The sequence below is a fragment of the Nostoc sp. genome, assembly GCF_036919895.1.
Taxonomy (GTDB): Bacteria; Cyanobacteriota; Cyanobacteriia; order Cyanobacteriales; family Nostocaceae; genus Nostoc.
In genome coordinates, this window is record NZ_JBALBW010000132.1 from 57,672 (window position 1) to 115,342 (window position 57,671).

General features: G+C 40.7%; 48 protein-coding genes and 1 pseudogene (2 of these 49 cut by a window edge). 21 read left to right on the top strand and 28 right to left on the bottom strand.

What is annotated here, in order from left to right:
- Both V7K55_RS25525 and V7K55_RS25530 read right to left on the bottom strand, forming a co-directional pair.
- Positions 1–1,255, bottom strand: the 5' portion of a protein-coding gene (locus V7K55_RS25525; protein ID WP_442949118.1) for an AAA-like domain-containing protein. 131 nt of this gene lie to the left of the window's left edge; only the first 1,255 of its 1,386 coding nucleotides appear in the window; its start codon is at positions 1,253–1,255; its stop codon lies off the left edge, out of view.
- 231 nt (positions 1,256–1,486) lie between these two features.
- A complete protein-coding gene (locus V7K55_RS25530; RefSeq protein ID WP_334835839.1) occupies positions 1,487–2,149 on the bottom strand; it encodes a class I SAM-dependent methyltransferase in 663 nt (220 codons plus the stop codon).
- A 379-nt stretch (positions 2,150–2,528) separates the two neighbouring features.
- Here V7K55_RS25530 and V7K55_RS25535 point away from each other — a divergent pair, with 379 nt between their 5' ends.
- Complete coding sequence (locus V7K55_RS25535) at positions 2,529–3,467, top strand: phosphoribulokinase (RefSeq protein WP_334836039.1); 939 nt, start codon at positions 2,529–2,531, stop codon at positions 3,465–3,467.
- Between the two features lie 737 nt (positions 3,468–4,204).
- Here V7K55_RS25535 and ftsZ read toward each other — a convergent pair.
- The 3 genes from ftsZ to V7K55_RS25550 form a co-directional block, all read right to left on the bottom strand.
- Positions 4,205–5,521 (bottom strand): cell division protein FtsZ, encoded by a 1,317-nt coding sequence (ftsZ, locus tag V7K55_RS25540; protein ID WP_334835841.1) that lies wholly within the window; start codon positions 5,519–5,521, stop codon positions 4,205–4,207.
- 54 nt (positions 5,522–5,575) lie between these two features.
- The gene (locus tag V7K55_RS25545) at positions 5,576–5,866 is read right to left on the bottom strand and encodes a hypothetical protein (RefSeq protein WP_334835844.1); all 291 of its coding nucleotides are present in this window, start codon (positions 5,864–5,866) and stop codon (positions 5,576–5,578) included.
- A 508-nt stretch (positions 5,867–6,374) separates the two neighbouring features.
- A complete protein-coding gene (locus tag V7K55_RS25550) occupies positions 6,375–7,229 on the bottom strand; it encodes a cell division protein FtsQ/DivIB (RefSeq protein ID WP_334835846.1) in 855 nt (284 codons plus the stop codon).
- Between the two features lie 694 nt (positions 7,230–7,923).
- Here V7K55_RS25550 and V7K55_RS25555 point away from each other — a divergent pair.
- Together V7K55_RS25555 and V7K55_RS25560 are read left to right on the top strand one after the other, a co-directional pair.
- Positions 7,924–9,255, top strand: a complete 1,332-nt coding sequence (locus tag V7K55_RS25555) for a P-loop NTPase fold protein (protein WP_094327579.1) — start codon at positions 7,924–7,926, stop codon at positions 9,253–9,255.
- Between the two features lie 95 nt (positions 9,256–9,350).
- Entirely contained in the window at positions 9,351–14,396 is a 5,046-nt protein-coding gene (locus tag V7K55_RS25560; RefSeq protein WP_334835848.1) for an nSTAND1 domain-containing NTPase, read from the top strand.
- Positions 14,397–14,499: 103 nt separating this feature from the next.
- Here the strand turns inward: V7K55_RS25560 and V7K55_RS25565 are convergent, their stop codons facing one another.
- Positions 14,500–14,850, bottom strand: coding sequence for a hypothetical protein (locus tag V7K55_RS25565; protein ID WP_334835851.1), 351 nt, complete (start codon positions 14,848–14,850; stop codon positions 14,500–14,502).
- A gap of 766 nt (positions 14,851–15,616) precedes the next feature.
- Here V7K55_RS25565 and V7K55_RS25570 point away from each other — a divergent pair.
- The 4 genes from V7K55_RS25570 to V7K55_RS25585 all read left to right on the top strand — a co-directional run bounded on the left by V7K55_RS25570 (position 15,617) and on the right by V7K55_RS25585 (position 19,436).
- Positions 15,617–16,447, top strand: a complete 831-nt coding sequence (locus V7K55_RS25570) for a photosystem II manganese-stabilizing polypeptide (RefSeq protein WP_334835854.1) — start codon at positions 15,617–15,619, stop codon at positions 16,445–16,447.
- 920 nt (positions 16,448–17,367) lie between these two features.
- Entirely contained in the window at positions 17,368–18,144 is a 777-nt protein-coding gene (locus tag V7K55_RS25575; RefSeq protein WP_334835856.1) for an RNA polymerase sigma factor SigF, read from the top strand.
- A gap of 165 nt (positions 18,145–18,309) precedes the next feature.
- Positions 18,310–19,182 (top strand): hypothetical protein, encoded by an 873-nt coding sequence (locus tag V7K55_RS25580; protein WP_334835858.1) that lies wholly within the window; start codon positions 18,310–18,312, stop codon positions 19,180–19,182.
- A gap of 2 nt (positions 19,183–19,184) precedes the next feature.
- A complete protein-coding gene (locus tag V7K55_RS25585) occupies positions 19,185–19,436 on the top strand; it encodes a hypothetical protein (RefSeq protein WP_334835860.1) in 252 nt (83 codons plus the stop codon).
- Positions 19,437–19,603: 167 nt separating this feature from the next.
- Here V7K55_RS25585 and acsF read toward each other — a convergent pair whose 3' ends face one another.
- Positions 19,604–20,680 carry a magnesium-protoporphyrin IX monomethyl ester (oxidative) cyclase gene (gene acsF / locus V7K55_RS25590; RefSeq protein WP_334835862.1) on the bottom strand — a complete coding sequence of 359 codons (1,077 nt, stop codon included), beginning with the start codon at positions 20,678–20,680 and terminating at the stop codon, positions 19,604–19,606.
- 422 nt (positions 20,681–21,102) lie between these two features.
- Here acsF and V7K55_RS25595 point away from each other — a divergent pair, with 422 nt between their 5' ends.
- Positions 21,103–21,597: a TM2 domain-containing protein gene (locus V7K55_RS25595; RefSeq protein ID WP_334835864.1), complete on the top strand. Its 495-nt coding sequence runs from the start codon at positions 21,103–21,105 to the stop codon at positions 21,595–21,597.
- A gap of 61 nt (positions 21,598–21,658) precedes the next feature.
- Here the strand turns inward: V7K55_RS25595 and V7K55_RS25600 are convergent, their stop codons facing one another.
- Together V7K55_RS25600 and V7K55_RS25605 are read right to left on the bottom strand one after the other, a co-directional pair.
- On the bottom strand, positions 21,659–22,318 hold the full coding sequence (locus V7K55_RS25600; protein ID WP_334835866.1) for a DUF2996 domain-containing protein: 660 nt from the start codon (positions 22,316–22,318) through the stop codon (positions 21,659–21,661).
- Between the two features lie 220 nt (positions 22,319–22,538).
- Complete coding sequence (locus V7K55_RS25605; protein WP_442949115.1) at positions 22,539–23,642, bottom strand: DMT family transporter; 1,104 nt, start codon at positions 23,640–23,642, stop codon at positions 22,539–22,541.
- Positions 23,643–23,847: 205 nt separating this feature from the next.
- On the opposite strand from V7K55_RS25605, the gene V7K55_RS25610 reads away from it, so the two are divergent.
- Complete coding sequence (locus tag V7K55_RS25610; protein WP_334835870.1) at positions 23,848–24,210, top strand: hypothetical protein; 363 nt, start codon at positions 23,848–23,850, stop codon at positions 24,208–24,210.
- A 250-nt stretch (positions 24,211–24,460) separates the two neighbouring features.
- On the opposite strand, the gene V7K55_RS25615 is transcribed toward V7K55_RS25610, so the two are convergent.
- The 3 genes from V7K55_RS25615 to V7K55_RS25625 all read right to left on the bottom strand — a co-directional run bounded on the left by V7K55_RS25615 (position 24,461) and on the right by V7K55_RS25625 (position 26,171).
- On the bottom strand, positions 24,461–25,036 hold the full coding sequence (locus tag V7K55_RS25615) for a hypothetical protein (RefSeq protein ID WP_334835873.1): 576 nt from the start codon (positions 25,034–25,036) through the stop codon (positions 24,461–24,463).
- Entirely contained in the window at positions 25,017–25,235 is a 219-nt protein-coding gene (locus V7K55_RS25620; RefSeq protein ID WP_334835876.1) for a hypothetical protein, read from the bottom strand. Before V7K55_RS25620 ends, V7K55_RS25615 begins: the two co-directional genes overlap by 20 nt.
- A gap of 63 nt (positions 25,236–25,298) precedes the next feature.
- The gene (locus tag V7K55_RS25625) at positions 25,299–26,171 is read right to left on the bottom strand and encodes a D-alanyl-D-alanine carboxypeptidase family protein (protein ID WP_334835878.1); all 873 of its coding nucleotides are present in this window, start codon (positions 26,169–26,171) and stop codon (positions 25,299–25,301) included.
- A gap of 385 nt (positions 26,172–26,556) precedes the next feature.
- On the opposite strand from V7K55_RS25625, the gene mnmG reads away from it, so the two are divergent.
- From mnmG to V7K55_RS25640, 3 genes are read left to right on the top strand one after another with little or no spacing between them, the layout of a single operon-like run.
- Positions 26,557–28,479: a tRNA uridine-5-carboxymethylaminomethyl(34) synthesis enzyme MnmG gene (mnmG, locus tag V7K55_RS25630; protein WP_334836041.1), complete on the top strand. Its 1,923-nt coding sequence runs from the start codon at positions 26,557–26,559 to the stop codon at positions 28,477–28,479.
- A gap of 47 nt (positions 28,480–28,526) precedes the next feature.
- Positions 28,527–28,649: a hypothetical protein gene (locus V7K55_RS25635; protein ID WP_334714096.1), complete on the top strand. Its 123-nt coding sequence runs from the start codon at positions 28,527–28,529 to the stop codon at positions 28,647–28,649.
- Positions 28,650–28,709: 60 nt separating this feature from the next.
- Positions 28,710–30,053 (top strand): hypothetical protein, encoded by a 1,344-nt coding sequence (locus V7K55_RS25640; protein ID WP_334835880.1) that lies wholly within the window; start codon positions 28,710–28,712, stop codon positions 30,051–30,053.
- Between the two features lie 204 nt (positions 30,054–30,257).
- Here the strand turns inward: V7K55_RS25640 and V7K55_RS25645 are convergent, their stop codons facing one another.
- Positions 30,258–31,019 (bottom strand): N-acetylmuramoyl-L-alanine amidase, encoded by a 762-nt coding sequence (locus tag V7K55_RS25645; protein ID WP_334835883.1) that lies wholly within the window; start codon positions 31,017–31,019, stop codon positions 30,258–30,260.
- Between the two features lie 196 nt (positions 31,020–31,215).
- Here V7K55_RS25645 and V7K55_RS25650 point away from each other — a divergent pair, with 196 nt between their 5' ends.
- Together V7K55_RS25650 and V7K55_RS25655 are read left to right on the top strand one after the other, a co-directional pair.
- Positions 31,216–31,494, top strand: a complete 279-nt coding sequence (locus V7K55_RS25650) for a hypothetical protein (RefSeq protein ID WP_334835885.1) — start codon at positions 31,216–31,218, stop codon at positions 31,492–31,494.
- A 220-nt stretch (positions 31,495–31,714) separates the two neighbouring features.
- The gene (locus tag V7K55_RS25655; RefSeq protein WP_334835887.1) at positions 31,715–32,011 is read left to right on the top strand and encodes a hypothetical protein; all 297 of its coding nucleotides are present in this window, start codon (positions 31,715–31,717) and stop codon (positions 32,009–32,011) included.
- On the opposite strand, the gene V7K55_RS25660 is transcribed toward V7K55_RS25655, so the two are convergent.
- From V7K55_RS25660 to grxC, 3 genes are all read right to left on the bottom strand, one after another.
- Complete coding sequence (locus V7K55_RS25660) at positions 31,998–32,576, bottom strand: TMEM175 family protein (RefSeq protein WP_094327552.1); 579 nt, start codon at positions 32,574–32,576, stop codon at positions 31,998–32,000. The genes V7K55_RS25655 and V7K55_RS25660 overlap by 14 nt on opposite strands.
- A gap of 226 nt (positions 32,577–32,802) precedes the next feature.
- Positions 32,803–33,783 (bottom strand): glutathione synthase, encoded by a 981-nt coding sequence (gshB, locus tag V7K55_RS25665; RefSeq protein ID WP_334835891.1) that lies wholly within the window; start codon positions 33,781–33,783, stop codon positions 32,803–32,805.
- 213 nt (positions 33,784–33,996) lie between these two features.
- Positions 33,997–34,269, bottom strand: a complete 273-nt coding sequence (gene grxC / locus V7K55_RS25670; RefSeq protein ID WP_334835893.1) for a glutaredoxin 3 — start codon at positions 34,267–34,269, stop codon at positions 33,997–33,999.
- Between the two features lie 53 nt (positions 34,270–34,322).
- On the opposite strand from grxC, the gene V7K55_RS25675 reads away from it, so the two are divergent.
- Positions 34,323–34,589: an IS66 family transposase gene (locus tag V7K55_RS25675; protein ID WP_334836043.1), complete on the top strand. Its 267-nt coding sequence runs from the start codon at positions 34,323–34,325 to the stop codon at positions 34,587–34,589.
- Positions 34,590–34,752: 163 nt separating this feature from the next.
- Here the strand turns inward: V7K55_RS25675 and hflX are convergent, their stop codons facing one another.
- The 11 genes and pseudogenes from hflX to V7K55_RS25730 all read right to left on the bottom strand — a co-directional run bounded on the left by hflX (position 34,753) and on the right by V7K55_RS25730 (position 47,726).
- Positions 34,753–36,498 (bottom strand): GTPase HflX, encoded by a 1,746-nt coding sequence (gene hflX, locus V7K55_RS25680; protein WP_334836045.1) that lies wholly within the window; start codon positions 36,496–36,498, stop codon positions 34,753–34,755.
- A 240-nt stretch (positions 36,499–36,738) separates the two neighbouring features.
- Positions 36,739–38,985: pseudogene (locus V7K55_RS25685) on the bottom strand (Z1 domain-containing protein).
- Positions 38,954–39,415 (bottom strand): hypothetical protein, encoded by a 462-nt coding sequence (locus V7K55_RS25690; RefSeq protein ID WP_334835895.1) that lies wholly within the window; start codon positions 39,413–39,415, stop codon positions 38,954–38,956. Before V7K55_RS25690 ends, V7K55_RS25685 begins: the two are co-directional and overlap by 32 nt.
- Positions 39,416–39,507: 92 nt before the next feature.
- Positions 39,508–40,479 carry a 7,8-didemethyl-8-hydroxy-5-deazariboflavin synthase subunit CofG gene (cofG, locus tag V7K55_RS25695; protein WP_334835898.1) on the bottom strand — a complete coding sequence of 324 codons (972 nt, stop codon included), beginning with the start codon at positions 40,477–40,479 and terminating at the stop codon, positions 39,508–39,510.
- Between the two features lie 170 nt (positions 40,480–40,649).
- Entirely contained in the window at positions 40,650–41,411 is a 762-nt protein-coding gene (crtW, locus tag V7K55_RS25700; protein WP_334835900.1) for a beta-carotene ketolase CrtW, read from the bottom strand.
- Positions 41,412–41,896: 485 nt separating this feature from the next.
- Positions 41,897–42,346, bottom strand: a complete 450-nt coding sequence (locus V7K55_RS25705; RefSeq protein WP_334835902.1) for an SRPBCC family protein — start codon at positions 42,344–42,346, stop codon at positions 41,897–41,899.
- Between the two features lie 19 nt (positions 42,347–42,365).
- The gene (locus tag V7K55_RS25710) at positions 42,366–42,554 is read right to left on the bottom strand and encodes a CPXCG motif-containing cysteine-rich protein (RefSeq protein ID WP_094330630.1); all 189 of its coding nucleotides are present in this window, start codon (positions 42,552–42,554) and stop codon (positions 42,366–42,368) included.
- 76 nt (positions 42,555–42,630) lie between these two features.
- Positions 42,631–44,286, bottom strand: coding sequence for a B12-binding domain-containing radical SAM protein (locus V7K55_RS25715; RefSeq protein ID WP_334835904.1), 1,656 nt, complete (start codon positions 44,284–44,286; stop codon positions 42,631–42,633).
- A 134-nt stretch (positions 44,287–44,420) separates the two neighbouring features.
- Positions 44,421–44,618: a SemiSWEET transporter gene (locus tag V7K55_RS25720; protein WP_334714136.1), complete on the bottom strand. Its 198-nt coding sequence runs from the start codon at positions 44,616–44,618 to the stop codon at positions 44,421–44,423.
- Positions 44,619–44,997: 379 nt separating this feature from the next.
- The gene (locus V7K55_RS25725; RefSeq protein WP_334835907.1) at positions 44,998–45,903 is read right to left on the bottom strand and encodes a hypothetical protein; all 906 of its coding nucleotides are present in this window, start codon (positions 45,901–45,903) and stop codon (positions 44,998–45,000) included.
- A 29-nt stretch (positions 45,904–45,932) separates the two neighbouring features.
- Entirely contained in the window at positions 45,933–47,726 is a 1,794-nt protein-coding gene (locus V7K55_RS25730) for a hypothetical protein (RefSeq protein ID WP_334835909.1), read from the bottom strand.
- Between the two features lie 376 nt (positions 47,727–48,102).
- Here V7K55_RS25730 and V7K55_RS25735 point away from each other — a divergent pair, with 376 nt between their 5' ends.
- The gene (locus V7K55_RS25735) at positions 48,103–49,818 is read left to right on the top strand and encodes a tetratricopeptide repeat protein (RefSeq protein ID WP_334835911.1); all 1,716 of its coding nucleotides are present in this window, start codon (positions 48,103–48,105) and stop codon (positions 49,816–49,818) included.
- Between the two features lie 59 nt (positions 49,819–49,877).
- Here V7K55_RS25735 and V7K55_RS25740 read toward each other — a convergent pair whose 3' ends face one another.
- Entirely contained in the window at positions 49,878–51,068 is a 1,191-nt protein-coding gene (locus tag V7K55_RS25740) for an FAD-dependent oxidoreductase (protein WP_334835914.1), read from the bottom strand.
- Between V7K55_RS25740 and V7K55_RS25745 the strand changes: the two genes are divergently transcribed.
- From V7K55_RS25745 to V7K55_RS25765, 5 genes are all read left to right on the top strand, one after another.
- A complete protein-coding gene (locus V7K55_RS25745) occupies positions 51,039–51,782 on the top strand; it encodes a pentapeptide repeat-containing protein (protein WP_334835916.1) in 744 nt (247 codons plus the stop codon). The two genes, V7K55_RS25740 and V7K55_RS25745, sit on opposite strands and share 30 nt — an antisense overlap.
- 216 nt (positions 51,783–51,998) lie before the next feature.
- A complete protein-coding gene (locus tag V7K55_RS25750; RefSeq protein WP_334835918.1) occupies positions 51,999–53,474 on the top strand; it encodes a pentapeptide repeat-containing protein in 1,476 nt (491 codons plus the stop codon).
- Positions 53,475–53,586: 112 nt separating this feature from the next.
- Complete coding sequence (locus tag V7K55_RS25755) at positions 53,587–54,573, top strand: pentapeptide repeat-containing protein (protein WP_334835920.1); 987 nt, start codon at positions 53,587–53,589, stop codon at positions 54,571–54,573.
- A gap of 310 nt (positions 54,574–54,883) precedes the next feature.
- Positions 54,884–56,125, top strand: coding sequence for a pentapeptide repeat-containing protein (locus V7K55_RS25760; RefSeq protein WP_334835922.1), 1,242 nt, complete (start codon positions 54,884–54,886; stop codon positions 56,123–56,125).
- 574 nt (positions 56,126–56,699) lie between these two features.
- A protein-coding gene (locus V7K55_RS25765) for an ABC exporter membrane fusion protein (protein ID WP_334835924.1) crosses the window boundary here: on the top strand, positions 56,700–57,671 show its 5' portion. 228 nt of this gene lie beyond the right edge of the window; only the first 972 of its 1,200 coding nucleotides appear in the window; the start codon lies at positions 56,700–56,702; its stop codon lies beyond the right edge, outside the window.

The window sequence follows — 57,671 nt, forward strand, 5'->3', positions numbered from 1 at the left end:
CTACTTTTTCATCTGTTGCAATTACCTGTTGCATAGCTGACATTAATTCCGGTTCTATTTGCAGTAAGCTCAATATTTCTCGTAAATGCTGACTGTAAATTCCCACTGGTGTAGATGCGGTTTCTAATAATACCTCTAATGTCATTTCCTTCTGACATAGATGATAAAGCGCCAGGCTAACTAAATAGGGATGTCCTCCTACCATTGCTTGTAGAGGTGCAAGGCGTTTTGCCCCTTCAGGGTCTGCTGCCCAATGTAGTCTGTAACACAATGCTAAATTCTGTACCTGATTGAGAGTTAACGGTGGCAACGTAATTGTTATCCCGACATTAAAAGGCGATTGGTTAAGCTTGAGTGGAATATAAATTTCTGTGGTGTGAACTACCACCATCCGTAGTTTTTGCCAGATTTGTTCCTGCTTTGCTTGTTCGTGCCAAAATCGCAACATTGGCAGAAAGTCTTGGGCAATATTGGGATGCTCAAAAACTCGATGGACTTCATTTAAAGCCAAAACTACAGGACTATTATCAATGTATTGCAGCAGATATGCTTCAAAATAGATTTTGCAGCTTACCTTGCTGCCCATTTCTGTATCCCAAAAATCATCTAGACAGGGAAGCAGATTTAACTGTCTGCTGACATTGACACAAAACCAACGCAGAAATTTATCAAGAGAAGCAAAAACGTCTTCATCTGCTTCTTGAAAGTCTAAATAAACAATTTGATAACCTTGCTCTTTAGCATAAGCAATCATCCGATTGAGCAGGGAACTTTTTCCGGTTTTTCTAGGTGCTTTGATTCGGATTAAGCAACCCGGATATAAAATCTCGTTACAAACAAGTTCTTCTAGGGGAGGGCGATTGATGTAAAGAGGAGAACCCAATGGTAGAGGGCCGCTAGGAAATTCCATCTTGCTTGCTGAAAGAAAGTCTGAAGAAACTATTTCTAAGCTAGATTCTTCGTCCAAATCTTGTTGGCTCTGATTTTCCCCATCGTCTATTTTGTCTTCCAGGTATTTATTCAACGCTAAATGCAGATTTTTTTTTGTTACTCTTTTTCCAAGTGCTATCGAAAGGTCTTGCCACAATTCAGAGCCAACTTCCTTGATGTAATTGTTGCGGTAGCCTGATTCCTGTGCCATTTCACCGTAAGTTTTGCCCAACCATGATTGATAAAGCACAAACCATTGGATGGAAGCAAGAGGCTTGTCTTGCAGAATTCTTTCTACTGCTTGCAGAATATCTTCCACGGATATCAAAGGTTAAACAGTTAGTAGATGGATTTATCTACTTTGGTCTATTAATAATATACAACTGAATAAATACTTAAAAAAGAAAAATAAATCTCTACGGATATACTTTTTACATCGTAATTCAATACGGCTCCTCTTAAAAAGGCTTGCTCTAATCCCCGCCTTTTTCAGGAAGGTTAGGGAGAATCAAGCTAAAACCCAAGTGCATTGGGTTTTAGAAAAGTTAGAAAGACATCACTTTTTCAGTGCTAGAGTTAAGCCATCTGCGATCGCTACTAAACTAAGACTAACTCGCTGGTCTTGATGGAGCTTTTGATTAAAGGCCCGAATCCTTTTAGTTCTATTATCTTGCACTTGAGGATCGGCAACCTTGCCTGACCAAAGGACATTATCGATCGCAATCAGTCCCCCCGGACGCACTAGTTGCAGCGATCGCTCATAATAAGCATCATAGTTGCTTTTGTCTGCATCGATGAAAGCAAAATCAAAGGTTTCCGCCTCTCCTGTTGCCAGTAACTGCTCCAAAGTCTCCAAAGCTGGGGCAATGTGCAGTTGAATTTTATCCGCCACTCCAGCTTGCTGCCAATAACGTCGAGCGATCGCTGTAAATTCTTCACTCACATCACAGGCTACCACCTTCCCATCATTCGGTAACGCCAATGCCACCACCAGGGAACTATAACCTGTAAATACCCCAACTTCCAGAGTTTTTTTCGCTCCAAGCAACTGCACCAGTAACGCCAGAAACTGCCCTTGTTCAGGAGCTATCTGCATTCTCCCTACTGGATGCTGGGCTGTTTCTTGCCTCAGTTGGGTTAAAATTTCCGGTTCTCGGAGAGAGACTGATAGTAAATAATTATACAGATTTTCTTCGAGTCCTAATGTTTGAGTTGTCATAAATTTAGGGCATTGGGAATTGGGCATTGGAGACGAGTCTTTGATGCCCGCCAACGATTTTTTAGATTATGCCAAATCTCAGAAATGTAGTGGCAATTCATGAATTGCCCCTACGCATCCTACTGGATAATTTATTTTTTGTAAGTCTCTTAGACTCAGAGTTTATTCTGATGCAGGCTAGGTGAGAATGAAATAGCTCTGATTTTAACAGCTATATAAATTGCAATTATTATGCAATAAACCAGCACGGAGACATTCTATATGTAGAGATATTGCATACCAAGCCTTTCTTTGAGTTACTGGACTAAACCCTTCTAGAATAAAGATTATTGTAGGGAAATTGTATTAATAAACATTACTTTTATTCTGGGAGGTTATGATGAGCCGTCCAATAATTCTTGGTATTGTCGGCGACAGCGCTGCTGGGAAAACAACACTAACGCGGGGAATTGCTCAGGCACTCGGCCCAGAAAATGTCACAATCATCTGTACAGATGATTATCACCGTTACGATCGCCAACAACGTGCAGAAATTGGCATCACCGCCCTCCATCCCGACTGCAACTACTTAGATATTATGCAGCAGCACCTGTCGCTACTACGCACAGGACAGCCAATTCTTAAGCCAGTTTATAGCCATAAAACAGGGACATTCGAGCCACCGCAGTATATCAAACCCAGTAAATTTGTGATTATTGAGGGATTACTGGGTTATTCTACTCGTGCTGCCCGTGACTCTTACGATGTTAAAGTCTATCTTGCGCCTCCCGAACAAGTCCGCGCCAAGTGGAAAGTCAAGCGAGATACGCAAAAGCGTGGCTACACTGCTGAACAAGTGCTAGCGGAACTAGAAAAGCGCGAACCAGACTCAGCCCAGTTTATCCGTCCGCAACGGCAATGGTCTGATATAGTCATTAGTTTCTATCCACCCACCGAAGAAGATGATGAAACCAATGGACACCTGAATGTCAGACTGTTACTGCGTCCGACAATTCCCCATCCAGATTTCACCGTAATTACCAATTCTAGCTATGGTAATTCTGACTCAGCCATCCGTCTGGGACTAGACAGAGATATGAGTAAGCCGGTAGATGTCTTAGAAGTTGATGGTCATGCCACCTTAGAACAGGTGAATAAGCTAGAGCATATTATTTGTTCTGATATGCCCCATCTCCGAAATCTTTGCGATCGCGAAAGTAATCCAGAACTGGGTAAAATTGCTGGTACAACTGGGGAGACATTGCAAAGTTACCCTCTTGCTCTCACCCAGCTAATTATTACCTATCACATGCTCAAAGCAACGCAAATTTATCAGTAGGGGCACAGCAATGTTCATACGTGTCAACTTAGAGGATGTTTGAAAAGTCCTCTCGTTGGTAGCAAGGAATTTCAGATCCCCCTAAATCCCCCTTAAAAAGGGGGACTTTGATTCCGGTTCCCCCCTTTTTAAGGGGGACTAGGAGGGATATCTAAGTGCCTAAAATCACAGCCAAATACTTTTCAAACAACCTCTTAGAGCCAAGACAAATATAATTCGCAGCTATACAAGCGAAGTCAGCCTACGCGGACTAAGCGAAAATTAAGTGTTTAGAAACCCACTAACCTACTAAAGTGGGTAAATCCTCCTGTAGAGGAGGTTTCTAACCGCCCTTTTAACTACTTAAATTTTTAGGTTCTTGCGTTACTTTTCTATTGAATATTAAGTTTAATGGGTTGCGGTGGTAGATGTAACTATGTCTACGACGGGCTACGCTTAAGCATTCCTCGTCGGGCAGGTCTTCTGATTTATTTATTCCCAAAGCACAGCTAGACATGGAAGCCAGCAAACTCCTGCCACAGTTAATTCTATAAGTAGCTTTAACAAATTTCTTTACCAATGAGCAAAATTAGGGATGGCAACAGATTGCTTATCCCTGCTTTTGGTAAAACCCTGAAACTAACAGATTTTATACAGCACTCAGCCTAACCTGAGACTGCTAATTTAATCTAAAATCTCAAATCGTTCGACTGAGCGTAGCTGTTCGCGCAGCGTTCCGCAGGAAAGTCCAAAATCTTTTAATTCCGTGGTGTTCGTCGGTTTCTCAAGAAGTCAGGTATATCCAATCCAGGTTTTTCTTTTGGTTCTGGAATTGGAGTTGGAGTTGCAGTTGGAGTTACAGTTGGAGTTGGGGGATTAACTACGGGTTGTTGTGTCGTTGGTCGCTTCGAGGTATTAGGTGCTACTCGAACGTTAGCTACACTTTGTTGTACGGCAGCTTGCACTTCACCTGTAAATCCGGTGGCAATTACAGTAATTCTTACCTCTCCTTGGAGTCTGTCATCAATTACAGCCCCAAAAATAATATTGGCGTTGGGATCAACTACTTCATAGATTGCTTCTGCGGCTGCATTCACTTCATGCAAAGTGAGGTCAGTACCACCAGTAATATTAAATACAACTCCTCTAGCGCCTTCAATAGAAGACTCTAGTAACGGCGAAGAAATAGCTGCGATCGCAGCTTCTCTGGCTCTAGATTTCCCAGAACTCACACCAATTCCCATCAATGCCGATCCCGCATCTGCCATAATAGCTCGGACATCAGCAAAGTCAACGTTTACCAAACCAGGGATCGTGATGATATCAGAAATACCTTGCACCCCTTGACGCAGCACATCATCTGCATAGCGAAAAGCTTCTTGCACAGGCGTTTGTTCGGGGATCACTTCCAGCAATTTGTTGTTGGGGATAATAATCAGTGTATCTACCCTACTTTTTAGTCCTTCAATCCCTTGTTCTGCTTGGCTGGTGCGGCGGCGACCCTCAAAAACGAATGGACGTGTGACTACCCCAACAGTCAGAGCGCCCATTTCTTTTGCTACTTCTGCCACGATTGGGGCTGCACCAGTTCCAGTACCACCACCCATACCTGCGGTGATAAATACTAGGTCAGCACCCTCTAAAGCCGTAGCAATTTCGTCTCGTGATTCCTCAGCTGCCTTTTGACCAATGGCAGGATTACCACCTGCTCCTAAACCCCGTGTTAGTTTTTGGCCAATTTGTAATCTACTGGGAGCGCCTGCCAAAGTTAAAGCTTGGGCATCAGTATTAATTGACCAAAATTCTACACCAGAGACATCAGATTCGATCATGCGGTTAACGGCATTGCCACCGCCGCCACCGACACCAATCACTTTGATGTTGGCAACCCGACCAGGAACAATCTCGCCAATTCGGCTATTTTCCGCAGAAATCTTCTTATTATCGTGATTTTGTCCGAAGTTCAGCCCAGAGTTATTAAACGGATTGGTCGAGTTAACTGCTAGAGAGAACCCAGGCTGTCCCGGAGATTGGGAATTTTTATAGGTAAGTCCTTGGTTATTATCAAGTGTCATTGGATTTGTGAAAGGGTAGATAAACGACTTTTTCAGGTGCTATTCACCTAAGAGTCAACTATAGTTTGACACTGCCACAATACTATGGCACTGTTTTTTATTGTTTTCACTACTGCCAAGCCTAACAGAATTGGCAGTGCGAAAATTTGCTATGGGATAAGCTTTTAACGCAGCCGATCGCACAGCCAATTCTAGAGAAGTATACCTATATTTATCTAAAAATGACCTGTATAACTTCAACCAGACATTAATCTCTTGGTTCTTTTCAGCAGAGGGCATAACTTGTAAAGACACACTATAGCGCCTCTTCTCTCCTTCAATAATATTGTTAATAAGTTTCACCATTGGGGATGATTGCAACTTTAGACACAGAGTTTACCTTATACTTACTTATCCTTAAGGTTGAAGTAAAGTAAGAATTTACTTGTCAGACTATACCTGATTAATTTGTTCTTTGGGAGGTCTTAATGGACACTTTGTTTGAGCGATAGTCTATCTTACGAGAACCCTCACTAGTATGGTCAAAAAATCAAGATTTTCCTAGAGGTTTTGTAACCCAATAGGAATTTCTTTTTTCCGCACTGGCTTTAGTCAGATAATCTATGGGCAGAAGGCATTTTACACGCCATAGACCATGATTAGATTGTCCGACATCTTGCACCCTAATATTTAGATGTTAGGGTAACAATTGAGATTCTTTTACCCGCAACAGAGACTTTATGATTGATCTTCTCATTTTCATTAGAAGTTAATGCCGATTTTCGTGTGGTTTGCTGGAAAACTGAAAAGAATAAATACATTTATCAGCAGAAAGCTTCTTAATTTACCAGGAGCTATCAATACATTAAATATGCTAGATGTTTTTAGGGGTTTTGGGAGTTATTTTTTGGTCTTTTTGGTTCATCTGTACTAAGGGAAATTCGGGATTTTTCAGATCAATATACTCTATTTGAGCGGAATTGAGTTTTGTTGATAAATGGCGCATTTGGGCGAGTACCTTAATTTGTTCGGGCAACTGGGGGCCTGGAACGCCAAGATGTACATTTCCTAGTTCTGTTTTCAAAATTAAATTCGCTGGATTTTGGCAATCAATTTCCATAATTTTTACGGAACTTTGGCTGACAGCTTGATGAATTTGAGTCCAGTAGAGACAGTATTGTTTTGGCGACCCAATTACTCTGAGATTGGGTAGTTTCCTAGTGGGATTCAGTGATGTGTATTTTTCTAAAGGCATCCAGGCCCCACTGGCATCTAGTAAGCCGATTGTGATTTTTTTGTTGCCAGTGCCTTGATTTTGTCCACTTGGTGTTTGAGTTACCGCGACAGGGACTCTTTCTTGGATTTCGATGTTTAATCCAGGGGGAAAGAGGCGACGTCTGACGATCGCTTGGGCAATAGTTGGTTGTTTTTTCAAAGAGTTAGCGATCGCTACTGGTTCAATCCGCCACAAAGATTGGGGATAAGATAGCACCAACAGGGATTTAGTTGTCTCATCCGACAGTAATTGATTGCCTGATTTCATCACTACTTGTTTGGGAGTTTTTAACACCCACATCGGTTGGATTGCCACCCACAGCAATCCACCCGCCAAACCAGTAATGGCAAAAGTTCGCCAAACAGCTTGAATAATTTTCATCTGCCGCCGCCGCCGTAATTTCTGACGACGCTGGGCTAGATCCGTGCGGGAAACTGATAATATGCCAGCCATTTAAACCCCTTTCTGGTTCAATCCAAATTCCTTGACGCGTTTGCTTGTATCATTATTAATCTCAGTAAACACTGTCGGCATCTATTAGCCACTCTCCTCAAGACTTTTTTATTTTTAGTAACACTTTACAGTAAGTACACAACCAACCTGGCGCTAGTCATACCTCCTATTAAAGTTTCCGGTGTCCATTAATAACTCACTGTTGTCTTTTTGACAAGGGATCGTCAAATATTTTTTATTTAAAGATTACAAAATATTAATTTAAATATTTCTGATTTTGTTTTCTTGACAAATAGAATGTGAAATGATAACTAAGTATTCCTGAATCTCTGTATAAATTGCTATAATTCATACCAGTCCTACCTCATCAGCCCAACAAACTGGGAATCATCCAATGTGGTAGCTTTTTTTACTGATTGACTCAGCCAGAAAGGTTTGTGCCAGGTCAAATAAAAGCTACTGCATTGGCAAAACCTCAAGAGCAGGTGTAAAAAGGACAGATATGCTTAAGGTTATTAGGGTCAATTAAATCTCTACCGCACTACTGACAGTGATTCTGTAATAAATACTGTCTTTTGCAAGATACTACCAACTTGCGAATTAATCGTGTGCCTACATTCAGGCTAGAGATTGTTTGTATAAAAAATACGAATAGAACTGCATCTCCATACATCTACATACGCCTCTACATAATATGAAAACGACATTAAATTTGTCACGTTTTTACAAAGCATGTAATCCAAGTTACACGCTTAATATAAGTAACGTGCTAGATCGCCAGTATTACATAGATTTTGCTGATGTCCGTGGTTGCAAGATTGTTGAAGAATTGCAACGGACTATAGTTAGGATTTCTCCTGATGAGCCAACTTGCCAGTTATTTACAGGTCATATTGGCTGCGGTAAGTCAACAGAATTGCAGCGCCTAAAGACAGAACTAGAATTGGCGGGATTTCATGTAGTTTATTTTGAGTCCAGTCAAGACTTAGATATGGCCGATATAGATATCAGCGATATTTTGCTGAGTGTAGCCCGTCAAGTCAGTGCCAGTTTAGAAGGCATTAACATCAAACTCAAAGGTGGTTACTTTACCAATTTGTTCAAAGAAGTAGGCGATTTTTTGCAAAGCCCCATAGAGCTTTCTGGGCAAGCAGAGTTGTCTTTGGGTATTGCCAAAATTACTGCCAAAACTAAAGATAGCACCCAGGTGCGGAATCAGCTTAGGCAATATTTAGAGCCACGTACCAATAGTATTTTGCAAGCAATTAACGAAGAAATTTTAGACAAGGCTGTTGAACAGCTAAAGCTGCGGGGTCAAAAAGGACTGGTAGTGATTGTAGATAATTTGGATCGAGTGGATATGCGTCCCTTAGCATCAGGGCGATCGCAACCAGAATATCTCTTCATCGACCGGGGCGAACAGTTACGCCGACTTAAATGCCACCTAGTATACACCATTCCCCTGACCTTAATTTTCTCCAATGAGTACGAGACACTAAAAAATCGTCTGGGGGGAGGGATTGCACCAAAAGTACTACCGATGGTATTAGTGCGGCAAAGAGATGGTAATGACTACGAACCAGGGATGTCACTAGTACGCCAGTTAGTTCTAGCAAGAGCTTTTCCAGAAGTTCCTTTGAATGGAAGGCTTTCATTAATTACAGAATTATTCGATTGCTCCCAAACTTTGGATCGTCTCTGTCGCGTTAGCGGTGGTCACATTCGCAACTTATTGGGTTTACTTTATAGCTGTCTGCAACGGCAAGATCCACCTTTTTCTAGGGACTGCTTAGAAGCCGTGATTAAAGACTACCGCGACGATCTGCTATTAGCTATTGATGAATCCCAGTGGGAATTATTGTTTGAAGTAGTGCAGCAGCAGAGAGTTAAAGGTGAGTCTGACTACCAGAGTTTACTACGAAGCATGTATCTGTTTGAATATCGCGATCCTCTAGGGCGCTGGTTTGGCATCAGTCCAGCCCTTGCAGAAACAGAAAAAGTTTTAGCTTGGCAACAAAACAAGTAACAGTTCTGAGTAAGTTAATTGTCATTTATCATTAGTCCTTGGTCGTTTGCCATTGGACTAATGCCTCATGTCCTATGCCCAATGCCTAATAATCAATGACTAATGACAAGCCGCTACGCATCTACACCAAAGAAAATCAGCATACTTTGCAAAGACTGATTAGAGCGATCGCCCTTTCCGAAGGTCAATTTGCCCTGATTTTAGTTCGGTGTAACTATGGGCAATTACGCGAGCAAATGTTAGAAAATATTCGCTCCATCACCAAAGATATCAATATTAGAGAAATCGTTCTCAATCCATCAACTACTTCTTTACACAACACAATAGTCTCAGAACTATCTTTAGATAACCCTGCTGTCGTCACAGACTCTTTACCAGCATCTGTTATGGTTTTTGGTCTTGAGTCAGCGATCGACCTAGAAAACTTACTTACAGGCATTAACCAAGCGCGAGATATCTATGCTGCGACTTTTCCATTTTCAGTGGTGTTGTGGCTACAAGATGAAGTGGCATCATTGTTGTCCAGATTAGCACCTGATTTTAAAAGTTGGGCTGCAACCACAATTAAATTTGAAATGGCAAAAGCAGATTTAATTGCTTTGATCCATCAAGAAGCAGAATCTTTGTTTACCAAAGTTTTAGAAGCAGGTGCTGAAACATTTTTATCTAATGCCTCCCTAGATTTAGATCCTAAGTCACAACATCGCCACGAAATAGAATCAGCCCGTAATGATTTGCTGCGCCTATATGGTGTTCAATTAACACCAGGATTAGAAGCTAGTTTAGAATTTGTGTTAGGGCGAGATAAATACGCCAACGATCAAATTAATGGTGCTTTAGCCAATTATCAAAGAAGCCTAGCGTTATGGCAGCAGGAAACGAAGAGAGTAGCTGACTGGGAGAGTAATTCTTCTTTCTCCCTTTCATGTCCTCACCCTACCTCTCCCTCGTCTTTACTCAAGCAAGCAATAGTGCTATTCCACCTGGGGCTGTGTTATCACCGCATGGCAGACTTACACCACAATAGTAATAGTAGGTATTGCGAACATGCTCTCTTGTGGTTTAAACAATGCCTGGAGGTATTGGAGGGTGTAGAAAGAGAAGACTTAGTTGCTAAATTTATTTTGCCTACTTGTGAAATGCTGCAACGTCTGCAAGCTTGGGATGACTTAAAAAAATTAGCTCAAAAGTCATTACATCTACATAAAACCTATGGAACTCCTGCACAAATTGCTCAAAATTATGGTTTTTTGGCAAATGTGGCAGCTTCTGAGTCGAATTGGATACTAGCTCATGAATTAGCGAATACAGCACTTTCTATCTCCGAAGAAGCAACAGAAATTCCTCTACGAGATGCTTTGCGAACACGACGACAAGAAAGTTGGTATCTGCTCTTGGTTGCACGTACACAGCGACATCTAGGTGAATCAGAAGAAGCGATCGATAACCTGGAATGGGCAAGGGTAGTTTGTGAGCTACAACATCAGCCATCACTTTATTTAGAGATTTTAGAGGAACTGCGATCGCTTTACTTTTTTGAACGTCATAACTATACAGAAGCCTTTAAGCTCAAGCAAGAAAAAATTCAAATAGAGCATCAGTATGGCTTTCGTGCCTTCATTGGAGCAAGTCAATTACAGCCGCAACGTTCTAAAATTAACCCAGCATTAGAATCTCAAAAAATACCGTTTATTCCTGAAGGAGTTGCCCAAGAAATATCAGCTTCTGGACGACAGCAAGATGTAAATCGGTTGATTGAAAGAATTAGTCGTACTGACTATAAACTGACGGTAATTTATGGGCCATCAGGCGTAGGCAAAAGTTCAATTCTTAAAGCTGGTTTAGTCCCAGCGCTGATCGGAAAAGTTATCGGTGAACGCATTCCTATAGCTATTGTTTTGTCTGTTTATACTGATTGGCTCACAGTCTTAATCAGCAGTCTCAACCAAGTACTAGCATCCACAGGAATATCGGTTAATCCTGACTCTACACCCACTATACTGCTAGAAAAAATTCGGTTAGCAGTCGAGCGAAATTATACAATAATTCTGATATTAGATCAGTTTGAAGAATTTTTCTTTATTAGTAATCCTCCCACACAAAGAATAGAATTTTATCAATTCTTTAGTGAATGCTTAAATATTTCTTATGTCAAAATTATTCTTTCATTAAGAGAAGACTATTTACATCATTTGTTAGAATTTGAACGGTTAAGCCAAAAAAATAGTATTGGACTATATGATTTAGGTATAATTAATAAAAATATTCTCGATAAAGACATTCGTTACTATCTAGGGAAATTCTCTAGTCAGGATGCTAAAGCCATAATTCACAGTCTTACTAAACGTTCACATTATGAACTAAGCGAGGAATTAATTAACCGATTAGTCCAGGATTTGACAGGAGAACTAGATGAAGTACATCCAATTGAATTACAAATAGTTGGCGCTCAATTACAAATAGAAAATATTACCACTCTTGGACAATACAAACTCTGTGGTGGCTCGGCAAAATTAATTGAACGCTGGCTTGGGGAAGTGATCAAAGATTGCGGTCAAGAGAATGAAGAGTTAAGTTGGAAATTATTATTTGAGTTAACTGATGAAAAGGGCACGCGACCGTTAAAAACTAAAGCTGATTTAGCGGCTGCATTAGTTAATAACCACGATCTAGATACAATATCAAGCTTTGACACAGTTGGAGAACTGATTTTAGAAATATTGGTGGGTTCAGGTTTGGTATTGCGAGTCAGAGAAGAATTAAGCGATCGCTACCAGCTAGTTCACGATTATTTAGTTGAACCCATTCGCCAAAAAAACAACTATGGTATGCTTGCCGAATTTGAAAAAATCAAACTCGAAAAAACTAGAGCGGAAGTAGCCCAACAACTTAGTCAAAAGCAACTCAATTTGGTGTTGCAACGCCGACTGCGAGAAGCACGGATTGTCGGCGCAATCCTAGCAATCATGGGGGGAACAATAGCAGCATTATGGTGGCAAGCCGACTTGCAAAAAACAGCAGCAATTCGCCAAACTCTCCGAGCGGAACGCAGTGAAACCAACTTGAGAATTAGTGGAATTACTGCTGCTAGCGAAGCTCTATTTGCGTCTAATAAAGAGTTTGATGCTTTATTAGAAAGTTTGCGGGCTTGGAGAGGACTTAAACAGGCAGATGGAGTACAACCAGATACCCGAATGCGGGTGGTGACAGCCCTGCAACAGGCAGTTTATGGGGTAACAGAAGTTAACCGCTTGGAAGGGCACACCGATATTGTCTGGGGAGTAAATTTCAGTCCAGATGGTCAAACCCTAGCATCAGGTAGCCGAGATCGGACGGTGAAAATTTGGCATCCTGATGGTACTTTACTCCAAACCCTCAAAGGTCACACTGATGCTGTTACTTGTGTAAGTTTCAGCCCAGATGGTCAAACCCTAGCCTCCGCCAGCCTCGACAAAACAGTGCAAATCTGGCACAAAAACCCGGTTACAGGTAAATTTGACCCTAAGCCATATAAAACCCTGAAAGGACATAAAGATTGGGTTTATAGCGTTAATTTCAGTCCTGATGGTGAGTTGTTAGCTACTGGCAGTAAGGATACAACCGTAAAACTCTGGCGTAAAGATGGTAGCTTGGTAAAAATACTGAGAGGACATCAAGGGTGGGTTAACTGGGTAAACTTCAGTCCCGATGGTCAATTCATCGCCTCGGCTAGCGACGATAAGACAGTGAAAATCTGGCGACGCGATGGTAGCCTGGTTACAACTTTGCAGGGACATCAGCAGGGTGTGATTGTAGCTATTTTCAGCCCTGATGGGAAATTTTTAGCATCAGCAGGTCGAGATAAGATAGTGAAACTTTGGCAGAGGGAGAGCAACGGCACTAAAGACGGTTTTGATTTTCGTCCTTACAAAACTTTACGGCACCATAGCAGCACAGTGTGGAGTTTAAGCTTTAGTTCCGATAGTAAAAAGTTAGCTTCCGCAGGCGAAGACAATACCATAAACCTCTGGAGTATCACTGGAACTTTACTCAAAACCTTCAAAGGACACAGCGATGCTGTTGTTAGCATCGCTTTCAGTCCAGATAATAAATTGCTGGCTTCAGGAAGTTTCGACAAAAGCGTGAAACTATGGAGTTTAAATGCCCCAACACCGTCTATTCTTCAAGGACATCAGGATCGAGTTTTGAGCGTTGCTTGGAATCCCAACGGTCAGATGCTAGCTTCTGGTAGTAGCGATCGCACCGTAAAGCTCTGGAAACGATACACCAATAATAACGAGGTGAAAACCCGACTTTACAAAACTTTAGTAGGACACAAAAATAAAGTTCCTAGTGTCAGTTTTGACCCCAAAGGTGAAATGTTGGCTTCAGGAAGTTATGACAAAACCGTGAAACTTTGGCGGCTTGACGGTACTTTAATCAAGACTCTCCACGGACATAGCGATAGTGTGATGAGCGTGAATTTCAGCCCCGATGGTCAGTTTTTGGCATCAGCTAGCAAAGATAAAACGGTGAAACTGTGGAACCGTCAAGGCAAGTTACTCAAAACCTTAGTCGGGCATCAGGGTTGGGTAAATAGCGTAAATTTCAGCCCTGACGGTCAGATTTTAGCCTCCGCTAGTGATGACCAAACGGTGAAACTGTGGAACCGTGAAGGTAAGTTGCTGAAAACTTTTTCGCCCCATGACAGTTGGGTTTTAGGTGTCAGCTTTAGTCCCACTGATGAGTTACTGGCTTCTGCCAGTTGGGATAACACCGTAAAACTGTGGCGACGAGATGGTACCTTGTTGAAAACCTTGTTAAAGGGGTATAGCGATAGCGTTAATGCTGTCACTTTCAGTCCCAATGGTGAATTGCTTGCTGCCGCCAGTTGGGACAGTACGGTGAAACTCTGGAGTCATAAAGGCAAATTAATTAAAAGTCTTAATGGGCATCATGCTGCGGTGTTAAGTGTAAGTTTTAGCCCAGATGGTCAAACATTAGCATCAGCTAGTGATGACAACACAATAATTTTGTGGAATTTAAATCTTGACGATCTGCTTGTTCGTGGTTGCGACTGGGTAGGTGATTACCTCAAGCACAACCGTAATCTTGAAAAGCGCGATCGCCTTCTTTGTAATGGCATAACCCACAAACCCTAAGCAGAGGTGGGAAATTATTATTGACTAATGACTCTTAAAGCCTCAATGAGCAACCGCTCTTGGTTTAGCGGTTGATGAGGCGATCCGAGTTGTTAATTTCGAGCTAATCAGCAAAGGAGCGATCGCTTTCCAAAACTTCACGGCTATTTTCTTGGGGAGCCTCTTGTGGCAAATTCGCTAAAAAGGCTTGTAGCCTCATGCGCTCAATATAAGGCCAACCTCCCTCAGACTCAATATCTTTCAGCAGTGAGTAAAGTTGCCGACGGTTAACAGGTAAACTCTCTTGAAAAACCCCATCCCGGATCTCTCGATGTAACTGTTCTAGTTGCCGCAGCAAGGCCAAAAGAGCTACAGTATCGCCTTCACAATCCCGAACTGCATCATCCACTACAGTTACGAGCGTTTGCAGTTTACAGGACAACTCCCCTGATTCCAGATTTTTGCGATCGTTCATCCCAGCCTTTCCGTATAAATGAGGTCAACTCAAATTTACCGGAGATTTTTAATTTTCCCTAGTTCCTCTTGACTCACTGCGTCCCCCATCCCTTCACTTACCTAAGTAAGGGTTGAATATAACTAGATTTGTATCTTTATTAAAAGCAATTGCGATCGCTCCTAAAAGAGCGTAGTAACCTTTAGCATAGCCTCCACAGCAGCTAGATGCGATCGAGACGAGATTTTCTTTGATTTTGAGTACTTTGATTTTGAGTTAAAAAAAATCGTATGATCTGGCTAATTTCCCCATCAAACAATGGGCTGTATGTAGTAGCGTCACATACATGATACAAAAAGACTTGGGCGAAGCTGCTTTTGCAATTGGCAAAAGTAAAGTGCGAAGCAGACAACTCTCTTCGTACTCTTTGAGGCAAGCACTTATGCCGCTCTGTGTGGCGCTTACTCATCCACACGCCCAAATCTAACAAATGCTACCAACAGTAAAACTGCTGGTTTTTTGCTTCCCTAGTAACACACATCCAACATGGATGCAGTGTGTTACTCAGTCTGGGGTTTACATCCCAAGCTCAAGAGAACGACACGTTTAACTACGTTTAGCAGAGAAAAGTTTGAGTGACGACTTCCAACCTATACGCCCGGACACTTGTTTAAACTCTGGCAATCAGAGCAATGCAGTATCCGATCGAGGATGGCTTCTCGTCAGAGATCAAAGCTTCGATGCAGTTTTACAACTTAGATATTAATTTTTGAGATTGAGGTTGACCATGAGGTATCGCGCTTTAATTGTTGCATTCTTGGCTTTGTGCCTGGGACTAATCACAGCTTGTAGTGATGCTCCTGCTACTAGTAGTAGAGATGTACTCACTTACGATCAAATTCGTGGCACTGGCTTGGCGAACAAATGCCCCCAACTAGCAGAAACAAGCCGTGGCTCCATTCCCATCGATTCTAGCCAGTCTTATGCCATCAAAGAACTTTGCTTAGAACCAACTAGCTTCTTCATCAAAGAAGAACCTGCTAATAAACGCCAAGAAGCAGAATTTGTTGCTGGCAAATTGTTGACCAGATACACTTCCACCATTGACCAGGTGCAAGGTAATCTAAAAATCAACTCAGATAATAGCTTGACTTTCACGGAAACTGATGGTCTTGATTTCCAAGCCATCACCGTACAACTTCCTGGTGGTGAGCGAGTACCTTTCCTCTTCACCATCAAAAACTTGGTTGCTCAAACCCAACCCAGTTTGAGCAGTATTAACACCTCCACGGACTTTGAAGGCACTTTCAAAGTTCCTTCCTATCGTGGTGCTGCCTTCTTAGATCCCAAAGGTCGTGGTGTGGTCAGTGGTTACGATAATGCTGTGGCTCTCCCCGCTACGGATAATGAAGAACTTACCCGCACTAACGTTAAGCGTGCTGAAAATCTTAACGGCAAGATTTCTCTGCAAATCGCTAAAGTAGATAGCTCTAGTGGTGAAATTGCTGGTACTTTTGAGAGCGAACAGCCATCTGATACAGATTTAGGTGCTGGCGAACCTAAAGAAGTCAAAATTCGCGGTCTATTTTTTGGACGGGTTGAACCGAGTCGTGGCTAAATTCTCTGGACTTAGATAACTGACCTGGCATTCAGAACTACAATTCTGTCAGCATCAGGTTTCATCACAAAAGTTAACTTCTTTGCCCCCATTTTCAGGGCTGTTTCATTCCTATAAAAGCCTTACAGAGACGAAAGAGACAAGAGAAAAATTCCTTCTTCCCTTGTCCCTAGTTTTTCAAGAGGCTTTGAAAGAATGAAACAGCCCTGCCTTTTTTTAGGGAGTAGGGGGAATAAGAAAAATATAATCTGAATAAATTGGATAGTTTATTTTCTGGAAGTCCCTAATATAGTTTAGTTAAGCATTTCTTCCTTCTCTGCAAAATGCTGCGCGTTTGCATAGAGTCTCGTAGAGATGGCATTACCTTCGGCAAACCTATCTGCATCTACGTTAAAAAAAATTTCCTTTGACCATTGATTGAACCGTATTGCGCCCAGTACAAAAAAGGCTATCTCACTATTTTATTTATTGGCTTGCGTAAATATACATACTTTTACTAGATATTATTAGTAATTTTTAATTGTTGGATAAATCTTGTTTGAATGGACACGTAATTTTACTGTAAATCAAACTTTTACCTATCCCAAAACAATCCGACTACTGTTGTTTTGTTTATAAAAATTAGCTTCACCATTAATTAATTAAAGTTAAGTAAAATCCCGGTTTTATATTTAGTGATTAATTTTATATTTTATTCCTATGTAGTTTGAAAAACAGCTACAGATAATCCCCAAGATAAATAACAAACTAAATACCAATTTCGCTCATTTAAACTTTGCTCGATTGTCAAGCAACTCTATGGAATTTTTTTAGAAAAACGTTCTTGTTGTCTAGAGAATTTGCTATACAAATACAGCGCGATCGCAGTTAAGTTTAAAAGTGAGTAATTGATTGTTAATTTACTCAATAAATACGGTGCTATGCCTACCACAGTCACCAATGAACTAAAACATGAAATTTGGCAGTTGTTGCGAGAATATCAGCAATCTCGGTCAGAAAATGTTCGCAATCAACTGGTAAAACTAAATTTTGGACTTGTGAGAAAAGAAGCTCACTACTGGACAAATCAATGTCATGAAACCTACGATGATTTGATCCAGGTTGGATGTTTGGGCTTAATCAGAGCGATTGAAAAATTTGAACTTTCCAAGGGACATGCCTTTAGTTCCTACGCTCTTCCCTATATTCGGGGTGAAATTCAACACTATCTCCGAGATAAAGGTGTTACCGTGCGAATTCCTCGGAAGTGGTTAGCATTGCAACAGCAAGCAATAGGAGTGTCACGCTCTTGGCGTGAAAAGCATAATCGCCAACCAACAGACACCGAATTAGCAACAGCACTAGAAATTTCCCCAAACGAATGGCAAGAAATTAAGTTAGCGTGGATAAATCGCTCTCCCTTGAGCCTTGATGTACCAATCCAAGATGGAGAAGAAGGCTCTACTTGTTTGGGAGAATTAGTTCCAGATCCTCACTATCGCAGCTTTCAATTGGCACAAGAAGATCAACTTCGCTTGCAACAAGCATTAGTTCAGCTTGAAGAACGTACCCGCGATGTGTTGGAATGTGTGTTTTTACAAGATTTGACACAAAAACAAGTTGCAGAACATCTAGGAATCAGTGTCGTCACAGTTTCCCGTAGAGTCAAGAAAGGTCTGGATTTGATGAAACAGCTTATGGGTGTAGCAGACGATTAACTGCAAAAAAACTGAATCCGCAGTTATGCTGGGCTGCTAGTGCCAAAAATAACCCTTGAATTGTAAAAAATTAGGTTATAAAGGGAACATACTTTGCCTTTGATACAAATTTCAGGCATGTTGATTTCCATTTTTAAATTTTCCAATGGCTTTTGAGAACAGCTCATGGGCAGAAATTCAAAAATTACAATTGCAGCTATTTTAACCTTAGCGATCGCTGGATGTGCTTCTGAAGATACACCACAAGCCATCAATCCCGCGCCGATTCCCAAAATAGCAGCAAAGTCGCCACCTGTGGCTCAATCCTTTAAGAATCCAGTGATCCCTGCCAAACAGGTTTCACAAGTTACCCCCGGATCTGTTAGCTTGATTCAATCTACTAATGCTACAGAGCGGGCACCGTTAATTCTGGTATCAAAAGAGCGGACTGATCCGTTTGCACAAGTTTTCGGACAGATGGTTACTAGAGTGTCTACAACACCTGGAAGACCTGTTCCCGTGTTGCCTAAGCTACCGACTGCATCGATACCAGTACGAAAACTTCCAACACGCAGCGTAGCTTTAAATCAGAATCAGAAAAATCAGAATCAGAAGAAAAATAACATTGCTTCTGTACCAAAAAAAGTCAATCCTACTTTGACTTCAGTTTTACCTAAAGTTTTGCCTCAAGTTGTCTCCAACCCCACTTTAGTATCTGTACTGCCACCACCGGCACAACCTGAGTTAGCAAGGGCAGTTATTGTGAGTGGTGTAGTTCTAATTAGTAAGGAACCGCAGGCGATTATCAAAGTACCGGATGAGCCAACGAGTCGCTATGTGCAGGCGGGACAGCGATTGGCCAACGGCGTACTTATTAAACGGATTGAAATGAATGGAGGCTCTAATCCGATTGTAATTTTTGAACAATTTGGTATAGAAGTTGCCAAAATGGTAGGGGAAGGGGCTGTCAACTCAACGCCATCAGCTACATCTGCTAATGGTAATCCTGTTTCAGCGACAATACCCTCCTCAAATCCTTTTAATGTTGGAGCTTCATAAAGATGGAGACTAAGGAAAAAATTGAATTTGCTGGTTTGCCTTTAGCTGTCTATAGAGAGCTAGCAGCTCATTTGTGTCAAGTCGAAGGGGTAGAAGTGGATTTAATCCCCCAATCATCCCAACAGTTTGATTACAATCAAAGTCAAATTGGTGGCTTGTCTATTTCGTGGACAGCAAACTCTGGTTCAGAAAGTAGGCAACAAGTTAACCAAATTTTGGCTTACTATCAGAATCGCTATATGAATCCTATTTGATTTGTAAAAATTGAAGCCTCAGATTCCTGATTTCTTTGAGAAGTCGGGAATTTTGTTGTTCATGAATGATTAAGTAGAGGTATAGTGTCAGGCATTGACTGTTACAAGAAAAAAAAGTGGTTCTGCAATTAACAGAACCACTAAAGCTTTCGCAAACCTGTTATAAATTAACGAACTGCCCCTTGAGCAGAAACAGTATCAATCGGTTTCATCAGGTACAGCCGTAATAACTGCCAACCATTGGAGATGTAAAGTGGCAGTTTCTGGAAGAATTGCAGGAATTTAGGAATGTTAGAATTAGCGATCGCACCCAGCTTTTCATTATTGCTGATACAAGTATCCAAGCGCTGATAAAATTCTGGATTCTCTACATCCAGCATTAGAGGGAACACCCGACCCGCGTTTTCGTTAGTCTTCTGAATTACGTGGATGTCGTATTCTCGTGCATCCAATCCCAAGGTGGCGTAAAAGTCCTTGCGTTGGATGTCATTAAGATACATTGTCGCAAACACCGACAACAGGAAGAACCGACTCCATAGCCGTGCTTTCCAATCATTCAACATTTGCGGCTGAGATTTCATGACCGCATCAAAGAAATCACTGTGACGGTTTTCATCCTGACACCAGTTCTCAAAGAACCGGAAGATTGGATAAACCCGGTCTTCGGGATGTGTTTCTAAATGGCGATAAATAGTGATGTAGCGCCAATAACCAATCTTCTCAGAAATATAGGTGGCGTAGAAGATGAATTTCGGTTTAAAGAAGGTATAACTGCGACTCTTAGTCAAAAACCCTAAATCTAGGGAGAGATTAAAGTCCGACAAAGCTTTATTCAAAAAGCCAGCGTGACGTGCTTCATCTCGTGACATCAGGTTAAAGCACTCTGCCAATACGGGGCTTTTCCCTTTCAAGCGACGGCCGAGTTCTTTATATAGCAAAAAGCCAGAAAACTCTGCCGTACAGGAACGTTCTAGAAACTCAACGAATAACTTGCGAGTTTCCCCATCAATATGATCCCAGGATTGGTCAAACTCCGCATCCCGAACAAAGTGATGGCGATTGTAGTCAGTGCGGAACTCTTCGAGAATGGCTTGTAACTCGTCTTCATTGACGGAAATATCCATCCGCGCCATTTCATCAAAATCGGTAGTATAAAACCGAGGTGTTAACAGGGTTTCTTTTGCCGGGACTTTAATCCCTGGCCGGATTTCTTCAAAGCCTGGTTTTTTGAGGGAATCTACCATGTCTTGATTGCTCTTTCGTCTTTATTATCTTAAGTAGACCCTTTGGCTTGGTGCAGTTTTCATGGGGGAAGACCCCAAGATAGGACTGCCTCACCAGAAAGCCAAGGGTAATGTTCTGTTAAAGCCTAACAGCCCACAATAATCCAATTGTATAAAGTTCAGTCTACCAAGGTGCGGGTGAGAAATTTGTAAGCAAAAGATTAAGAGTTGCAACAATCATTCAATATTTACGGAACCAATAATCGCAGATTAGTAGTCAAATAAACGTAGTTCAGCGATTAGCACTGTTTCGATCGAGTGGAGTAGCACGCACATTTTGTATTTCAAAAGCACTTTTATCTCAGTATTTTTCTGTAGTTGCTACTACAACATGGACAACCCATCTTAGACAACAAGAGCAAATCCAAAAGGTTGAAAACAAGATGAATCCTGAAAACAATCAGCATAAAGACCGACTTCTTGTCTCTTATATTTTGTGTGCAGTTGGATTTTTCGGATTAGGAGGACTGCACCGCTTATACAATGGCAAGATAGGCACGGGTTTGCTGTGGCTGTGTACTTTTGGTTTGTTCTATATAGGACAGACCGTGGATTTGCTTCTCATCCCTGGCATAGTTGACGAATACGAACACAACCTAAGATTAAAAGCGGGTGTATCTCCCTTCGGTGTGCCGTTGAACCAAGCAGTGGTTGCCTCTCAAGTCCACCGCCCAACAGGCAACCAACTAATGATTAAATTGATTGAAGCGGCGGAAAGCAAGGGTGGTATTTTAACCGTCACTCAAGGCGTGAAGTTCACGGGATCTAGCTTTGCTGAAGTAGAAGCTACTCTCAATGAGATGTACAAATCAGGTTATGTAAAAATAGATAACGACCCCAACACTGGAGCCGTTACCTACCATTTTCACGAACTTTAAATTTTCATTTGTCATTTGTCCTTTGTCAAAAAACCAATGACCAATGACCAATGACCAATGACTAATTTATACCTAGCCACTTTTGACCGTCCAAGCGCTGAACTAAGCCAAATACCAACAAATCGAGCGTAATTTTGCGCTCATCGATTAAGAATGACTCAAGAGTGCTAGGTTTTTTGCCTTCATTACAGGAAAATCCCTTTTTGCCTTGAATATCTTCTTCGGGGAAATACAGGTTAAACTGACGCAAACCTTTTTCTTTCCAAGTGCCAATAATTTGCCAGCATTCTTCAGCAGATTCAAAGCCAGTAATTGGCAATTTCTGCTTGGCAAAAGACACCTGTAAATCTTGCACACCTTGTTGAGCGATCGCTTTTTGTAAAGCTGGCAAGTAGTCTTGCTCAATAAACTCTACAAATGGCTTATCTTCAACAGATGGGGCTTTTTCCTTTTTGGCAGCTTTAGCTGCGGCGGGTTTTTCTTCTGTTGCGGCTGGTGCTGGTTTTTCTCCTACTGCGGCTTTGGCTGCGGGTTTTTCTCGCTTGGGGGGTGTCGCGCTTGGTTTAGCAGCGTTTGAATCTGGCGCGTTGGCAGTCGGGAGGTCTGTGGCTTCGGGTGAATCTGTACTAGGAGCGTTTTCTTTAGCCACACTGGGAGCTTGCTTGTCAACAGTGCTGGGAGCTACTTCTCCCGCTTGATTTTGATTGGTTTGGTCTGCCATTGCTCAGGTCAATCCTTTAATCTAGCTTTGGGAGCGATCGCTCACCTTGATATATCTGGTATTTTTATTTTGACATACTAGTGCAGCAGGGCAATAATAACTGTACAGTTCAAAATAACGCAAAGGCTTAGGGCATAAGCTTTCTTTGCTTCTGTCCCCTATGCCTTCAATTTTAGATTTTAGATTATTCAACCCAAAACCCAAAATTCTTCCGCCTGATTCAAATTCCCTTGAATCCCATATCAGCTTCTACCTGTTGCTGTGCCGCAGTAGAATTTACCTTGCCAGACGCAATGCTAGAAGTCTTACGCCAAATTCCAAACTGGCTCAAAAATATGCCTACTAAAATCACGCTACCGCCAATATATTGAGGTAAGGTAGGGGCTTCACCCAAAATAAAATAGGCTGCTATGATGCCTACAATTGGGCCAAATGAGCCAATTAATGAAGCCGTAGATATAGTACAAGTTTTCAAGCCTTTAATCAAAAAAGACTGGCCTACCACCACAATCAACCCACCATATAAAAACATCCATTGCCATAAGAATGGTGAGAGGGCATTAGCGAAATGATCGCTGCCATAGAGGACTAAAGCAATGAAGAAAAAGATTATGGTTCCTAGTGCAGTCCGAAAAATGCTATAGATTCCCAAAGGAATTTGCGAAAGGTATTTCTTACCAATAATGGTAGAAGCGGTTCCAGCTATAGACGCTACTGCTGCTAAAATTTCCCCTATGCCTAAACTAAAACCTCCCATATTCATCATTGTATCTGTTGGAGGCTGAAGGATGATAGTTAGGATAACACCAACAAACGCTGCGATCGCTCCGATAAATTCCCAAATATTTACCCGTTCTCTCAATAACCAGACTGATAAAGCCAGAGTTAGCGGCGGTTCCAAGCGTCCCACCAAGATGATATTGTTCACCCCTGTGACTGAAAGTGCCTGGAAAATTAAGCCAGGAGCCAACGCTCCCGATAAAATAGCTACTGCTGTTAGACTGACCCAATCTTTCCTTGAGAGTTGCTTCAAAGTAGCTTTGTTCCACTGTCGCCCATAGATGAGGATCAGAAGTATCAAGGCGCAAAGGTTTCCCACAAATAAAACATTACACAAAGAAATCGGATTGCGTTCGCCGATAAAATGTTCAGCACCAATTTCTGTTAGCTTCCGGGTAACTGCGCCAGATGCGGCAAAAATTAGCATTGCCAGCCAGAGATATGTTTGTCCTGAAACTCTATGAACTAGGTGATGTCGTCTTTTGGGTCTAGTCACAATAACACCACTGCAATAAAAGCATTGCTCATTATAAATTGCCGCCATTCTTAACTGAATGAGGTTTTGTTGAGAAAATACTTAAATTATGCTGTGATTTTGAGTTCGCATCATTGCCTGAGAAAGTGCTGAGAATCAACTAAGTTTTCTCAAAGGATAAATTCATGAAAATAGTGCTTTAGTTTCAATAAGTTCTCACTCTCACCTGAGATGCTTGGGATGTTCAGGATAAAACAAAAAAGAGGAGTCACAAATGAAACTCGCACCCTTACTTACAACTTTTGCTTTGGTTGGTTTTTTTACAGTTTGGGACGCACCACTAAAAGCGATCAATCCGTCATTAGTACAGGCATCAGCAGCCGAAGAAATGTCTGTAGCCCAAAAACTAGATTTGCTGACTAAAAGTAAGGGTCAGATTGGTAGTGGCGATCAACTTCGTCGTTTCTTTTTTGGTGACTTGGAGCCAATCGGTATCCAGATAGGTGGTGCAGGTCATGTAGTTAACCTTTATAACAAAGCCAATGATGTCACATTCGCTTACTGTTCTCATTATGATGTGATTGTAGCGATTAAGAAAGGTAAGGTGACTAAGTTTGAACCCAGTGAAGTGAAGTAATACTAAATCCACTTTTCAATTAATATTTTGCTAAAACCAGAGAAGCAAAACTACATGCGGTAGGGGCAATTCATGAATTGCCCCTACCTGAAAATTAGTGTTTTTGCTATTGTTGCGTAATTTCTGACATTTAGGTTGCGATGTTTAATAACAAGCTGCTCTGCATCTACGACCTAAAATTCTTGAACAAGGGGCTTAAGCTCCTTGTCTCAACAAGCTTGATTTGATAAAGTTTCATAAATAATTGGTATTAAGATTTGCCAGATGCTACAATCTCTTTGAAGTTATTCCTAGAGTCAGTTAGACATTTCACGATTTTATTTGATGAGCCATTAGAGCCTATCGTTAACATTTCTCTTAAAAATAATTTATTGTTCTTAATCGATAGATAAATATCTGTTTTTTCAATAACTTTATTCAAGAAGATTGTCAATTTTTCACCGTGCTGTTCTCTTTTTTGGTCAAAGTCTGGAATTTTGTCTCTTAATACCTTGTGAATTTGAGATATAGGAATACCAACTTGCTTAAGCTGATTTAATTGCTCAATATTTTGCTTTAATCCCTGCAAAACTTTCTTAGTTTCTACGAAAATATCATCATTTAATGAACTCTGGTTCTTTACTTCGTTAATTGGAATATCCTCTATTTTTGCTTGGGGAGCAGGTATAGGTATAAAGCGATGTCTACGACGAGCTTCGCTTACGCAAACAGACTTAAGAACCCGATTAATTTGTCCTTCGTAAGCACATCCAATTACAGTTTTTCCATATTCATGGAGCTTTTTAGCTAAAGCGGCAAATGCACCATCACCTGATATAATTGACAATAACTCCAACTATATTACTAGCATTGGCAGATTCTTTAGCAAAGCGATCGCTTACCCATTTTCGCAACATTAAAGCTAAATTATCATTGAGTTTGCTTAAGTTATGTTGCAGAATTGGATATACTTCCTGATTTTGATAAGTTGCTCTTAATAAATCAATTAGGAAGTTTTGCTCCTGGTTAGCAGCTTCGTTTGCCATAGCTAAATCCCTGACAATACATCTTTTAGATTAGTATTCCCAAATTTTCATTTCATCTAACAATTAAAGTGGTGTAATCCAATAAATAATTCCCCGGATAACTTGTTTATTAAAACCAAACAGAGGTAAATTATCTTCAGCTAAACCCACATAAGTCCAATGGGGAACATCATTTTCTACAGTTTGAAACCAACCATTTTGATTCAGAGCTTTTCTTTGTTCTTTACTATCTACACGTAAATCAATTGCTAAACCCCAGAGATGTTGTGAAGTTCCTGGAGGTGCAACTAAACCGAGAATTTTTGTTTCTTTACCCTGTTGAACTTTTGCTAAAGTTTGATTATTAGCATATTTCTGCCAAAATCTTAAATTTGTGTTAAAAGTGCGAGTACAATCACCAGAACCATAACCAGATTTTAGCGGTATATGTTGTTTAACTCGCGCTTTATTTAGAGCGTCAGCCGCCGATTTTTGTAAATAACAATCATTAGTGCTATCAACGCGACCCATTGTTAAAGTAGATTGAAACTCTTGGGTTTCCTGTTCATTAATAAGGATGTTTTTCGGCGGTAGTTTAATTTCAACATCTTGATTGACAAAAACTGCACCATAAGTTCGTAGCAAAGTATATTCATAAGTACCAGGCTGGGGAATTGTGGTTAACTTCTGGCTAACCGCAGATAAAAAACGCTGTTTTCCATTTAATTCTGGGTTGGGAATAAATGGTTTTGATGTTGTTTGTTTAGAGGTATCTATGCAAGGTGATGAACCAGTTGTCGAGCATACATTTAATGGTTGAGCAGTTCTAGCAAATTGGTGGTGGGTAATCTCATTACTAGCTACTAAGACAAAAATCATCCCGATAACTATACCGATGAAACTTGCCTTTCTAAAAAATCTAGTAATACTTTTTTGTTTTCTGATGGTGAGCTTCATTTTTAAATAGTTGTTTAGCTTATTCAAGGATTCAAGTTAATAGAATTATTGAAAACTCTGTTATTGATGAGTTGAAGTCATAAATATTTTATTGTTACTGAACTCTAGTCTTATCCAAATTGTCCAAAATCTTTAATACATACCAGTCAGAGACTAGATTGGATTAATAACTAACCACGTGAACAATAGCTGCGATAAATAACCCGGAATGTTGTCACAAATATTAAAAAATACAATATTTTTTGTTTAAGACTCAATTTAAAAAGTAAAAGATTTTAATTGAGTACTAGTAAATTTGATAACTTTTTTATTAGAAAGTTACATCCATGAAACCACTGGAACAGTTAAAATTGAAAAGAACTCTAAGCTTGCCGATCCTGTAAGTATGACCATGCACAATTCCGTTGAATTCCAAGACGCTTTTGATGTCATAGTCGTCGGTGCAGGTCACTCCGGTTGCGAAGCGGCTCTGGCCTCTGCACGCCTCGGTTGTCGTACCCTGTTATTGACGCTCAACTTGGATAGAATCGCTTGGCAACCCTGTAATCCAGCAGTGGGTGGCCCGGCCAAATCTCAGTTGACTCATGAGGTAGACGCACTCGGCGGGGAAATTGGTAAAGTAGCAGACCGTACCTACTTGCAAAAACGTATCCTCAACTCTTCACGAGGGCCTGCTGTTTGGGCATTACGCGCCCAGACGGACAAGCGCGAATATGCAGCAGTGATGAAGAATATTGTCGATAATCAAGAAAACTTGACAATCCGCGAAAGTATGGTGACAGATTTGGTGCTAGGTGCTAATGATGAAGTCATCGGCGTTGAAACTTATTTTGGTGTAGGGTTCCAATGTAAAGCAGTCATCTTGACAACTGGCACTTTCTTAGGGGGCAAAATTTGGGTTGGCAACAAATCAATGCCAGCCGGACGCGCTGGAGAATTTGCAGCTGAGGGATTGACACAAACCCTAAATCGCCTGGGATTTGAAACCGGAAGACTCAAAACTGGAACCCCAGCCCGGGTAGACAAGCGATCGGCAGATTATAGTAAAATGCTAATCCAGCCAGGGGATGAAGATGTTCGCTGGTTTAGTTTTGATCCAGATGCGTGGGTAGAACGGGAACAGATGCCTTGTTATATCACCCGCACCACCGCCGAAACCCATCGCCTAATTCAAGAGAATTTACACCTTTCGCCAGTTTATGGCGGTTGGGTGGAAGCCAAAGGGCCGCGTTATTGTCCCAGTATTGAAGATAAGATTGTGCGCTTTGCCGATAAGGAAAGCCATCAAATTTTTGTTGAGCCAGAAGGACGGGATATACCCGAACTTTATATCCAAGGTTTTTCCACAGGGTTGCCAGAAAATTTGCAGTTGCTGATGTTGCGGACTCTCCCCGGTTTGGAAAAATGTGTGATGCTGCGTCCAGCCTATGCCGTGGAATATGACTATTTACCTGCTACTCAGTGTTACCCCACACTGATGACCAAGAAGGTTGCCGGACTGTTTTGTGCTGGGCAGGTTAACGGTACTACAGGTTATGAGGAAGCGGCAGCCCAAGGGCTTGTGGCAGGAATTAATGCGGCTCGATTTGTTCGTTCTCAAGAAATGATTGTGTTTGCCCGCGAGCAAAGTTACATTGGAACGCTAGTTGATGACCTGTGTACAAAAGATTTACGCGAACCTTACCGAATGCTCACCAGTAGGTCAGAGTACCGCTTATTATTGCGTTCTGACAATGCCGACCAACGTTTGACACCCTTGGGACGAGAAATTGGTTTAATTGACGATCGCAGATGGGATCTATTTACCCAAAAACAAACGAATATTACCACAGAAAAGCAAAGATTGCAAACTACACGAGTTAAAGAACATGATGAAATAGGAATAGCGATCGCATCTAATACCCAACAAGCAATCAAAGGTTCAATTACCCTCAATGACTTACTGCGCCGTCCGGGATTCCATTACGTTGACCTCGACAGGTTTGGACTGGGAAACCCCAACCTCAACCGCGCCGAGAAAGAAGGTGCAGAAATTGACATTAAGTATTCTGGCTATCTCGCTAGGCAACAAAATCAAATTGACCAAATTGCCCGCCAAGCGCACCGCCAGTTACCTGCGGATTTGGACTATACAACAATTGATACTCTTTCCAAAGAGGCACGGGAAAAGCTAACTCACGTAAAACCACTCACTCTTGGTCAAGCTGCACGTATAGGTGGTGTAAACCCAGCCGATGTTAACGCTTTATTATTATATTTAGAATTACGTAGAAGCAAGAGCCAGCAAGAGTTTCCAGCGTTAGCTTAATACAAACTTGATAAAGACTGAGTATAGTAGTAGGGAGGGAGATTGGTATGATAGATGACATAAATATTAGTACTGCTATCATCAACAATCCCCAGATTCAAGTTCATTTTAATACCAGCGCTCAACCAACTCGTCTCAATAAGACGGCGGATTGGATATTTCATCTGTAATCCTAATTACCAGGCAGTAGGCGCGGCGTTTCCTCGTCCTAGCAATAACCCAGAAAGTCTATGTTACAAGAAGCCAACACCCGTCTCATAGTACCGGAACCATCAGAAGACTTAATCGCCAACGAGCCTTGGTCGATAGAAAACTATGCTGATGGCCTAATGGATGAACTCTTTGCCGATATCGACTACATTCTGGATGTTAGTGATAATCTGCCTTCGCAAACCGTTAGGCACGCTAGACAGAACAAATCGAGTCAGTCTTTTGGTGGGGTTTCCTCCCAAGCTCAACGCCAGTCACCTTCAGAATATGTGCCTCTGCAAACAGTTACAATCCCGCAGATTATCTTACCAAACGGACAGTCAGTTGTTCAAGATAATCACAAGCACTTGAGTACCGTTGTCTTTGATAACGGCACCATTAAAGCAGTTAGTAGAAAGCGTCAGAAAAGTAGTCGGACTTTGGGCAAACTGCTGATTATAGGAACAACTTTAGGAGTGGCGATCGCTAGTATTATCTATCTGGTGCAGTCTGGAGTTGTATATCTTTTAAATACCAACTTAACTCAGCAAGCTCTTCTAGCGCCGCAATCGCAGTCACAGTTGCCAACAAAAGTAGAAATTGAGGCAGATTTGGTTGACTATATGCTAGGAGCACTGGCAGTTATAGACAAGCAAGAAGTAAAAAGCAATCAAAAATCTCGCACGGGATTTACCAGTCGGATAAATACTAATCAAATAGCCTTTGGTAACGGGCAAACAACTGGTAATTTACCACCACTTCCGCTTCTAGCTAACAATACACCACCAGCCCCTAACCGTTCTGGCAGCGTTGTTGAGCGGATCTACGTTCCCGTTTATCAAGCGCCGTCGCCAATGCGCTACGCCCTACCGGCGATTCCTGGAACTCCTACACTCATCCCAAAAGTTGCCAGCGCATTCCAGGGATCTCAACCTAATGTTGTGAAAAGTGCCCTGAATACAGTGCGGCAAGCTGCCAAGCCTGTAACCGTAAGTATGTTGGCTGCGGCTGTGCAAGCAGAACTTAAACCTGTCGCTGGACGAACTGCACCTATTACCGTGCGGCAAACACCCAAACCTCTGCCTGCATTACCAGTGGTTCCATTACGTGCAGCACTCGCGCCAGAGTCAGAACCAACTATTACCCAGGAACAAGTATATCCGGCAACTGCGATCGCAGTTGCTCCGAGTAATACCTTAGAAGGATTGCTAGAGTTAGGTAACAAATCTGCCGCTTTGTTTAAAATTGACGGCGTGACTCGCCGCATAAATATGGGTGAAAGCATTGGTTCAAGCGGTTGGACACTCGTAGAGGTTAGTAATGGCGAAGCAGTCATCCGCCGTAACGGTGAAGTGCGATCGATTTACGCAGGGCAGAAATTGTGAAATCCAATAGATCGAACTCACCAATAATTTTTGCACTTTCAATACCAGCTTGTAGAAATATTGTTGCTAAATCTTTATGAAAATAATTGTTTACTAAATCATTTAGTAATGATGTCTTTCTACTATTAAAAACTATTTACATAACCCCGGCTTCCTACATAAGTCGGGGTTATAGATGTTAAGGAATGATTGAAATAGAGTGAGTTAATCTTTTTCTATAACTTTGGCATGTCCAGCAAAAACAAAATGCTCGTTTCTGTTTCCTTGACTTTTATCAGGCCACTTAACCCAATAATGATTTTCTTCAAAACGGACATCTAAAATTCGGTAATCTCCTGGTTCAATATCAAAGATAGAATCTTTTGCTAAGTCTAATGCCTGTTCTGTAGAAGGCTTCAAAAAGGTTTTAGTTGTAATTTCCAAAACATATTTTTTATCAATTTTAGGTTCAATTTTATTAGGCTTACCTATTAATCCATCTTTAATTGCTTCCGCCATTTTTTCAACGTCGAATAGATCCATATCTACTTTGGCATCACAAAAGCAGCACTCAATCAAAATAGCTGGCATTTGTGTATTCTTTAAAACAAAGAAACCTGTATCTTTCACTCCTCTATTATAAAAACCAAGCTGAACAATCTCTTTGAGAACTGATTCAGCAATACCTTGTGATACATTACTAATGGCGTAAACTTCTGTGCCATGAGCTTTAGCGTTAAATTTATTAAAGTGAATCGCAACATAGACATTAACGTTATTGGCATTAGCCTTATTAGTTCGTTGTCTCAGAGAATCAGTTACACCACTAGCGCTTGTGGGAGTGCAATCGATAGCGATATGATTTGCTTCTCGGAGTTTTTGTATCAATCGTGTACCAACTGCTTTAGTTAAAACATCTTCTTGTTTGATGCCTGTTGCCCCTGTATCTGGAGGGCAATTGTGTCCCATATCAATACCAAATTTCATAGAGTTGATCTCCTTCTTATAATTTGAGAGATAAGCATAATTTAATTACACTGGATTAATTATTAATCCAAATGCGATCGCTCTGTCGGTGAGAAAAGGTGAGTTGTTCCTGTAAAAAAATGTAACAGGCAACATAAAAATATCATTGAAAACAGAAATGTCATAAGTTCAACCTATAAATAAAGCAGGCTAACCCATGACACCACAAGAGGCGCTGAATCTAGTCGATACTCTTTTAGGCTCTACCTTTGGGCAAAGACTTAATGACGTTCAATCTGTAGTTTTGCTGGAAAGTTGGTTGGGACGCACCTATGCGGAAATTGCGGTGCAGATAAGTTATGAACACGACTATATCAAACAAGTGGGTTCCCAGTTGTGGCGATCGCTTTCTCAGGTAATTGGTGAAGAGGTTTGTAAAAAAAATATCCAATCTGTTTTGCGTCGCTACCAGCAGTCTCAAAGTGGTAATAATTAAAAAGCGGTGGCAGTTGGGCGTTTCAGACTAATATTCTCAGAAACGCCAGCGATCGCCATCATACCTACTTTATCTGGTAATTCGATATCGTTATCATGAGTTTGATGAATCTCGGATCTTAATTTCTACATCTCCTATCATCGATTCTGCTTCTGCAAAAGCTTTTGTGAGTATGTGGGAATAAAATCATGGATTCCCAAGATTAAAAAAAGCAGGACGAATGCGGTCTTTTTCTTTTCCACAGTTAGGGCAAAGTCCATTGAACAATGGGTTTGTCAAACTGCCTGTAATTGGTGCAGTTAAAGTTCGCCAATCACGGAGCATCCCTGACGGTGGAATAATCAAACAAGCTCGTGTGGTCAAAAGGATTTCTGGGTGGTATGTGATGTTAACTGTGCAATGGGATGTATCTATTCCAGAGACAGTCCCGCACGGTGAAGCAGTCGGAATAGATGTAGGACTAACAAGTTTCATTGCGACTTCTAACGGTCTGTCTAAGAAATCTAAAATTCGCTGAGAGTCTTCTCTATGCGACGGTCAGGGATAAGCCAGATAATCGCGACTAAAACGTACAATGCACAGGCAAACCATGAGTTGACAAAGGCAAGTGGAATAGCTACAGCATAAAACACCACCGATACTTTTCCTTTGAAGTCTTCACCGACTGCGATCGCTAATGTCGAATCCTTACCGTGGTAAGAAATCAGGGCGCGGGTAAGAATGTAGTATGCGATCGCAGCCAACATCAAGACCGTACCATAAAGGGCAACTGGCATAGCAGCAAAGTGATTCTCGCCCATCCAGCCAGTGACGAAGGGAATTAACGACAACCAAAACAGCAAATGCAGATTCGCCCAAAGGATACGCCCATTAACCTGTCTGACTGCTTGTAGTAAGTGATGGTGATTATTCCAGTAGATGCCGATATAAATAAAACTCAGCACATAACTCAGAAATACCGGGATTAACGGACGCAGCGCGGCTAAATCGAACCCATGCGGCACTTTGATTTCTAGCACCATAATAGTAATGATGATGGCAATCACCCCATCACTGAATGCTTCTAACCTTCCTTTGCCCATATACGCATTCCTTTTCAGGGTAATCGAAACTTTGAGAGATTCAAAAACCCTTCATACAAATGAAGGGTTTATCACGTCACTCTACGAGAGTTATTTTACACAATTCCTGAAGTTAATTAAAAGACTTGGATATGGCTTTCGTAACTTTAGCAATTTTCGACTTCATAGTTTATTAAACTGGCACTTTAGTATTAATTCTCCATAAAAGTAACGCAAGAACCAATAATTACACTGATTTTTTGTTTTTTAGTGACTGTTCAATCCATTGAATAACCTGATGACCAAGGTGAGTACCATCTAGGCGATCGATTTCACGAATTCCCGTAGGACTAGTGACGTTAACTTCAGTTAAGTAGCCACCAATAACATCAATCCCCACAAAAATTAAACCGTCTTGGCTTAAGCGTTCGGCTACTTGGGTACAAATTTCATTTTCTCTTGGGGTAATTTCGGTTTGAGCGACTGTACCACCAGTTGCCATATTATTGCGAAAATCAGTTCCACTAGAGAGACGATTGAGCGCACCAATCGGTTCGCCATTGAGCAGGATAATTCGTTTATCTCCTGCTTTTGCCTCTGCTAGATAGGTTTGTACCATTACAGGGACTCTACCTTGGAGGGTACTGAGTTCGACAATAGAGTTAAAATTGCGATCGCTTGATTGCAAAAATAAAATTCCTTCTCCAGCTTTGTTTCCCAGTGGTTTGAGAACTGCTGCCCCCTTTGCTTTGACAAATTCTCGGATAAACTCTTTATCAGCACTGACAATCGTTTCTGGAATCGCCTTGGTAAACTGGAGGGCATACATTTTTTCATTTGCCCCTCGGATGCCGCTAGGACTGTTAATTAGCAGGGTCTTATTTTGGTCAATGTAATCCAGAATGTAGGTGGCATATAGGTAGGAATCATTGACAGGTGGATCTGTCCGCATAAATACGGCATCCATTGTCTCTAAAGAAGTTAAGGAGGAATCGCTCAACTTATACCAAGGATTCGCCGCTACCCAGCGTCCCTCGACTAACTGCACTGGTACAAGTTCGACTCGCTGTAGGACAGCCCAAGCTTTGCCCTCCACTACACTCAGCAGATTTGCTTGAGTTATCCAAACTTCGTGTCCCAGAATTTGCGCTGCTTCGATCAAGGCAATGCTGGTATCATGACACGGGTCAAGCAAATGGATCGGATCAATGATAAAAGCCAGTTTCACCCTTTATACCTCAATCACCAAGAAATTAAATGGTTATTCAATTATTATCTCTTGATGGTCTTACTAATTGACGTACATCTGTACTGCTGAGGAAAAACTGGAGGGTAAAGTCTTGTGGACAAACACTTTTGCGAGAAAAAAGTTCCTAAATAGAGTTTTAGCGACTGCCGCGTAATTTGTCGCGGCTTGTCGCTAGTTCAATATCTTCTAAATTTACACGCTATTGCTAGAAGTTAGTAGCTCATCCAGCTTGCCTCGATCGTCTAAAGCGTGGATGTCATCACAACCACCGATATGGTCATCGTTAATGAAAATTTGCGGTAAAGAGCGCCGTCCATCTGCTCTTTGAGCCATTTTATTTCTGGCTGACTCATCTCCGTCAATGCTGTATTCTGTAAATTCAACACCCTTACTCTTCAGCAAACTTTTGGCACGGATACAAAACGGGCAAGTCCTCCAGGTATAAATTTCTACTTTGGCTGCCATAATGTCCTCAACTTGATTTAATACTTCTTAATTTTAGAACGTTGCCATTGGCTGTGGCTGGTTTATCCATTCATAACCTTTTAGCCGATTGGGATGCAGTGATTGCGTGTTTTTATCATCCGCAATTACCGCCGACTAATAATGAGGCAGAACGGGCTTTACCACATGCTGTCATTGCCCGACGTATTAGCTGGACTCGCACTAATGAAGGCAGTTTAGCTTATTGCTCTATTTTAAGTGTTGTTGAAACTTGTCGTCTAAGAAAAGTTGACCCTTGGAGTGATGTTGCTCAAGTTCTTACTCAAGCCGTCGAGGTATAAAACATCCTCCTATTCCTGTTGCTTCTTAATCCCTTTTTCCTGGGGGAGAGTGAAAAACTACTCCAATAAAGCTTCAGTAAAGTAGAAATATCTGTTATTTTCAATAAAAAACGCCGCAGCTAATATAACTACGGCATTTTAAACTAAAAATTACTTTCGATCTTTACCGAGAGTCAACGGCATATTCAATCAGTTGAGCAAGGCGATGGCGTAGGGTTTCTAATCCCAAGCGCTGACTTGCAGAAATAAATACCGCTAGAGGAAACTCTTCTCTAGCTAAAGCTAGTGTTTCACTATTAGCTTGATCGATCTTGTTAAAAATCACTAGCGCCGGGCCAGGAGTTATTGGCATTTGCGCCAAAATTTCTCTGACTGAGCGAATATGACGCAACCAAGCTGGGTGAGACAAATCTACCAAATGTAGTAGGGCATCAGCTTCTGTGACTTCCTCTAAGGTGGCGCGAAAGGCATCCATTAATGATGCAGGTAGTTCGTGTATGAAACCTACCGTATCTGTAATCAGAATTTCCTGATGTTCATTTGTTTCGCCATAAGGAATCACCAGGCGGCGCGTAGTAGGATCGAGAGTGGCAAATAGTTGGTCGGCTGTATAAACTTCTGCATTAGTGAGAGCATTTAACAGAGTAGATTTACCAGCATTGGTATATCCAACCAAAGCCACTGAGGGAATTTCTCGATGTTGCCTTCGTTGCCTTAACCGCGAACGATGGGCCTGTAACTGGGTTACTTCTTTTTGCAGTCGGGAAATGCGCTGCCCAATCGCACGGCGTTCAGTTTCTAGTTTTGTTTCACCAGGGCCACGAGTCCCTATACCACCACCCAATCGGGACATGGTGCGCCCTCTACCAGCTAGTCGTGGTTGCATGTATTCTAGCTGTGCTAGTTCTACTTGCAATTTACCAGCACGAGATTGAGCGCGTTGAGCAAAGATATCCAAAATTACTTCGGTGCGGTCAACTACCCGGATACCAATTTGCACTTCTAAGTTGCGGACTTGGGAGGGTGAGAGGTCGCGGTCGAAGACAACGAGATTGACTCCTAGTGTTTGGGCAGTTAGGGCAATTTCTTGGACTTTACCTTCGCCAACTACGGTTTGGGGATGAACGCGCGATCGCTTTTGTTGGATTGTCTGTAATACGTCTCCCCCAGCAGTATCAACTAAACGTGCCAATTCTACTAGGGTATCTTGGAATTGTAGGGGAGTTATCTCACTGGTCATAAGCCCCACAATTAGCACGCGATCGTGGTCAGCATCTACTTCTTGGGCGATAAATTCGCGCTGGAATTCCGCTTCCAGATTTTCTACCAAATCTACTAAATCCTGCTCTGCCAAATCATCCAAATCCATAGGTGGTGATATATTCCAACTTGGGGTTTGAATTTGGCTTTCCCCTACCTTGAAAGCAGCAGGACTAGTAATCAGGGTGCGAGACTCTTGGGGTATGAGATGAGCTAGATAAGCTTCTTTGACATATCCAGTTGCACCGCCTCCCCGCCGTGTAAATCCTGTTCCGGTAATATTTAGAACAACTAGGGCATCTAAACGTTGCAACGCCATAGCCGTGAGTGCCGCTTCATTTGGCGGTTCTGGCTTGAGATGGGTGGCAATACAACGAATACCACTGAGTCGCTCTGCACCGTAACGGGGCAATTCCATCGGTGGTATTTGGGTTTGACGTGGTGTGCCTACCCCGACGCGAATAACTTGTCCGCGACGGTTGATGTAGGCGCACACAGGCTGATTGACTTCTGTGCTAATTGCTGCCAGACGCTGGGAAAACTCAGGCGTGGTGATGCGATCGCCTGGTATACGCTGGTGATACAGCTTCTGTAGTTGTTTCAGCTGGCTGGACTTTAAACCTTGGAGATTTCCGTAGATAGTTTCTATAGGCGTTTATGACCAGTAAATGGCCCCCCAAATCCTTCTTATGTCTATTTTACAACAGGGTTTAGGCTGCTATCTATTATCTTCTGAGGGATGCATTGGGAATTTGTCACCCATAGTCTTGATTTGAACCTATTTTGGTGGTGTCGGCTTAAGTTGCTATATTACGAGTGAGATTATGAAAGCGATCGCTTATGAGAAAATTATGTTAATTGTGCGATCGCTATATCACGCGCTTATTTTTTAATCTTGCAAATCTATATCATCTTCTGATTCTTCAGCAGCCTCTGAGTAGTTGAACATGAAGACAAATTTGTTTTTAGGTAAAATCAGCGTTGGAAGATAAAGCGGTTGATTATCCCAATCTTTTGTACTTTCACCTTTTTCATACATGAGCAAGAGAGTAGGAACATTTGGGTATTCAGTTTTACGTTTATTCAGCACCCTAGTATTGATAAAACCAAAGCCTCCCCATCCAGACGGATCTTGTCGTCTCAATTCTAGTCCCTTACTCGTTTGTCCTCGAACAACATTGAGCCGTCCCTTTGAGATATCTTGTGTCTTCATTTGAACAAGCAAGTCTTTAACTCTGTCATCTTGCCAAGGATATCCTGGCCAATAGTGGCTTCTTATACAAGAAAGAATTTCGATGAGAAAGTCAATTTCTACTTCGTGATACTCGCCTTTCTCACCTATACTCTCGTAACTAGCTAGTAATTTATCTAACTCTTCTACATCTTTTCTAATTTCCGAGGCTTTCCACAAGGGAGCGCGAGGAAAAATATGTGAGCCTGGTATAAAAGCATTAATTGCTGCTAGATTCAAGACATTAGAACGAGTTGCTTTAAGTGTGGGGCCTACCCAAACTGGCGTAAGCTGAATATTATTAGGATCGTCTCCAATCGCCTGACGCATTCCCTCGTCAGCTTCATGAATTGCTCGGAAATCTTCTAAAATATGCTGAGGCAAAAAAAGGCGAGTCACATCAAGTAATTCTTGACGATAACCAAACATTCATGCGTGCTGATGAACTGTATCCATCGTCTTTTGCTTGGCATCACGAAGGTAGTAAGTTACCATTAATCCGTCAATAGTTACACCACGTCCAAGTCTATTACCCCCTACAAGAATATTCATTCCTGGACTATACTTTAGTTCTTTATCTGGGTTGTTAGCATTAATAACTTTTGGTCTGACACTTTGTAACTCAGGTTTTAATTCTTCAAGAAGTTGATTAAAAGATGGTAAATTTAGTGCAGTTTTACTCAATTCTTTATAAGCTTCATTAAGATACTTTAGTGCCTCTTTTTGTTTCGTGACTGAGGATTCTCCACAAATAGCCTGATCAATATCTAAAACAAAGGAACTGATAATTTCTTCTAAATTTTTGTGATTGTCTTTTTTGTAACATATATGAGCTAAAAAAGAATATTTAGCATCTTCACTCCCTGATTGCATCTTGTAAATCGACCCAAGGAAGAAGCAGCACAGAGCCAGTTTAAGACCACTAGGAATATCCCAGTTATTGCTAGGGTTTTCTCCTTCCTGTTTTTTTAAGCGATCTAATTCTTCGGCTTGAACTGTGCAGGAATATAGACTCTTTTCTTCAAAAAATAAGTCACCTCCCATATAACTATTACCTGGCTGAGGGAGAGCAGCACAGAAAACTGGTTTGCAGGGATGCTCAAGATTTTGCAGCAGAAGGCTTTGAGGAGTTGCAGTAATTTGTATATATATATGATTAGCTACCTCTTTCCGAATATCACCAATTTTGACAAAAATTGAGCTATCTGGAACTGTAGCTTTACCTTTCTTACTCTGTTTTGCTTCGTTTGTATTCAAACTAGCATTATCAGCTTCATCATCAAATATTAGAGTGGGTACACTACTAGCTTTAGCAAACTTGAGAACCTGAAGAAGGTTATCTAAGTGGCGCACATTTTTTGTAGATACTAGAACAATTCCTCTTTTTTTGATATAGGGAAGCAATTTGCTTTCAGCAAAGTCTTTTGGTCGATCATTTCTCCATTCTTCCCAATTAAAAACAACAGGCCCACCTTTGAGTTGATTGACAAAACGATCGGCAGTTTGTTTACCTAGCCATGTATTATCAGAAGTCAAGACAATGAAACAACGAAAATGGTTAGCCTGAGCAAGTGCCAGTGTAGCAATGGTAGTATTGGTTTTACCACTTTGGACTTTGCCATAAATTAATCCGGTAGTACCATTAGCTATTTTTCCCTTATGAGGCTGACTAACAATACCTGTACCTGTAGCACCAACATCACCAGAGCCAAAAGTTGTGGAGTAGAAATGAACACAATTCTGAACTACCTCAACAGCAGTTTGTTTTAATTGCTCTGCTGCTTTATCCCCAATTTTGCTTTTAACTTTGTCAATAACCTTATTAATACAATATCCATCCGTTGCAATATCTATCTTACTCATTGGTGTTGCCCTAGTTGGAAAAAAGTACACGAGGCCAGTCATTTTGAGGTACTGTCTGATCCAGATGCTGCTTACCTGGGCCACTCACATGATAACTACCATGTGTTTTTCGAGACACAGATATATGTTGACCAGCAATGCCAACATCTTTGTCCAATATACTCCAAAGCCTTTGCTGAGAGATGCAACAGATACCGTCTTTATGACAGATTAATGCCAAAAATACTGAAATGGCGTGGTATTTACTATGCAGAGTATCTAAGGCTAATTCCTCTTGACTACTGAAGGTAAAAGACCATGAAGATTTGGGTTTTTTAGAAACCTTAAAAAGAATAGCCGATTTACTGTTCTCTGTTTCAACTAGATAAATGGATGAATGTATCGAAGATGCGTGAGTTATTGTAAGACGCTCTCCACGATCAATTAGCCGCAAAAATGCAGCACCATGAAGGAATTCCTGATCGTTGATCATTGTCAAATCTGGGCAAAGTCAAGGGATATGTATATGTTCTGGTTAATTAGTACTAAGGTAATCCCTCTTGGTTAGCGATCGCACTAAATCTGTTAAACCAATAACATAGCATTCCGCGATCGCTTCACTGCTATTTGTAATTCTTCCGACAACCAGCTATCAAATTGTGGATAAACTGGCGATCGCGCCACTAATTCCCACCCAGCAGGCTGTAAAATATTTCTCAATGCCTGTTGCTGAATATGGGGATAATCAGGATTCACTTCATCTTTTGGCCCAATTCCACCCAAATCTCGCGCACCAGCTTCAATACAAGCGAGTAACCAGCAGTCATCCTTAACTAAATTCGGCGGAATTTGAATAGTAATATCTGGCGGTAAAATCTCACGGGCTTTAGCAATTACTTCTGGTAATTGATGAGGATTAAAAGGAGGTGCATCAAAGGTTTGCTGATTTCCTGGACTATGAGGTTGTAGGATTACTTCTTGAATGTGATGGTAACGTTGGTGCAAGTCGGATATAGCTTCTAAAGTTTCCCAGTAATCATCCTGGGTTTCTCCAATTCCCAACAGTAACCCAGTCGTAAAGGGAATCTTTAACTCTCCCGCCCATTGTAATTGTTCTAAACGAACTTCTGGTAATTTACTCGGTGCGTGACGATGTACACTATTTAACAATGTTGGCGTTAACTGTTCCAACATCAGCCCCATCGAAACATTTACACCCTTAAGCTTTTGCATTTCATCAAAGCTCAATGGCCCCACATTAGTGTGTGGTAAAAATCCCATTGAAAGCGCTAATTTGCACAAATCATAAATTCGCCCAAACCACGCTTCACGCCTTGGCGAATTGGGATGAACTTCACCACTGAGGATAAGGATTTCACATACTTTTTCGCTTGGAAGGGATTTTAAAATACTTCCTGCATCTGAAAGACTCATCCAGGGACTTTTACCAGGTTCACTACGAAAGTTGCAGTAACTACACCGATTAAAGCATTCGTAAGTGGGAACAATTGTATAAGCAGGGCTATAGGTGACAAAACGAGAATTATTAATTGGCATAAGCAGGATAATCTCAAACAATGCCTTGCCTAAACTATATATAGCAATTCTATGTGATTTGTGAGAATTACTTTGTTAATGAACCACGGAGGCACAGAGAAGCCAGTGCGCCCTTGTGGTTCCCCGACTTGTAGCAACTGGCGCGACACAGAGAGAAGAATAAATAATAACTATTTGCTTTTATAAATTTCTGGTAACTGCCACCAAGGAATATGGGGATATTCGTGATGTTCCTCATGGTAGCCAAAATGATAGCAAGTGATAAATGACCACCAAATTGGACGGTTAATCGTTTGGGAACGATGAGGCTGAATATAACCTCCTATGGGTTCACTATGGGGGAGAAAAGTCCCAAAATAAAATAATTGGAATGAACTTAAAAGCGAGGGGATTACCCAAAAATACGTTAAATTAGCAGTTGGTATATGGAATACGTGATTATTAAAGTGATAGATAATAGTCAAGGCAATGATTTGTCCCCAACTCCAGTAACCCTTCATAAAATGAAAATACCACGCGAAGAAATTTTTGTATTTCCCATTATGAAAATCTGGGTCTATTTGGCTTGCTGGATTGTGGTGGTGTATCCAATGTTTTTTTAATAATTTTTTGTATGGTAAAAGACCATAAAAAGATAAGGTTAATGTCCCAATCAAATGATTAATCTTGGTGTTTTGGGGAAACACTACCCCATGCATAGCATCATGAGATGTAATAAATAATCCTGTATATAAAAATGTTTGCCAAAGGATGCTAGGCAATAACATCCAAAATGTTAACTTGGAGATGTCAAGGGAGAATAATAAACTCAGGCTAATAACCCATGCAGTAACAATGATAATGGCAATGAACAGTGCCTTAAACTGAGGCTTATTTTTCCCTACGGTGGTCAGTTTTGTTTGATGATTGGGTGGTTGTTCTAATTGAATCACGCTTTTACTCCGCCTAGTATTCAGGTGAAAATTCCTAAAATTATAGTCACGACAAAAGCACTAACCACCATCCAGAAAACTCTATTCGTGGTCAGTGTTTTAGATTGGACAGTGCCAATACTCTAATAATATGTACAAACGTAAAGATACTTTAACTATTATTACACATACAACCGCTATACCCAAACTGTTTTCGGTTGAAAGGCAAAAAGTATAAATAACAACGCCAATAATTTTAGCGCTTACAGAAAATAGTGTTTCTATAGGACTAGTATTTGATTTTTGAAATCTTACGTAGGGTGCGTTAGCATAGCGTAACGCACCCTACAAATACTTATATTTTTTCAAAAATCAAATATGATTCTTATATTTGGTAATTTCTAAATAGATGAAGCCTTAAAAATAAATAGACGTTTATATAAACGTCTAGGGCTTTTTTCTTGTTTTGGGAATTTTGAGATAACTTTATTGTTCAGCACATTTTGCTATCGTGACTCACATTCTCGTTTAGTCACATAATGGCGATAGCGAAACATTGCTTCTAATTGCGCTTGCACTAACCAACCACTGACAAATTCAACTGTTCCTCCACCAGGCATAGAGAAGGAAATAGCATCAGTCAGCCTAGTTTTGCCAGCTTCCGATTCAAATTCATGTCGATGTACCCAAGACTCAAAAGGGCCAGATATCTGTTCGTCGGTAAACAGGCGATATTTGTCGCATTGAGTATGACGCGCTAACCAAGTTAATGGTAGTGGGCCGAGAAAGAGGCGAAATTCTGTAATAGCACCCACGTTCAGCCCCCCTTCACGACGAACCACTTGGACTGGCTGCCAAGGTGGATTCAGCATTTGCAAAATATCTGGCCTTTCATGAAATTTCCAAACTACTTCTGGTGAGGCATTAATTACTGAAGAATGTTTAAAGTGCAGCATGGAAAGAAAAACCTAAAATTCAACTTTCGGATTCTGTATCAATCTCGATATCTAGGGTATCTTCATTAACCCGCACATACAAAATATTTGGGTTACAGCAAACTTGGCAATCTTCTACATAAGATTGCTGTCCTCCAGCACTCAAATCAATAAAAGTTAAGTTCGGTTCGCCGCAATAGGCGCAGTAATACTCAGCTGTGTTTTGCATCAAGTTTTCGGGATTGGGCATTGGGAATTGGGAATTGGAAATTGGGAATTGGATATTAATTTTTAATTCCTAGTCCCTAGTCCCTAGCCCCCAGTAACGGCTGTAGTTCTTTTGGAGATGGGTCGATATAACTCTTAGCATCAGCCAAATGCTTTAGTAGTGTAGACTGTGGCAGAGGCCCTTGCAAGTGGCTCCAGGGTAATATTTGCTCTGTAGACCATTCGGCGTGGACATAAAAATCTAAATCGGGGATTTGTCCTTTGAGTTGTTTGAAAGCACGTTTGTAGCTACCCAAGGAATCGCCAAAGTCACGAGTTAGTTGAAGAAGTTGGGAGAGTCTGCGATCGCCTCTCGACAACAAAGCTTGTATAATCGACCAATTATAGCTTTCTGGGCGAAACTCTATCCCCTGCGGTTTTAGCTGTTTTTGCAAAAACTGTAACCGCTTTTCTGCTTGACGATTTACCCCAAACCATTGAAATGGTGTGTGTGCTTTGGGTACGAATGTGCTGCATCCAAATGTTAAGCGTAATCCTGGTGCAGCTTTTTTGATATTACGCATCATCGCCACGGTTTGCTCTAAATCCTCTGCTTCTTCACCGGGAATTCCTGCCATTCCGTAGAGTTTCAAGCTTTTTAAGCCCCCAGTTTTGGCATTTATCGCTGCTTGGATAATTTCGTCGTTATGCAGCTTTTTGTTGACGATTTGCCGGATTTTCTCAGAACCACTCTCTACTGCAATGGTAAGCGATCGCGTGTCTCGTTTTGTCAAAGTTTCTGCTAACTGGACTGTTACGGTATTTGTTCGCACTGAGGCAATACTGAGACGGACATTATCGTACTTTGGCTGACTAATATAATCTAGCAAATCTTCAAACTCTGGATGCTGAGTTACAGAAGCCCCTAATAATCCTAGCCGATTTGTGACTTCTAAACCTTTTGCGATCGCTGGAATTAAAGAATCTTCCAGACTGGCTGTTCTAAAAGGCAGTGTGAGATAACTCGCCAAACAAAAGCGGCACATTTCTGGACAACTTCTCACCACTTCCACCATGTAAATATTTTCCCAAGCGGCTTTTTCGGTGACTACAGTCGAAGCCGATAGGGTATTTCCCCGATAAGTCTGCTTTTGCACCACTGCGGGAATTTCTGGAGAAATTGGTTTAATAGATTTTACTGCACCATCTTTTGTGTGATATTCGACTTCATACAAACTAGGAATATAAATTCCTGGGACTTGTGCAAGTCTTTTTAGTTGAGTTTGTCTTGAAGCATTTCTGACTTCTTTGTATGCTTCAATGAAATTTCCTAGTAAGTTTTCGCCATCCCCCAGTAAAATTACATCAAAAAAATCTGCAAAAGGTTCGGGGTTAGCTGTGAGAACGGGGCCACCACCAAAAATTATTGGATGAGAATCATCACGAGAAGTTGCTTGAATGGGAATTTCTAAAGATTCCAGTAAATTTAAAATATTCACATAATCCAGTTCCCAGGAAATTGAAAATCCCACAATTTCCGGTGTTCTGGGGAGTTGTTCGTGAGTATCTGTAAACAGGCGACTTACCTGTACATCATCACGCATTGCCAAAGTTGCCCAAACTACCTGATAGCCAAGGCTAGTAATACCTACGCTATATTCATTGGGAAAGGCGAAGATTATGGGGATAGCGTTAGTGTCTGGGGTGGTGGGGGTGAACAGGAGGCGTTCAGATTCAAATACAGATGAAGTCATGATAATTCGTAATTCGTAATTCGTAATTAATACAGTTACACAAAGGCTATATACAGGCAGGATACAATTGGTTTTCCTGTTATTCACAGAATATACCCTTTTGATCGGGTCAGAGGTTTTAGTTATAAATAGGGTTATCTATATTTAATTTTAAGCCATAGAATTATCAAGTTAAAAAACAATGTCACGCTATTAGCAAGAATAATTGGTAAGGCTTGTAGATAAATTCCGTAGATTAACCATAAAAAAACACCAATTATGAATGTAATCAGTGTAACTGAAGAAACATCTTTTGCTGATTTTGTTTGCCATGTTTTAAACATCTGTGGCAAAAAAGAAATTGTGGTTATTGTGGCAGCCGCTAATCCTAGAATTGTCAGAAAATCCATTTATGTAAACCTATAAGATGAAGTTTATATTGGTTAAATTTTTTAGATACTCATTCATTTTAATTAAAACTTATGCAAACAATAATCACAACAATGATTTTCAGTTAGGGGCAATCCTCTGTAGGAAGCCGCTTTTCGTCTACAGGAATTGTCCCTAATGATGTAGTTTTGCGTCAGTATAATTCATAATACTGGATTAATGTCTTTGGTTTTACATTGTAACGTGACGTAGAAAGTGGAAAAAAGAAAAAGGGAAAAGATTTTAAATTTTTCCCTTTTTCTTTAAGCCTTAGCCTAATGATGAAAAAATATATGATTGACGTTAGTGAAATCGATTAATTAATTCTTCACGGGATAACTGCAATAGTAAAGGCGTAAACTCTTCTGGTGGTAACTTCAATAAAGGTTCAATAATTTCTTGAAGTTCATTATCTATTTCACCAAAACGAAATTTGAGCAAGTTTTCCACCACTAAGCGTTCTCCCTGCTGAATTCCTGTTTCAAGTCCTCGTTGTTCACCTTCTTGCATCGCCTGTTCTCGGTCTTGTTGGTAAAGTGGTGCTAATCGCATAAGTAATTCCCTATCTTCCTCGTCTTGATTTTGAGTGACTTGTAAGTTTTGCTGCAAGTTGTAGAGCAATTCTAACGCTGCTTTTCGGAAAGGATTATCAGGAGTCAGTGCTTCTAGTTCGTCAATTGCTTGCTTTTGAACGTTCCCCCTACCGATGATTCTCAACCATAAGGTTTCTGATATGGAAGGCAACTGATGAATTGCTACTATTGCGGTGCGTAAATATTCTGGCATAAAGTGTATCTCAGGCAAGTAGCCTTCTTTTGGTTTAGCACCAAATCCTGATAAGAGTTGCGCTGATGCTGTCGGGGTAAGAATCCATAATTTTGGTAAATCAGATTCTACAATGCGTGTTTTATTTCGATTGGCTTGTCGCTGGAAATCGCCACGTACCTCTAATAATTTTAAGAGACAATCACAAATTTCCGTAGCTGACGCTGCGTTACGAAAGGGTTCAAATAGAGAAGGCGTAGTGACAAGTTGACCTAATAATCCGAGGGTTTCTGGTATGTTACTTGGTTGTGGTTTGGGGATAAAATAAACGTCAATTTGTCTAACTTCTCCTGCAACTCGTCTAGCTGCTTGGACTTCGCCGTAAGGAGTGAGTAATTGTTCGAGATAGTCTTTGGCGAATTGGTCGTGAATAAATCTGGTCATCTGTTGATAGTTTGGCAATGCAAACCAGTTTACTTACTATTATCTGACGATTTTTTGAGATAAGACTTAGCCCAAGCATAGCGTACTGCATCTTTCTTTAACAAATAATCTGCTGCCTCATGTCGTTTCTTCTCATCTTTTGTACTCCTGACTACTCGTTTTATCTCATCATCTATATCTTCAGGTTTAGCACCGCGTTGAATTGCTTGTTTATACCAATAATCTCCTTTTAGATAGTCGCCTTTGTCATAACATATAGCACCCATTAAGGTATAAGGTTGATGACTAGCAGAGTGATATTCCATAGCTTTTTTCGCACAATTCTCTGCATCAGCTAAGTTACCTATATCTCTGAATGCTGCACCTCTAGTAACTGAAATTGCTGACTTTAGCTTGCTTTCTCTAATTTGGTTTAAGTCTAAGTTAGTAAGTTTTAATGCCTGTTCAGGTTCATCTGCTTTGCGCCAATAACTACTAGCGGTGGGAATATCCCATTTATTTCCAGTGCGGTGAAATTCCTGCTCATAAAACTCTGCTTCTAGCCTGTAATACGCAAGAGCAATTTTCCCGCCAGGAGATAATAGTTCCTCTTCCATAAGCTGCAAAACCAACTTAGGATCTAGCCGTTCTTTTTTCTCTAATTTGACCATGATGGCGTAAAATGGCTCTAGCACAAGTGAAAGATATATCAATCCATATTTTCTCTTCAAGATAGTGAAGTGCTTTTGTTGAGCTAAAATAATGATATCTTCACGTCTATTATTTTTCAGCCAGTCAATTTCTGATTCATTAAGTAGTTCTCCTGAATCTATCTTATATTTTAGGGTAGAGGCGTATTTTTCATTTGCAATTTCTATAATCTCAGTCAGCTTGCGTTTTTTGAGGAAGTTAATATCCTGTTCACCTAATTGATTGGATGAATCAAGTCTTTTGAGAACTTTATACAGGTGACTCTTAGGCGATGAATCCTCATAATGAGTTATTTTATACTTGTATCTCAAGGCAGCAAATTCTCGTGTTTGTTCCAACTCTTGGGCAATAGCAATTGTTTCGCTAAGTCCTTGCTGTTCCAGCCAATTAATTTCTGACTCACTCAAATTATTTTTAGCATCAATGTTTTGCAGTATTGAATATAGTGGACTGGATAATGATAAATCTGAATATTTGATCGCTTGGTATTCATCTTTTAACTCAGCAAATTTAGCTTCTTTTGCTGACTCCTGTTGCTTACAAATTTCTGCTGTTTCCAAAAGTTGGTTATTGAGCAGCCAATTATATTCAGAATTACTTAACCTTTCTGTAACCTCTAATTTTTTCAGTATTTGATAGAGTTGACTATCAGGATATGAGTCTTGATATTGAGTAGCTTTATACTTAGATTTAAGTTGAGTAAATCGGTTTACCTCTTGAGCAATTCTATTCGTATCATATAACCCGTTTGTTCTCAAGTATTTCACTTCTGAATCAGTGAGTAACTTTCCTGACTCAAGTTTCAAAAGTATGAAATATAGATGACTAGATTGCCACGAAACGTTATGATTTGTAGCTTTGTACTTAGACTTTAATTTTGAGAATTCAAATTCTAGATTTCCGAATTCTTGTACTTTATGTTGCTGCTCTTGCTTGATAGCTTTTAAAGTCTCTTTAAGCTCAGACTCTCCCAACCAATTAGATTCTAAATCACTAAGTTCAATTTCTAAGTCAACTTTTCGCAGTATGAGATATAAAAGACTAGCGGGTGATGAATCTTGATGTTGAGTTGCTTGGTATTTGGACTTTAAAGCAGCAAAGTGTTTTAAGCGATTTTGAGACTCTTTATCCATGTTGATAGTAGATGAGATCGCACTTAATAGATGTGTTATCCGCTACTATAGCAATCTCAGTAAAAAACGGCGAGTCATACACCCACTGTTGTTATTTGCGGTGCTTGCTGCTGTTTAAGTCGCCTGAAAATCGTCGCACTGATATAATTTCACAGAAAATCAGGAATTAAAATCTTAGCAGGAGGCACAATAAGCTGAAATGATTATCAAAACATACAGCACTTCCTGCTGCTATGAGGTACAGATACTTGGGATGTTATTAGCATATAGAAATGGTAATTCGATCGATTAGTGTACCTCATAACTTCGGGAAGTGCTGTATCGTTAAGAATCCGTTGCCTTTAAGCTAGGGAATGTCGAAATCCAGGAAAATTACATGAATGCTGAAGAATTATTAAACCAAGGATTAAACCACAGTTTACAAGGGGATTATCAAAAAGCGATCGCTACTTTCAACCACGCTATAGAAATCAACCCCAATTTTGCCACAGCATACTCTCAGCGAGGTAATGCTCGTTACTTTTTAGCCGATTATCAAGGAGCGATCGCAGATCATAATCAAGCATTAGAAATCGATCCTAATCTCGCCCAATCTTACCACAGTCGGGGTAATGCTTACTTTGCCTTAGAAAAATACGACAAAGCGATCGCTGATTATATCCAAACTATAGAAAATAGTACCCAGTTAGCTGATAATATCAATATTGATATTGCCAATGCTTATCATAATCGAGGTGTGGCTTGTTTTGAAAGCGGCGATCGTCAAGGAGCAATCGCAGATTTTCAACAAGCTTTACAGTGGCATCCAAATTTTGCCGCAGCATACAGCAATCGGGGTAACATTCACCATGTCTTAGGAAATTTTCACGAAGCGATCGCAGATCATGACCGAGCATTACAATTAGATCCTAAGTTGGCAGAGGCTTATCATAATCGAGGTAATGCCCACTACTCTTTAGCAGATTATCAAAGTGCGATCGCAGATTACAACCGCGCTTTAGAAATTAATCCCAGGTTTGCCGGAGCATATTACAATCGGGGTTTAGTTTTTGCTCATCTGAAAGAATATCACCGAGCAATTGAGGATTTTAACCAAGCGCTAAAGTTCAACCCTGATGATGTACAAGCTTATTGTGAGCGGGGTCTTGTCCGTAGTACCCTTGAAGATTATAAGGGTGCGATCGCAGATTATGACCGAGCCTTACAAGAAAATCCGACTCTAGCTTTAGTATACGGCTTTCGGGCTAATGCTCTGCGACGGCTGGGAGATTATCAAAGTGCAATTGAAGATAGCAATCGCTTATTACAACTCAATCCTAGTTTAGCTGAAGGATATTGCGATCGCGCGGCGGCTCGTCGTTCTTTAGGAGATCATAAAGGAGCAATTAAAGATTACGATCGGGCATTACAGATTAATGATAACTTAGCCGCAGCTTATTATGGTCGGGGAATTGCCCGTGAAGCTCTGCAAGATTTACAGGGTTCAATTGACGATAACACCCAAGCAATAGAGTTGGTTCCTGAGTTTTCCCAAGCGTATTGTAATAGAGGCAATGCTCGTCGTCTTTTGGGGGATGAGCAAGGAGCGATCGCAGATTATAATCAAGCATTGGAAATTAATCCTGATTTAATTGAAGCATATTACAACCGAGGTTCAACCCATTATGCTTTAGAAGCTTATGAAAGTGCGATCGCAGATTACACCCAAGCTTTACAAATAAATCCCCAATCTGCTGCATTTTACAGCGATCGCGCCAATGCTTGCTATGCCCTAGAAGATTATCAAGGGGCAATAGAAGATTATAGTCGAGCGATCGCGATCGACTCTAGTTTTGCTGAAGACTGGTACAATAGGGGTCGTAGCCGTTCTCTATTGAGAGATTTACAGGGAGCGCTTACAGACTTAAATCAAGCTTTACAGCTTCAGCCTCATTGGGCTTCAGCTTACATCCTACGAGCAGATGTTTACCAAAATCTAGGTGATTCTCAAAGAGCAATTGCGGATTTCCAGAAATCCGCAGACTTGTATTATCAAGAGGGAAATGTTCAGTATTATCAACAAATTATTGAGCTTATTGAACAGATTCGATAAATTGGGAATTGGGAATTGGGGAAAAAATTCTCCTAACTCCTAACTCCCTATTCCCTTATTTATTCAAAATTAAAACGTTTCATGAAGCGGCGGTCAATACAATCTTTGTAATACCATAAGAGTTTGTGAGGTGGTAAAGTGAATATGCCTTTTGTTGCGATCGCTCGTTTGTCTCCTGTACCAATTAAACTTAAATATTGCTTTTGTGGCTTATAAGGTTTGAGCGACTTACCTAATAAAATTCGCTGCAAATTCTCAAATAAAGGTTTACCTTGTCTAACTGCAAATACCCCAGCTTTCGGACGCGGATGATTTACCATTGTAGCAATGTCACCAGATGCAAATACTTGCGGGTGTGTTTGAGATTGCAATGTGTCTTCTACCAGAATAAAACCTTGTTCATCAGTTCCTAATCCCGCAATTTTTAACCATTCGGGTGCTGAAGCTTGTGTCACCCAAAAAATTTTATTACACTCTACTGTCAACCCAGATTCGCACTTAATCTCAAATATTTCTTGAGTTTGCTTGTGGTTTATAGGTGCGATATTACAAACACTTTCTCCAAGATGTAGCTCAATACCTCGCTGGGTGAGAATTTGCTGGATTTGATGCCGTACTGATTGATGATAATTAGGCATCAGTTCCATCTGACGATGAAATAAATGCATTTCCAGATTGGGAAGTGGTTGTTGAATCTGATGTAAATGAGATTGCATCGCCAACGCCAATTCTACACCGCCAGCACCTCCACCTGCGATCGCAATTCTAATCAGTTCTTGAGGATTTTTACTTACAGCTGCAATTAGTTCATCCCAATGTTCCAATAGCTGCGATACTGGTTTAGCTGCGATCGCATATTCTGCTGCACCTGATACAGACACTCTCGCCGGAGTGCTGCCAATATCAATAGACAGCACATCAAAATCTACCACCAGTCCGTTAGCACAGAGAACTTTGTTGTTTTCCAAGTCTAGAGCAACTACTCTGTCAATATACAAATTTGCTTGAGCAAAGTTTGCTAAGGGTCGCAAATCAATATGACATTCATCATGGGTGTAAAATCCAGCAATGTATCCTGGTAACATTCCAGAGTAGGCTGTCTTTTTATTTGCACTAATCAACGTCAAACGCACTCCGGGTAACGGCTTTATTCCAAACATTTTCAGGGCAATTGCATGGCTGTGTCCGCCACCAATTAGCACTAAGTCTTTAACCATCGTATGTTGACAGTCATCATTAATTATTTTCATGCTGTAAAAAATATTTCATCAACTTATAACAGCCATTTATCAAAAATAAGTCTAGGGATACATACTTTTATAGAAAAATTTAACCAAAATCAGCATAAATCCCTAAAAGAACGTTTAAGAATAGCAATTGAACAATTAGAAAATAACACAATAGAAACCAGTCTAGCTGTAATTAATGATTTAGAGCAAATTGCCCAAAATCATCCACAGTATCACTGGATAATTATGAATATTCTTACTAATTTTGTCCGAAAAAATACTATTCATGTATCTCAAGAAGAAGTAACAAGCAACCTGTCAATAAAAGTTCGTGCAGATATTCAAGCAGCCCTGACTGTTATTGCTAGAAGAGATGTAAATAAAGACCCAGAAAATGAACAGCTTGATTTGAGTCACACGAACATGAGAGGAGTAAATCTGAATAGAGCGAATCTACAACAGACAAATTTCTATCAAGCTCATCTTGCTGGGGCGAACCTCACAGAAGCTAACCTAGCAGGAGCAATTCTCAGTGCAGCTAACTTAGAAGGTGCTAACTTATATTTAGCTAACCTAGAAGGGGCAATCATTAGTGCAGCTAACCTAAAAGGAGCTAACTTAAAAGGAGCTAACCTGCATTATGCAAGCTTATATCTAGCTGATTTGCAAGGGGCAATTCTCAATGATGCCATACTTGATGGGGCAAACTTGAGAGAAGCTAAATTATCTGAGTAAAACACCATTTTTGCAACGCAAAAATTAAAAAGAAGAAAGCTTCCAGTGCAAGCTTTTCAATAATTGTTCAATTTCCGCCTTAATTTACTACTAGATTCGATGTTATTACTTAGTTAAAGAGGTCTTCTGACACCTATTATAATTTTCTGCTAAATGGTATACTATTTTTTCCAAACATCTAAGTAATAATTCTAAGTTGTAAGGAAAATTTTTACCATGTCTTCTAAAAAGACAGACACTCTGTTGAATTGGTTCATAACTATAACAGTTTTTTTTGGTTTCTCACTGACTGTAATTTTCTTTGCTTTGTCTAGTATTAAAGAATTGTCAATTCAGGAAAAAATTCAGTATAGAAACCAAGCGTTAACAACTACTGCAATAGTTTTCCTGGCATCCGCAGCAATGTTTAATACCTATTATTCAGCAAAGCGGGCCCAAGCGATGCATAAAAATGCGATCGCAGCTGAGAAAAACCTGGAAATTAGCCTTCAGAATGCCAAACTGAATCAAGACAGATTGACTTCAGAACGCTTTATGGGGGCAATTGCCCAGCTTGGCCATGATAAAATTGAAACCCGAACAGGTGCAATTTATGCATTAGAAAGGGTTGCTCAGGATTTTCCTAAAGAACACTGGACAATCATGGAAATCCTCACTGCTTTTGTGCGCGAAAATGCACCTATCCAGGCGGTGAAGGTAGAGCAACAAAAGCCGGAATATTCACCAGATGCTTACTCAGGTCGGCGTAGAGGTGGGTCGCGTCCGACACAGCAGTTTGAGCAAAACCTCCATGAAGAATTGCCAATCATCCGCACCGATATTCAAGCAGCCCTAACTGTCATCGGTAGGCGGAATTTACTCGAAGACCCAAAAGACCAGAAACTTGATTTACGTCATATCGACATCAGACGAGCGGACTTGCTAGGAGTGAATCTGCAACAAGCCGATTTACGTGGTTCTGACCTGAGTGGGGCTGACTTGCGGGGAGCCGACTTGAGTGAGGCTGACCTCAACGGCGCTAACCTTGTTAGGTGTATTCTCTATGAAACCAGGTTACTAAAAGCAAGCCTCTGCGGAGCTAATCTGTGTTGGGCTAATCTCAACCGCGCTAATCTCTCTGGGGCTAACCTGCGTTCAGCCAACCTCTCTGGAGCAAGTCTGCGTGTAGCGAATCTCCAAGGAGCAAACCTTTATAAAGCTAACTTGCAACAAGCAACTTTAAAAGTCGCCAACCTCTCTGGAGCAAAGCTGTTTTTAGCTAACTTGCAAGGTGCAAAACTGGGTAAAGCCAATCTAAATCTAACGGGTTTGATTGGTGCTAACCTTTCGGGGGCTAACCTGAATGGAGCCAACCTTTCTGGGGCTAACTTGAATGCAGCCAAACTTCACCAAACAGAAGTTTATTTTGCCAATCTATCAGAAGCCAGTTTAACGGAAGCTGACCTGTATCAGGCAAACCTGATTGGAGCTAACCTGCATAGGGCGACCTTTTATCAAGCGAACCTGACACAGGCTAACCTGATGGGAGCTAACTTTTTAGAGGCTGACCTTCGTGATGTCAAACTGGAAGGGACAATTTTAACAGGGGCTAAAAACTTAGAGTTGCACCAGATTAGAAAAGCACTTGGCGATCGCACTACTCGCCTACCTGATTATATAGAAGCGCCGACAGATTGGCCACAATCAGGTTGAGTTACCACCGCATCATTAGTTATTTGGGCGCATTCTACCGATTTCACTTAATGCTATAGTTTTTACCAAAAGTCTTCGTAACAATTCTGGAGATGAGGAAGAAATTTAATTTATGTCTGATAACGAGACAGACGCTCTGAGAAATTGGTTAATAGTTCTACCATTTATATTTATTCTTTTTTTAATTGCTGTTTTTTTAGCCTTTGTGAATGTTGAGGGATTATCAACAGAACAAAGGTTAAATTATGGAACTAAAGCCTTAACAACGACTGGAACGATTTTTGCTGGAATTGCTGTATTCATAAATGCGTTTTATGCAGCCAAGCGTGCGGAAGCTATGGATAAAAGTGCTGAAGCTGCAAATAAAAGTGCTGAAGCTGCTTTAAGAAATGCAGCTTCAGCACAAGATAAGCAAATCACAGAACGCTTTGCAAAAGCTATTGAACAGCTTGGCAATGAAAAGATTGAAGTGCGATTAGGTGCAATTTATACTCTAGAACGAATTGCCAAAGATTCTAAAGATTATCACTGGACAATCATGGAATTCCTCACAGCTTTTGTGCGACAGAATGCTCCTCGTCTTTTTTCCGAGGAGCAGGAATCACCAAAAATCCGTACTGATATTCAAGCAGCCCTTACCGTTATCGGAGGCCGCAATACCGAGAATGAGGAGGAAAAACAAAGGCTGGATTTAAGTAATATTGATATCAGGGGGGTAAACCTCATTAAAGCCAACTTGGAAAGAGCAGACTTTATTTCAAGCAGTTTGGAAGGAGGATTGCTCATGGAAGCTAAATTGCAAAATGCAGAATTCTACAACGCTAATCTGCGGTCAGCAGTCCTTTCCGAAGCCAACCTGCAAAAGGCAGACCTTTCTGAAGCCAAGCTAGAACAAGCAAACTTTTATAAAGCAAACCTACAAGGGTCATTTCTTCCAGGAGCAAACCTACACCTGGCAAACCTTGTTGAAGCCAATTTACAAGGGACAAAACTTTCTGGGGCAAAAAACCTAGAACAACACCAGATTGAATTAGCAAAAGGCGATCGCACAACAATCTTACCGGAAAATCTTCAACCACCCCAACACTGGCAAGCTTAAATTTCACCTTCTGAACCTCAAACGTGAGTTTTTTAAAATACAAAGTTGGCTGAAGTAATATCTTCTTTCCAATTAATATGGACATTTCAATTGCGTAGAATAGCTTCGTTTCACGCACAACAGCATTGTGTCTCTACCGCTAACCTCCGTAGTTCAGAGGATGTTTTAAAAATAAGTTGTGATGGATTTCATAGATGATTTCCATTAAGTAGATTTAAGTACTTGTCAAGTACTTCAGTATTTGTACGCTATCAGATATTTATAGATCCTCTTAAAATCAACCTAAATTTACTTCCGTAAGGAGTCAGATATGAAGACTTATGACATATCTTTTATAAAGACAAATGGACTCACGACTTTTTTGGTATTTATCTCAATTATATTTATTTTCTCAGCAACTCTCGTTCTATCATTATTTGAAAGTATTGAAGGATTTTCAAATCAAGAAAAAATAGAATATATTAATCAAGCATTAACAACTCTTGCCATAATTATTGGAGGGCTGGCATTAATTACTAATGCTTACTATACTTCCAAACTTTCCCTAGATGAGAATCAGAGTCTGTTAACGCAACTCCTTGCTGGGACGCTAGCTTGGGATAAGAATATCGTAACTGGCATCAATAACACCCAACCAACTCCAGAAGAGATTGTTCCAGAACGTTTTTGCAAAGCGATTGAACAATTGGGAAATGAAAAGATTGAAACGCGATTTGCCGCTATTTATGCTTTAGAACGAATTGCTAAAGATTCTGAGAAAGACCATTGGACAATTATGGAAATTCTCGCTGCTTTTATCCGCGAGAATTCTCCGGTGAATCATGAATATGAGAACGATTCAGAGGAGTCATCAAAACTTCCTACAGATATTCAAACAGCCTTAACTGTCATTGGACGACGCGATGCATATAAAGATCCGGTAAATCAAAAACTGGATTTACGCAATACAGACCTCCGTAATGCAGACTTAACGGAAGCTAACCTCTCTAGGGCAATCCTCGTAGGAGCTAACTTACAATGGGTCAATTTTACACGAGCAAATCTCTCGGAGGCTGACTTATCAGTAACCGATCTTTGTGGTTCAATCTTCTATGAAGCAAACCTCTCAAAGGCAATCCTTCCAGAAGCCAATTTGCAAGGAGTAGTTCTCAGAAAAGCAAACCTCTCAAAGGCAATTCTTTATGATGCCAATTTAGAAGGGGCAATCCTTTGTGATGCCAATTTAGAAGGGGCAATCCTCTGTGATGCTAACTTAGAAGGGGCAATTCTTTGTGATGCTAACCTCTTTGAAATAAATTTTGAGGGTAGCAACCTCCAAGATGCCAACCTGATTGGTAGTAACCTGCAAAGAGCAAAACTTGCTGGAGCAAACTTAGAAGGTGTGCTACTCAGCACAGCTAATCTGCAAGATGCGAACTTCCAAGAAGCCAACCTCTCTAGGGCAAACTTGAGCGGATGTGAAAACCTAGAATTACAGCAGATTCAAGAGGCAATTGGCGATCGCACAACAATCCTACCGGAAAATTTTAAGATACCACAACAGTGGCAGTAAAGAAGCCCTAGCGAATAGAATTCATGGCTATACAAACGAGAACTAATAAGAGAAAATTAAGTTTTTTAACCCGCGCAGGCGGGTTTTGTTTGTGTAGATGTGCTTTAGAATTACTTTTTTAACTTTATCTTAAGAAAGAATTGGTATTAGGAATGAAATATATCATAAAAATGATAAAACTATCAAACCTAAAGATATTTTTTAGTAATTTAAACTTATTTGTTTTTCATAACAAAAGACTTTTGAATTAATTTACCTCTGATTGTTGGCGCTGTTACAATCGGTTATTTTGAAACCGTTTATTATATCTAAGTACTTTCAAAAAACCAAACTAATTCATCGGTAACATAAGTTTATTAATACTGAGATTAGCATGTTTTTATCCTATACAGCTAAATTGGAGTCCTTTACTAAATTCTCAATAATTTCCTTTTTTTTGAACTCAGAATCGATAAATGAGCAACAACTAACTAATTAAGAAAGGAAGTAAAGATTAGTAAAAAAATAGGAAATAATTAAGAGTAAAAGCTTAATCTATTCAGTTTTTTCTGCGCCACTAGTTAAGAGGTAATCTATGGTGCGAAACTCAAAGCTAGGGTACAGAACGTTCCCTAAATATATTCTGCGTCCATCCGTTGCTATAGGTATAATTGCATCTTTATTTGTTGGCGGAATAAGTTTTTATATAGTAAAGCGCTGGCAAAATTATGTAAATTCAGAGACACAAGCGCCAGCAACACAATTGCCACAGTTAAAAACGGTAACAGCTTTAGGACGGATTGAACCACAGGGAAAGGTAATTAAACTCTCTGCTGCGGTGTCTGCGGAAGGAAATCGGGTAGAAGAGTTGTTAGTAAAGGAGGGGGATAGGGTAAAAGCAGGACAGGTAATTGCGATTTTGAACAGCCGCGATCGCTTGCAAGCAGAATTAAAAGAGGCGCAGGAACAAGTGAAAGTAGCCCAGGCAAACCTAAACCGCACCCAAGCAGGTGCTAAACGCGGTGAAATTGCTGCCCAAAAAGCTGCGATCGCTCGCACAGAAGCAGAACGTCAAGGTAATATTAATGCTCAAGCAGCAACAATTGAGCGATTTCAAGCCCAACTGCGTAACGCCCAAGCAGAAGACGAGCGTTATCAGCAACTATATCAACAGGGTGCAATCTCTGCCTCCCAACGGGATAGTAAGCGTTTAAACTCAGAAACCGCCCAAAAAAGCTTGCAAGAAGCGCAAGCACAATTAAATCGTACCCAATCAACTAGTCAGCAACAGGTAAAAGAAGCTACGGCAACCCTTGATGAAATTGCTGAGGTGCGAGGAGTGGATGTAGAAGTTGCCCAAGCAGAAATCAATCGTGCCGTAGCAGCCATGAATCTGGCAAAAGTCAATCTCAAACAGGCTCAGGTGCGATCGCCCCAAAATGGACAGGTGTTTGAGATCCATACCTATCCTGGCGAATTAGTCTCAAATGATGGCATTGCTGATATCGGACAAACCAGCCAGATGTATGTCATAGCCGAAGTCTATGAAAGCGATATCGGCAAAGTG

Coding starts and splice junctions, on each gene's coding strand:
- V7K55_RS25530 (WP_334835839.1), bottom strand. CDS start 2,149: ATGACAACTCAAACATTAGGACTCGAAGAAAATCTGTATAATTATTTA.
- V7K55_RS25535 (WP_334836039.1), top strand. CDS start 2,529: ATGAGCCGTCCAATAATTCTTGGTATTGTCGGCGACAGCGCTGCTGGG.
- ftsZ (WP_334835841.1), bottom strand. CDS start 5,521: ATGACACTTGATAATAACCAAGGACTTACCTATAAAAATTCCCAATCT.
- V7K55_RS25545 (WP_334835844.1), bottom strand. CDS start 5,866: ATGGTGAAACTTATTAACAATATTATTGAAGGAGAGAAGAGGCGCTAT.
- V7K55_RS25550 (WP_334835846.1), bottom strand. CDS start 7,229: ATGGCTGGCATATTATCAGTTTCCCGCACGGATCTAGCCCAGCGTCGT.
- V7K55_RS25555 (WP_094327579.1), top strand. CDS start 7,924: ATGAAAACGACATTAAATTTGTCACGTTTTTACAAAGCATGTAATCCA.
- V7K55_RS25560 (WP_334835848.1), top strand. CDS start 9,351: ATGACTAATGACAAGCCGCTACGCATCTACACCAAAGAAAATCAGCAT.
- V7K55_RS25565 (WP_334835851.1), bottom strand. CDS start 14,850: ATGAACGATCGCAAAAATCTGGAATCAGGGGAGTTGTCCTGTAAACTG.
- V7K55_RS25570 (WP_334835854.1), top strand. CDS start 15,617: ATGAGGTATCGCGCTTTAATTGTTGCATTCTTGGCTTTGTGCCTGGGA.
- V7K55_RS25575 (WP_334835856.1), top strand. CDS start 17,368: ATGCCTACCACAGTCACCAATGAACTAAAACATGAAATTTGGCAGTTG.
- V7K55_RS25580 (WP_334835858.1), top strand. CDS start 18,310: ATGGGCAGAAATTCAAAAATTACAATTGCAGCTATTTTAACCTTAGCG.
- V7K55_RS25585 (WP_334835860.1), top strand. CDS start 19,185: ATGGAGACTAAGGAAAAAATTGAATTTGCTGGTTTGCCTTTAGCTGTC.
- acsF (WP_334835862.1), bottom strand. CDS start 20,680: ATGGTAGATTCCCTCAAAAAACCAGGCTTTGAAGAAATCCGGCCAGGG.
- V7K55_RS25595 (WP_334835864.1), top strand. CDS start 21,103: ATGAATCCTGAAAACAATCAGCATAAAGACCGACTTCTTGTCTCTTAT.
- V7K55_RS25600 (WP_334835866.1), bottom strand. CDS start 22,318: ATGGCAGACCAAACCAATCAAAATCAAGCGGGAGAAGTAGCTCCCAGC.
- V7K55_RS25605 (WP_442949115.1), bottom strand. CDS start 23,642: ATGGCGGCAATTTATAATGAGCAATGCTTTTATTGCAGTGGTGTTATT.
- V7K55_RS25610 (WP_334835870.1), top strand. CDS start 23,848: ATGAAACTCGCACCCTTACTTACAACTTTTGCTTTGGTTGGTTTTTTT.
- V7K55_RS25620 (WP_334835876.1), bottom strand. CDS start 25,235: ATGGCAAACGAAGCTGCTAACCAGGAGCAAAACTTCCTAATTGATTTA.
- V7K55_RS25625 (WP_334835878.1), bottom strand. CDS start 26,171: ATGAAGCTCACCATCAGAAAACAAAAAAGTATTACTAGATTTTTTAGA.
- mnmG (WP_334836041.1), top strand. CDS start 26,557: ATGACCATGCACAATTCCGTTGAATTCCAAGACGCTTTTGATGTCATA.
- V7K55_RS25635 (WP_334714096.1), top strand. CDS start 28,527: ATGATAGATGACATAAATATTAGTACTGCTATCATCAACAATCCCCAG.
- V7K55_RS25640 (WP_334835880.1), top strand. CDS start 28,710: ATGTTACAAGAAGCCAACACCCGTCTCATAGTACCGGAACCATCAGAA.
- V7K55_RS25645 (WP_334835883.1), bottom strand. CDS start 31,019: ATGAAATTTGGTATTGATATGGGACACAATTGCCCTCCAGATACAGGG.
- V7K55_RS25650 (WP_334835885.1), top strand. CDS start 31,216: ATGACACCACAAGAGGCGCTGAATCTAGTCGATACTCTTTTAGGCTCT.
- V7K55_RS25655 (WP_334835887.1), top strand. CDS start 31,715: ATGCGGTCTTTTTCTTTTCCACAGTTAGGGCAAAGTCCATTGAACAAT.
- V7K55_RS25660 (WP_094327552.1), bottom strand. CDS start 32,576: ATGGGCAAAGGAAGGTTAGAAGCATTCAGTGATGGGGTGATTGCCATC.
- grxC (WP_334835893.1), bottom strand. CDS start 34,269: ATGGCAGCCAAAGTAGAAATTTATACCTGGAGGACTTGCCCGTTTTGT.
- V7K55_RS25690 (WP_334835895.1), bottom strand. CDS start 39,415: ATGATCAACGATCAGGAATTCCTTCATGGTGCTGCATTTTTGCGGCTA.
- cofG (WP_334835898.1), bottom strand. CDS start 40,479: ATGCCAATTAATAATTCTCGTTTTGTCACCTATAGCCCTGCTTATACA.
- V7K55_RS25705 (WP_334835902.1), bottom strand. CDS start 42,346: ATGCTGCACTTTAAACATTCTTCAGTAATTAATGCCTCACCAGAAGTA.
- V7K55_RS25710 (WP_094330630.1), bottom strand. CDS start 42,554: ATGCAAAACACAGCTGAGTATTACTGCGCCTATTGCGGCGAACCGAAC.
- V7K55_RS25715 (WP_334835904.1), bottom strand. CDS start 44,286: ATGACTTCATCTGTATTTGAATCTGAACGCCTCCTGTTCACCCCCACC.
- V7K55_RS25725 (WP_334835907.1), bottom strand. CDS start 45,903: ATGACCAGATTTATTCACGACCAATTCGCCAAAGACTATCTCGAACAA.
- V7K55_RS25730 (WP_334835909.1), bottom strand. CDS start 47,726: ATGGATAAAGAGTCTCAAAATCGCTTAAAACACTTTGCTGCTTTAAAG.
- V7K55_RS25735 (WP_334835911.1), top strand. CDS start 48,103: ATGAATGCTGAAGAATTATTAAACCAAGGATTAAACCACAGTTTACAA.
- V7K55_RS25745 (WP_334835916.1), top strand. CDS start 51,039: ATGTTGACAGTCATCATTAATTATTTTCATGCTGTAAAAAATATTTCA.
- V7K55_RS25740 (WP_334835914.1), bottom strand. CDS start 51,068: ATGAAAATAATTAATGATGACTGTCAACATACGATGGTTAAAGACTTA.
- V7K55_RS25750 (WP_334835918.1), top strand. CDS start 51,999: ATGTCTTCTAAAAAGACAGACACTCTGTTGAATTGGTTCATAACTATA.
- V7K55_RS25755 (WP_334835920.1), top strand. CDS start 53,587: ATGTCTGATAACGAGACAGACGCTCTGAGAAATTGGTTAATAGTTCTA.
- V7K55_RS25760 (WP_334835922.1), top strand. CDS start 54,884: ATGAAGACTTATGACATATCTTTTATAAAGACAAATGGACTCACGACT.